General features: G+C 71.2%; 48 protein-coding genes and 2 tRNA genes. 23 read left to right on the top strand and 27 right to left on the bottom strand.

Annotated elements, in window-relative coordinates:
* Window positions 1–145: 145 nt before the first annotated feature.
* Window positions 146–2812: a valine--tRNA ligase gene (locus AB0J57_RS28955; RefSeq protein ID WP_366131285.1), complete on the bottom strand. Its 2667-nt coding sequence runs from the start codon at window positions 2810–2812 to the stop codon at window positions 146–148.
* 137 nt (window positions 2813–2949) lie between these two features.
* On the opposite strand from AB0J57_RS28955, the gene AB0J57_RS28960 reads away from it, so the two are divergent.
* The gene (locus AB0J57_RS28960; RefSeq protein WP_366131286.1) at window positions 2950–3894 is read left to right on the top strand and encodes a hypothetical protein; all 945 of its coding nucleotides are present in this window, start codon (window positions 2950–2952) and stop codon (window positions 3892–3894) included.
* A gap of 66 nt (window positions 3895–3960) precedes the next feature.
* Here AB0J57_RS28960 and clpX read toward each other — a convergent pair whose 3' ends face one another.
* From clpX to AB0J57_RS28985, 5 genes are all read right to left on the bottom strand, one after another.
* Window positions 3961–5244, bottom strand: a complete 1284-nt coding sequence (clpX, locus tag AB0J57_RS28965) for an ATP-dependent Clp protease ATP-binding subunit ClpX (RefSeq protein WP_031070473.1) — start codon at window positions 5242–5244, stop codon at window positions 3961–3963.
* A gap of 136 nt (window positions 5245–5380) precedes the next feature.
* Window positions 5381–6055, bottom strand: a complete 675-nt coding sequence (locus AB0J57_RS28970; protein ID WP_031070475.1) for an ATP-dependent Clp protease proteolytic subunit — start codon at window positions 6053–6055, stop codon at window positions 5381–5383.
* Window positions 6056–6102: 47 nt separating this feature from the next.
* Entirely contained in the window at window positions 6103–6720 is a 618-nt protein-coding gene (locus AB0J57_RS28975) for an ATP-dependent Clp protease proteolytic subunit (protein WP_126886886.1), read from the bottom strand.
* A gap of 271 nt (window positions 6721–6991) precedes the next feature.
* Entirely contained in the window at window positions 6992–8377 is a 1386-nt protein-coding gene (tig, locus tag AB0J57_RS28980; protein ID WP_366131287.1) for a trigger factor, read from the bottom strand.
* 175 nt (window positions 8378–8552) lie between these two features.
* A tRNA-Pro gene (locus AB0J57_RS28985) sits at window positions 8553–8629 on the bottom strand.
* A 133-nt stretch (window positions 8630–8762) separates the two neighbouring features.
* Between AB0J57_RS28985 and AB0J57_RS28990 the strand changes: the two genes are divergently transcribed.
* Window positions 8763–8836, top strand: a tRNA-Gly gene (locus tag AB0J57_RS28990).
* Between the two features lie 51 nt (window positions 8837–8887).
* Here AB0J57_RS28990 and AB0J57_RS28995 read toward each other — a convergent pair.
* Window positions 8888–9253 (bottom strand): hypothetical protein, encoded by a 366-nt coding sequence (locus tag AB0J57_RS28995; RefSeq protein ID WP_366131288.1) that lies wholly within the window; start codon window positions 9251–9253, stop codon window positions 8888–8890.
* Window positions 9254–9324: 71 nt separating this feature from the next.
* Window positions 9325–9519, bottom strand: a complete 195-nt coding sequence (locus tag AB0J57_RS29000) for a hypothetical protein (protein ID WP_073751199.1) — start codon at window positions 9517–9519, stop codon at window positions 9325–9327.
* Window positions 9520–9929: 410 nt separating this feature from the next.
* Here AB0J57_RS29000 and AB0J57_RS29005 point away from each other — a divergent pair, with 410 nt between their 5' ends.
* Complete coding sequence (locus tag AB0J57_RS29005; protein ID WP_366131289.1) at window positions 9930–11042, top strand: acyltransferase family protein; 1113 nt, start codon at window positions 9930–9932, stop codon at window positions 11040–11042.
* On the opposite strand, the gene AB0J57_RS29010 is transcribed toward AB0J57_RS29005, so the two are convergent.
* Together AB0J57_RS29010 and AB0J57_RS29015 are read right to left on the bottom strand one after the other, a co-directional pair.
* On the bottom strand, window positions 11029–11478 hold the full coding sequence (locus AB0J57_RS29010; protein WP_366131290.1) for an HD domain-containing protein: 450 nt from the start codon (window positions 11476–11478) through the stop codon (window positions 11029–11031). The two genes, AB0J57_RS29005 and AB0J57_RS29010, sit on opposite strands and share 14 nt — an antisense overlap.
* 9 nt (window positions 11479–11487) lie before the next feature.
* The gene (locus tag AB0J57_RS29015; protein WP_366131291.1) at window positions 11488–12633 is read right to left on the bottom strand and encodes a PP2C family protein-serine/threonine phosphatase; all 1146 of its coding nucleotides are present in this window, start codon (window positions 12631–12633) and stop codon (window positions 11488–11490) included.
* A gap of 106 nt (window positions 12634–12739) precedes the next feature.
* Between AB0J57_RS29015 and AB0J57_RS29020 the strand changes: the two genes are divergently transcribed.
* Window positions 12740–13969, top strand: a complete 1230-nt coding sequence (locus AB0J57_RS29020; RefSeq protein ID WP_366131292.1) for a GNAT family N-acetyltransferase — start codon at window positions 12740–12742, stop codon at window positions 13967–13969.
* Here the strand turns inward: AB0J57_RS29020 and AB0J57_RS29025 are convergent.
* Both AB0J57_RS29025 and AB0J57_RS29030 read right to left on the bottom strand, forming a co-directional pair.
* Window positions 13957–14766 (bottom strand): DNA-formamidopyrimidine glycosylase family protein, encoded by an 810-nt coding sequence (locus AB0J57_RS29025; RefSeq protein WP_366131293.1) that lies wholly within the window; start codon window positions 14764–14766, stop codon window positions 13957–13959. The genes AB0J57_RS29020 and AB0J57_RS29025 overlap by 13 nt on opposite strands.
* Window positions 14767–15106: 340 nt before the next feature.
* Complete coding sequence (locus tag AB0J57_RS29030; protein ID WP_366131295.1) at window positions 15107–15595, bottom strand: ribose-5-phosphate isomerase; 489 nt, start codon at window positions 15593–15595, stop codon at window positions 15107–15109.
* Between the two features lie 161 nt (window positions 15596–15756).
* Between AB0J57_RS29030 and AB0J57_RS29035 the strand changes: the two genes are divergently transcribed.
* The gene (locus AB0J57_RS29035; protein ID WP_366131296.1) at window positions 15757–17190 is read left to right on the top strand and encodes an amino acid permease; all 1434 of its coding nucleotides are present in this window, start codon (window positions 15757–15759) and stop codon (window positions 17188–17190) included.
* 81 nt (window positions 17191–17271) lie between these two features.
* Entirely contained in the window at window positions 17272–18618 is a 1347-nt protein-coding gene (locus AB0J57_RS29040; protein WP_366131297.1) for an FAD-binding oxidoreductase, read from the top strand.
* On the opposite strand, the gene AB0J57_RS29045 is transcribed toward AB0J57_RS29040, so the two are convergent.
* Window positions 18593–19183 (bottom strand): biotin transporter BioY, encoded by a 591-nt coding sequence (locus AB0J57_RS29045; RefSeq protein WP_366131298.1) that lies wholly within the window; start codon window positions 19181–19183, stop codon window positions 18593–18595. The genes AB0J57_RS29040 and AB0J57_RS29045 overlap by 26 nt on opposite strands.
* Window positions 19184–19436: 253 nt before the next feature.
* On the opposite strand from AB0J57_RS29045, the gene AB0J57_RS29050 reads away from it, so the two are divergent.
* The 4 genes from AB0J57_RS29050 (at window position 19437) to AB0J57_RS29065 (ending at window position 24387) form a co-directional block, all read left to right on the top strand.
* Complete coding sequence (locus AB0J57_RS29050) at window positions 19437–20837, top strand: amino acid permease (protein ID WP_366131299.1); 1401 nt, start codon at window positions 19437–19439, stop codon at window positions 20835–20837.
* Between the two features lie 162 nt (window positions 20838–20999).
* Window positions 21000–22424 (top strand): amino acid permease, encoded by a 1425-nt coding sequence (locus tag AB0J57_RS29055; protein ID WP_366131300.1) that lies wholly within the window; start codon window positions 21000–21002, stop codon window positions 22422–22424.
* 146 nt (window positions 22425–22570) lie between these two features.
* Window positions 22571–23650, top strand: a complete 1080-nt coding sequence (locus tag AB0J57_RS29060; protein WP_366131301.1) for a glycerophosphodiester phosphodiesterase family protein — start codon at window positions 22571–22573, stop codon at window positions 23648–23650.
* Window positions 23651–23742: 92 nt separating this feature from the next.
* Complete coding sequence (locus AB0J57_RS29065; protein WP_361415110.1) at window positions 23743–24387, top strand: superoxide dismutase; 645 nt, start codon at window positions 23743–23745, stop codon at window positions 24385–24387.
* A 117-nt stretch (window positions 24388–24504) separates the two neighbouring features.
* Here the strand turns inward: AB0J57_RS29065 and AB0J57_RS29070 are convergent, their stop codons facing one another.
* A complete protein-coding gene (locus AB0J57_RS29070; RefSeq protein ID WP_366131303.1) occupies window positions 24505–25146 on the bottom strand; it encodes a DsbA family protein in 642 nt (213 codons plus the stop codon).
* Between the two features lie 156 nt (window positions 25147–25302).
* Between AB0J57_RS29070 and pepN (AB0J57_RS29075) the strand changes: the two genes are divergently transcribed.
* Window positions 25303–27852: an aminopeptidase N gene (gene pepN, locus AB0J57_RS29075; protein WP_366131304.1), complete on the top strand. Its 2550-nt coding sequence runs from the start codon at window positions 25303–25305 to the stop codon at window positions 27850–27852.
* A 204-nt stretch (window positions 27853–28056) separates the two neighbouring features.
* Window positions 28057–29049: a hypothetical protein gene (locus AB0J57_RS29080; protein ID WP_366131305.1), complete on the top strand. Its 993-nt coding sequence runs from the start codon at window positions 28057–28059 to the stop codon at window positions 29047–29049.
* A 24-nt stretch (window positions 29050–29073) separates the two neighbouring features.
* Here the strand turns inward: AB0J57_RS29080 and AB0J57_RS29085 are convergent, their stop codons facing one another.
* Both AB0J57_RS29085 and AB0J57_RS29090 read right to left on the bottom strand, forming a co-directional pair.
* Complete coding sequence (locus AB0J57_RS29085) at window positions 29074–30225, bottom strand: serine hydrolase domain-containing protein (protein WP_366131306.1); 1152 nt, start codon at window positions 30223–30225, stop codon at window positions 29074–29076.
* 91 nt (window positions 30226–30316) lie between these two features.
* A complete protein-coding gene (locus tag AB0J57_RS29090; RefSeq protein WP_366131307.1) occupies window positions 30317–30772 on the bottom strand; it encodes an NUDIX hydrolase in 456 nt (151 codons plus the stop codon).
* Between the two features lie 223 nt (window positions 30773–30995).
* On the opposite strand from AB0J57_RS29090, the gene AB0J57_RS29095 reads away from it, so the two are divergent.
* Window positions 30996–34319, top strand: a complete 3324-nt coding sequence (locus AB0J57_RS29095; protein ID WP_366131308.1) for a S8 family serine peptidase — start codon at window positions 30996–30998, stop codon at window positions 34317–34319.
* A 177-nt stretch (window positions 34320–34496) separates the two neighbouring features.
* Window positions 34497–35516, top strand: coding sequence for an aspartate-semialdehyde dehydrogenase (locus AB0J57_RS29100; protein ID WP_366131309.1), 1020 nt, complete (start codon window positions 34497–34499; stop codon window positions 35514–35516).
* Window positions 35517–35575: 59 nt separating this feature from the next.
* Here AB0J57_RS29100 and AB0J57_RS29105 read toward each other — a convergent pair whose 3' ends face one another.
* Window positions 35576–35923: a type II toxin-antitoxin system PemK/MazF family toxin gene (locus AB0J57_RS29105; protein ID WP_366131310.1), complete on the bottom strand. Its 348-nt coding sequence runs from the start codon at window positions 35921–35923 to the stop codon at window positions 35576–35578.
* Window positions 35910–36140 carry a ribbon-helix-helix domain-containing protein gene (locus AB0J57_RS29110; protein ID WP_366131311.1) on the bottom strand — a complete coding sequence of 77 codons (231 nt, stop codon included), beginning with the start codon at window positions 36138–36140 and terminating at the stop codon, window positions 35910–35912. Before AB0J57_RS29110 ends, AB0J57_RS29105 begins: the two co-directional genes overlap by 14 nt.
* A 101-nt stretch (window positions 36141–36241) precedes the next feature.
* Here AB0J57_RS29110 and pepN (AB0J57_RS29115) point away from each other — a divergent pair, with 101 nt between their 5' ends.
* The 5 genes from pepN (AB0J57_RS29115) (at window position 36242) to AB0J57_RS29135 (ending at window position 41998) form a co-directional block, all read left to right on the top strand.
* Complete coding sequence (gene pepN / locus AB0J57_RS29115) at window positions 36242–38824, top strand: aminopeptidase N (protein WP_366131312.1); 2583 nt, start codon at window positions 36242–36244, stop codon at window positions 38822–38824.
* 187 nt (window positions 38825–39011) lie between these two features.
* Window positions 39012–40616, top strand: a complete 1605-nt coding sequence (locus tag AB0J57_RS29120) for an ATP-binding protein (RefSeq protein WP_366131313.1) — start codon at window positions 39012–39014, stop codon at window positions 40614–40616.
* Complete coding sequence (locus AB0J57_RS29125) at window positions 40613–41020, top strand: roadblock/LC7 domain-containing protein (RefSeq protein ID WP_366131314.1); 408 nt, start codon at window positions 40613–40615, stop codon at window positions 41018–41020. The genes AB0J57_RS29120 and AB0J57_RS29125 overlap by 4 nt, the downstream gene beginning before the upstream one ends.
* On the top strand, window positions 41017–41394 hold the full coding sequence (locus tag AB0J57_RS29130; protein ID WP_366131315.1) for a DUF742 domain-containing protein: 378 nt from the start codon (window positions 41017–41019) through the stop codon (window positions 41392–41394). Before AB0J57_RS29125 ends, AB0J57_RS29130 begins: the two co-directional genes overlap by 4 nt.
* The gene (locus AB0J57_RS29135) at window positions 41375–41998 is read left to right on the top strand and encodes an ATP/GTP-binding protein (protein WP_366131316.1); all 624 of its coding nucleotides are present in this window, start codon (window positions 41375–41377) and stop codon (window positions 41996–41998) included. The genes AB0J57_RS29130 and AB0J57_RS29135 overlap by 20 nt, the downstream gene beginning before the upstream one ends.
* A gap of 180 nt (window positions 41999–42178) precedes the next feature.
* On the opposite strand, the gene alc is transcribed toward AB0J57_RS29135, so the two are convergent.
* A complete protein-coding gene (gene alc, locus AB0J57_RS29140) occupies window positions 42179–43321 on the bottom strand; it encodes an allantoicase (protein WP_366131317.1) in 1143 nt (380 codons plus the stop codon).
* A gap of 48 nt (window positions 43322–43369) precedes the next feature.
* A complete protein-coding gene (gene wrbA / locus AB0J57_RS29145) occupies window positions 43370–43984 on the bottom strand; it encodes an NAD(P)H:quinone oxidoreductase (RefSeq protein WP_366131318.1) in 615 nt (204 codons plus the stop codon).
* Between the two features lie 139 nt (window positions 43985–44123).
* On the opposite strand from wrbA, the gene AB0J57_RS29150 reads away from it, so the two are divergent.
* Window positions 44124–44783: a helix-turn-helix domain-containing protein gene (locus tag AB0J57_RS29150; RefSeq protein WP_366131319.1), complete on the top strand. Its 660-nt coding sequence runs from the start codon at window positions 44124–44126 to the stop codon at window positions 44781–44783.
* Window positions 44784–44894: 111 nt separating this feature from the next.
* On the opposite strand, the gene AB0J57_RS29155 is transcribed toward AB0J57_RS29150, so the two are convergent.
* Window positions 44895–45797 (bottom strand): LysR family transcriptional regulator, encoded by a 903-nt coding sequence (locus AB0J57_RS29155; protein ID WP_366131320.1) that lies wholly within the window; start codon window positions 45795–45797, stop codon window positions 44895–44897.
* A 179-nt stretch (window positions 45798–45976) separates the two neighbouring features.
* Between AB0J57_RS29155 and AB0J57_RS29160 the strand changes: the two genes are divergently transcribed.
* Window positions 45977–46204: a hypothetical protein gene (locus AB0J57_RS29160; protein ID WP_366131321.1), complete on the top strand. Its 228-nt coding sequence runs from the start codon at window positions 45977–45979 to the stop codon at window positions 46202–46204.
* 75 nt (window positions 46205–46279) lie between these two features.
* Here AB0J57_RS29160 and AB0J57_RS29165 read toward each other — a convergent pair whose 3' ends face one another.
* The 4 genes from AB0J57_RS29165 to AB0J57_RS29180 all read right to left on the bottom strand — a co-directional run bounded on the left by AB0J57_RS29165 (window position 46280) and on the right by AB0J57_RS29180 (window position 50014).
* Window positions 46280–47185, bottom strand: a complete 906-nt coding sequence (locus AB0J57_RS29165) for an EamA family transporter (RefSeq protein ID WP_366131464.1) — start codon at window positions 47183–47185, stop codon at window positions 46280–46282.
* Between the two features lie 208 nt (window positions 47186–47393).
* Complete coding sequence (locus AB0J57_RS29170; protein WP_366131322.1) at window positions 47394–47621, bottom strand: hypothetical protein; 228 nt, start codon at window positions 47619–47621, stop codon at window positions 47394–47396.
* Between the two features lie 20 nt (window positions 47622–47641).
* Complete coding sequence (gene malQ, locus AB0J57_RS29175) at window positions 47642–49765, bottom strand: 4-alpha-glucanotransferase (protein WP_366131323.1); 2124 nt, start codon at window positions 49763–49765, stop codon at window positions 47642–47644.
* Window positions 49766–50014, bottom strand: coding sequence for a hypothetical protein (locus tag AB0J57_RS29180; RefSeq protein ID WP_366131324.1), 249 nt, complete (start codon window positions 50012–50014; stop codon window positions 49766–49768).
* A 269-nt stretch (window positions 50015–50283) separates the two neighbouring features.
* Between AB0J57_RS29180 and AB0J57_RS29185 the strand changes: the two genes are divergently transcribed.
* On the top strand, window positions 50284–53223 hold the full coding sequence (locus tag AB0J57_RS29185; protein WP_366131325.1) for a beta-N-acetylglucosaminidase domain-containing protein: 2940 nt from the start codon (window positions 50284–50286) through the stop codon (window positions 53221–53223).
* Between the two features lie 21 nt (window positions 53224–53244).
* Here AB0J57_RS29185 and AB0J57_RS29190 read toward each other — a convergent pair whose 3' ends face one another.
* Window positions 53245–53781: an HNH endonuclease gene (locus AB0J57_RS29190; RefSeq protein WP_366131326.1), complete on the bottom strand. Its 537-nt coding sequence runs from the start codon at window positions 53779–53781 to the stop codon at window positions 53245–53247.
* A gap of 235 nt (window positions 53782–54016) precedes the next feature.
* Here AB0J57_RS29190 and AB0J57_RS29195 point away from each other — a divergent pair, with 235 nt between their 5' ends.
* Window positions 54017–55081 carry a mechanosensitive ion channel family protein gene (locus AB0J57_RS29195; protein ID WP_366131465.1) on the top strand — a complete coding sequence of 355 codons (1065 nt, stop codon included), beginning with the start codon at window positions 54017–54019 and terminating at the stop codon, window positions 55079–55081.
* A gap of 30 nt (window positions 55082–55111) precedes the next feature.
* Here the strand turns inward: AB0J57_RS29195 and AB0J57_RS29200 are convergent, their stop codons facing one another.
* Window positions 55112–56599, bottom strand: a complete 1488-nt coding sequence (locus AB0J57_RS29200) for a UDP-N-acetylmuramoyl-L-alanyl-D-glutamate--2,6-diaminopimelate ligase (RefSeq protein ID WP_366131327.1) — start codon at window positions 56597–56599, stop codon at window positions 55112–55114.
* Between the last annotated feature and the right edge of the window lie 165 nt (window positions 56600–56764).

Consider the following 56764-nt stretch of genomic DNA (forward strand, 5'->3'; position numbering starts at 1 on the left):
GGGATCCCGTCACCCACGATCACCTCTATGTGGTGGGCGGGGGGGGGGGGGGTCTCCAAACACACCCCCCCAAACTCCGCCCCACAACAAACCAGGGGGGGGGGGGGGGGGGGGGGCCCCCCCCCCCCACCCCCGCCGTACGGACTCACGCCTGCGGAAGGTTCGCGAGCTGGTTCTCGATGCGGGCGATGTCCTCGTCCGCCTTGGCCAGGCGCGTGCGGATCTTCTCGACGACCTGGTCGGGTGCCTTGGCGAGGAACGCCTCGTTGCCGAGCTTGGCCTGCGCCTGCTGGCGCTCCTTCTCGGCGGCGGCCAGGTCCTTCGCGAGGCGCTTGCGCTCGGCCGCCACGTCGATGGTGCCCGACAGGTCGAGCGCGACCGTGGGTGCGGGGCCGGTCACTACCGTGGCGTCGTACGCCGTAGCCGTGACACCCACAACGGGCAGCGTCGCGCTGGCGGTGAAGCCCTCGCCCTCCGGCTGGAGGCGCAGCAACTGGCGGATGGCGGCCTCGTGCGGCGCCAGCGCCGTGCCGTCCAGGTCCAGGCGGGCCGGGACCTTCTGGCCGGGCTGGAGGCCCTGGTCGGAGCGGAAGCGCCGGACCTCGGTGACGACGCGCTGGACCAGCTCGATCTCGCGCTCGGCGCCCTGGTCGCGGAAGCCGCTGTCCTTCGGCCAGTCGGCGACGACCAGGGACTCGCCACCGGTGAGCGAGGTCCACAGCGTCTCGGTGACGAACGGGACCACCGGGTGCAGCAGCCGCAGCGTCACGTCCAGGACCTCGCCCAGGACGCGGGCCGAGACCTTGGCGGGCTCGCCGCCGCCGAAGAACGTGGTCTTCGACAGCTCGACGTACCAGTCGAAGACCTCGTCCCACGCGAAGTGGTAGAGCGTGTCCGACAGCTTGGCGAACTCGAAGTCGTCGTAGTACGCGTCGACTTCGGCGACGGTGGCGTTGAGCCGCGACAGGATCCACCGGTCGGTGGCGGACATCTCGGACGGGTCGGGCAGCGGGCCCTCCACCGTGGCGCCGTTCATCAGCGCGAACCGGGTGGCGTTCCAGATCTTGTTGGCGAAGTTGCGGGACGCCTGGACCCAGTCCTCGCCGATCGGGACGTCGGTGCCGGGGTTGGCGCCACGGGCCAGGGTGAAGCGGACGGCGTCGGAGCCGTACGCGTCCATCCAGTCCAGCGGGTCGACGACGTTGCCGAAGGACTTCGACATCTTCTTGCCGCGCTCGTCACGGACCAGGCCGGTGAGCGCGATGGTCTTGAACGGGACCTCGCCGTCCATCGCGTACAGGCCGAACATCATCATCCGGGCGACCCAGAAGAAGATGATGTCGTGGCCGGTGAGGAGGACGTCGGTGGAGTAGAACTTCTCCAGGTCCGGCGTCCGCTCCGGCCAGCCGAGCGTGGAGAACGGCCACAGGCCGGACGAGAACCAGGTGTCCAGGACGTCGGTGTCCTGCGTCCAGCCCTCGCCGGTGGGGGCCTCGTCGTCCGGTCCGAGGCAGACGACCTCGCCGTTCGGCCCGTACCAGACGGGGATGCGGTGGCCCCACCAGAGCTGGCGCGAGATGCACCAGTCGTGCATGTTGTCGACCCAGTCGAAGTACCGCTTCGACATGTCCTCCGGGTGGATCTTGACCCGGCCGTCGCGGACGGCGTCACCGGCGGCCTTCGCCAGCGGCTCGACCTTGACCCACCACTGCATCGACAGGCGCGGCTCGATGGTGGTCTTGCAGCGCGAGCAGTGGCCGACGGAGTGGACGTACGGGCGCTTCTCGGCGACGATCCGGCCCTGCGAGCGCAGCGCGCCGACGACGGCGCTGCGCGCCTCGTACCGGTCCAGGCCCTGGAAGGGTCCGTGGACGGTGATGACACCGCGCTCGTCCATGATGGTCATGGACTCCAGGCCGTGGCGCTGGCCGATCGCGAAGTCGTTCGGGTCGTGGGCGGGGGTCACCTTGACGGCGCCGGTGCCGAACTCGGGGTCGACGTGCGTGTCGGCGACGACGGGGATGGTGCGGTCCGTCAGCGGCAGCTTGATGCGCTTGCCGACGAGGTGCTTGTACCGCTCGTCGTCCGGGTGGACGGCGACCGCGGTGTCACCGAGCATCGTCTCGGCGCGGGTCGTGGCGACGACGACCGTCTCGTCGCCCTCGCCGTACCGGATGGAGACGAGCTCGCCGTCGTCCTCCTGGTACTCCACCTCGATGTCCGAGATGGCGGTCAGGCAGCGCGGGCACCAGTTGATGATGCGCTCGGCGCGGTAGATCAGCTCGTCGTCGTAGAGCCGCTTGAAGATGGTCTGGACGGCCTTGGACAGGCCCTCGTCCATGGTGAACCGCTCACGCGACCAGTCGACGCCGTCACCGAGGCGGCGCATCTGGCCGAGGATCTTGCCGCCGTACTCCTCCTTCCACTGCCAGACGCGCTCGACGAACTCCTCGCGGCCCAGGTCGTGGCGGGACTTGCCCTCTTCGGCGAGCTGCTGCTCGACCTTGTTCTGGGTGGCGATACCGGCGTGGTCCATGCCGGGCAGCCACAGCGCCTCGTACCCCTGCATCCGCTTGCGGCGGGTGAGGGCGTCCATGAGCGTGTGCTGGAAGGCGTGGCCCAGGTGGAGGCTGCCGGTGACGTTGGGCGGCGGGATGACGATGGTGTACGGAGGCTTGTCGCTCTTCGCGTCGGCCGTGAAGTAACCGCGCTCTACCCAGCGCTCGTACAGCTTCCCCTCTACCTCGGCCGGCGCGTACTGGGTCGGCAGTTCGGGGACGGATGCTGGCTGCTGCTGAGTGTTCTCGGTCACGGGCCCAGTTTAGAGGTGTCACAGGCCCGTACTGAAACGGGAATGTTCCGTAACGGTGTGACCCCCGCCGTCCCGCCACAACAGGGTTTCGGCCAGGATGTGAGGAACGCATAAGCATTCGGAGGGGGATCCCCTTAATGAGTTACAACCAGCCGGGCCCGTACGGCGGACAGCCCCAGCAGCCCGGACCGTACGGTCAGCCGGGCCCTTACGGTCAGCAGCCGCAGGCGCCCCAGCCCGGCTACGGCTACCCCCAGCAGGCCCCGCCCCCGCAGGGCGTGCCGCAGCAGGGCTACGGCCAGCCCCAGCAGCCCGGCCCCTACGGCCAGCCCCAGCAGCAGCCCTACGGCGCCGGCCCCGGCGCCTACCCGCCGCCCCCGCCGCCGGCCCCGAAGAAGAAGACGGGCCTCATCATCGGCGCGGTCGCGGTGGTCGCGGCGGTCGGCGTGGGCGCCTACTTCGTGTTCGGCGGCGGCGCGGGCGGCAACGGTGCCGTGGGCGACGACACCAAGGGCTACAAGCTGACGGCGCCGGCGTCCGTCGGCGAGTACAAGAAGGACGAGTCGTCGGACAGTTCGAGCTCGATGACCGACAAGGAGAAGAAGGAAGCCGAGGCCCTCGGGATCAAGAACCCGCAGGACGTCAGCGCCCAGTACAAGTCCGGCGACGAGAGCCAGCCGCTGGCGGCGAAGATGCTCAGCTTCGGCGGCGCCTGGGGTGAGATCTCCGATCCGGAGAAGGCGCTCGACGGGTACTTCACCATGATGGAGAAGGACAGCGCCGACGACGAGGAAGTCTCCGTCCAGTTCACCGGTCCGGCGGAGGAGGTCAAGCCCGCCGGATTCGAGGGCGCCCTGATGAAGTGCCGTCAGGCCAAGATGAGCTTCAAGGGGGACTCGGGCGGCGCCACGCCGAAGCCGTTCGAGCTGCCCGTCTGCATGTGGGCGGACTACAGCACCATGGGCACGGTCTCCCTGATCAGCATGCAGCAGGCGCTGGGCGGCACCGGCGCGGCCCCGTCGAAGGACGAGGTCGCGAAGCTCGCGGCCGAGCTCTACAAGACGGCCCGCACCAAGGCCTGACCCACACACGAGGGCGCCCGGCCGGTTCCTGGAACCGGGCGGGCGCCCTCGTCATGTGTGTGGCCGCTACGCGGACTTCTCGTGGCGGCCCGGGTCCTTGACGACGCGGGGAACCAGCGTGGGGTTGACGTTGTTGTGGACGACGTCCTCGGTGATGACCACGCGGGCCACGTCCTTGCGGGACGGGACCTCGTACATCACGGACATCAGGACCTCTTCCATGATGGCGCGCAGGCCGCGCGCGCCCGTGCCGCGGAGGATGGCCTGGTCGGCGATGGCTTCCAGGGCGGGGCGGTCGAAGTCCAGTTCCACGCCGTCGAGTTCGAAGAGGCGCTGGTACTGCTTCACCAGCGCGTTGCGGGGCTCGACGAGGATCTTCAGCAGCGCCTCGCGGTCCAGGTTGTGAACGGAGGTGATGACCGGGAGGCGGCCGATGAACTCGGGGATCATCCCGAACTTCACCAGGTCCTCCGGCATGACCTCCTGGAACTGGTCGCTCGCCTCGATCTCGCGCTTGGAGCGGATCGTCGCGCCGAAGCCGATGCCCTTGGCGCCCGCCCGCGACTCGATGATCTTCTCCAGGCCGGCGAAGGCACCGCCCACGATGAACAGCACGTTCGTCGTGTCGATCTGGATGAACTCCTGGTGCGGGTGCTTGCGGCCGCCCTGCGGCGGGACCGAAGCCGTCGTGCCCTCCAGGATTTTGAGCAGGGCCTGCTGGACGCCCTCGCCCGACACATCCCGGGTGATCGACGGGTTTTCGCTCTTACGGGCGACCTTGTCGATCTCGTCGATGTAGATGATGCCCGTCTCGGCCTTCTTGACGTCGTAGTCGGCGGCCTGGATGAGCTTCAGCAGGATGTTCTCGACGTCCTCGCCCACATAGCCCGCCTCCGTGAGCGCCGTCGCGTCGGCGATGGCGAACGGGACGTTGAGCATACGGGCCAGGGTCTGGGCCAGGAGCGTCTTGCCGGAGCCGGTGGGGCCCAGCAACAGGATGTTGGACTTGGCGAGTTCGATCGCGTCGTCCCGGCCCTGCGCGCCGCCGTTCTCGCCGGCCTGGACGCGCTTGTAGTGGTTGTACACCGCGACGGAGAGGGCCTTCTTCGCGGGCTCCTGCCCGACGACGTACCCCTCCAGGAACTCATAGATCTCGCGCGGCTTGGGCAGTTCCTCCCACCGCACCTCGGAGGTCTCGGCGAGCTCCTCCTCGATGATCTCGTTGCAGAGGTCGATGCACTCGTCGCAGATGTACACACCGGGGCCTGCGATGAGCTTCTTCACCTGCTTCTGGCTCTTTCCGCAGAACGAGCACTTGAGCAGGTCGCCGCCATCACCGATGCGTGCCACGAGGTGCTTCCCCTTCGCCTGGGAGCGGCTTGGTTCAGCCGGCTCCTGGTGCCTCATATCCGACGGTACCTTGCCGGGCCCCTCGTTCGGGCCCCCCTTGGCACGGTTCACACCGTGCCAAGGGAAGGTCGGTCCGTCAGGCTGCCGCCGCTGCGGTGCTCTTGCGGGTGGAGACGATCTGGTCCACCAGGCCGTACGCCAGGGCGTCCTCGGCCGTGAGGATCTTGTCGCGCTCGATGTCGTCGCGGATCTTCTCGATCGGCTGGGTGGAGTGCTTGGCCAGCATCTCCTCGAGCTGCGTCCGCATACGCAGGATCTCGTTGGCCGCGATCTCCAGGTCGGAGAGCTGCTCGCGGCCCGTACCGCCGGACGGCTGGTGGATCAGCACGCGGGCGTTGGGCAGGGCCATCCGCTTGCCGGGGGTGCCGGCGGCCAGCAGCACGGCCGCGGCGGAGGCCGCCTGGCCCATGCAGACCGTCTGGATGTCCGGCTTCACGAACTGCATCGTGTCGTAGATGGCGGTCAGCGCGGTGAAGGAGCCACCGGGGCTGTTGATGTAGATGGAGATGTCGCGGTCCGGGTCCATCGACTCCAGGCACAGGAGCTGCGCCATGACGTCGTTGGCGGAGGCGTCGTCGATCTGCACGCCGAGGAAGATCACGCGCTCCTCGAAGAGCTTCGCGTACGGGTCGTACTCGCGCACGCCCTGGGAGGTGCGCTCGACGAAGCGCGGGACGACGTACCTGTTGTCCACCTGCGGGCCGGTGTAGAGGCCGCTCGCGGAGAAGTTGCTCATGTGGGTGTTCACCATCCTGGTGGCGTTCGGCGGGCTGGGAGGCGAGGGGCGGGCAGGGGCGCTCAGGCGCCGGTGCCGCCACCGCCCGGAACGCCCGCGGCGGCAGACATGATGTCGTCGATCAGGCCGTACTCCTTGGCCTCCTCGGCGGTGAACCAGCGGTCGCGGTCACCGTCGCGGATGATCGTCTCCACGGTCTGGCCGGAGTGGCGCGCGGTGATCTCAGCCATGCGCTTCTTGGTGCGGAGGAGGTACTCGGCCTGGATCTTGATGTCCGAGGCGGTACCACCGATGCCGGCGGAGCCCTGGTGCATCAGGATGTCGGTGTTCGGCAGCGCGAAACGCTTGCCGGCGGTGCCGCCGGTGAGCAGGAACTGGCCCATGGAGGCCGCCATGCCCATACCGATGGTGACGACGTCGTTCGGGATGTACTGCATGGTGTCGTAGATCGCCATGCCGGCCGTGACCGAGCCACCCGGGCTGTTGATGTACAGGTAGATGTCCTTGTCCGGGTCGGCGGCAAGGAGCAGCATCTGCGAGGTGATCTTGTTCGCGATCTCGTCGTCGACCTGCTGGCCGAGGAAGATGATCCGCTCGCCGAGCAGCCGGTTGTAGACATGGTCGCCGAGGCCACCACCGATGGACGGCTCACCCGCGGCGTAAGGCATCAGATTCGTCACGTATCCACCTGCTCGTCTCTGACGGCTGCGGCCGTCTCAGCGTCTTACGTACTGGGGGCGGGTACTCCCCTGCCCTCGTATTCATGGACCCTAACGCGCAGGTCGGACAACGCCATCCCGGTTCCCGAACTGTTCGCTGGGAGCGCAAGGTAGTTGGGCCGGGGAGGGGCGATGTGGGCCGGCGGGGGCCGGTCGGGCCCGTACGGCGACGGGCCCGACCGCACGCGGGTGCGGATCGGGCCCGTCGGACCGTTCATGCCGGGGCCGTGCTTCAGGCCTCGGTCTTGTCCTCGGCCTTGTCCTCGGACTCCTCGGCGGAGGCCTCGACCGTCTCGGCGGTCTCGTCCTCGTCGTCGAGCTCGACCGGCTCACCGTTGGTGTCGACGACCTTGGCGGCCTCGACGACGACCGCGAGGGCCTTGCCGCGGGCGACCTCGCCGACGAGCATCGGCACCTGGCCGCCCTCGACGACGGCCTTGGCGAACTGGTCGGGGCTCATGCCGGAGGAGGCCGCGCGCCGCATGAGGTGCTCGGTGAGCTCCTCCTGGTTGACGTTGAGCTTCTCCTTGTTGACCAGCTCGTCCAGGATGAACTGGGTCTTGATGCCCTTGATCGCCTGCTCGCGGGTCTCGGCGTCGAACTCCTCGACCGTCTTGCCCTGGAGCTCCAGGTACTTCTCCAGGGTCAGCCCCATCTGGCCGAGCTGGTGGTGCTCCAGGTTGTGCTTGCGGGTGTTGACCTCGTCCTCGAGGAGCTTCTCGGGGATCGGCACCTCGGCCAGCTTCAGCAGCTCGTCCAGGACGCGCTCCTGGGCCTGGGTGGCCTGGTCGTACTGCTTCATGTTCTCGAGGCGCTTGCGGCTGTCGGCCTTCAGCTCCTCGAGGGTGTCGAACTCGGACGCCATCTGGGCGAAGTCGTCGTCGAGCTCGGGGAGCTCACGGGCGGCGACCTGGGTGACCTTGACGGTGACCTCGGCCTCCTTGCCCTCGGCGGAGCCGCCCTTCAGCTCGGAGGTGAAGGTGGCCTCGCCACCGGCCTCCAGGCCGGTCACGGCCTCGTCGATGCCGTCGAGGAGCTCACCGGAGCCGATCGTGTACTGCACGCCGCTCGCGACCCCGTCCGGCAGGACCTCGCCGTCGACCTTGGCCTCCAGGTCGATCGTCACGACGTCGCCCTCGGCGGCGGCGCGCTCGACCGGGTTGGTGGAGGCGAAGCGGTCGCGGAGCTGCTGCACGGACTTCTCGACGTCCTCGTCGGTGACCTCGACGGCGTCGACGGTGACCTCGATGCCGGAGTAGTCCGGGATCTCGATGGTCGGGCGGATGTCGACCTCGGCGGTGAAGGCCAGCAGCTCGCCGTCCTTCAGCTCGGTGATGTCGACCTCGGGCTGGCCCAGCGGGTTGACCTCGGCCTCGTTGACGGCCTCGGTGTAGAACTTCGGGAGGGCGTCGTTGACGGCCTCCTCCAGCACCGCACCACGGCCGAACCGCTGGTCGATGACACGAGCCGGGATCTTGCCCTTCCGGAAGCCCTTGACCGTGACCTGCTGGTTGATCTTCTTGTACGCCGCGTCGAGGCTGTCCTTGAGCTCCTCGAAGGGCACCTCGACAGTGAGCCGAACCCGGGTCGGGTTCAGGGTCTCCACGGCGCTCTTCACGGTTCGGTCTCCTTGGTGGCTGATTCTTGGATTCTGCCGGTGCCGCTGGTCGGCGGTTCCGGCGGATTCGGCCCGGTCAGAGAGACACACGGGCACGCAGCTTGCATAGTAACCGCAAGCGGGATGAGGCCCACAATGTGATCTTGGTTGCGCACGGGATCCGGCGCTCCTGGTGTGGTCGGGGTGGCGGGATTTGAACCCACGGCCTTCCGCTCCCAAAGCGGACGCGCTACCAAGCTGCGCCACACCCCGTCGGTGCGACACGTAGGGTACATGCCCCACGGCGGTGCGTCGGCACGTTTAAGGGGTGTGCGACGACCGGGCCCGACCCGCTAACATGACGTTGCGTTCGTGCCGCGGTCCTGTGACCCGCGGTGCGTTGCTTGCGGGCGTAGCTCAATGGTAGAGCCCTAGTCTTCCAAACTAGCTACGCGGGTTCGATTCCCGTCGCCCGCTCCATCCGGCCACGGTCCGGGCGAGAGGTCCCTCTCCCCGGGCCGTGTCGCGTTTTCAGCCCATGGTCGCCCTGACGTGGTCCATGACCTCGTTGAACTTGTCCGTGGGTGAGATGTCCAGGAACTCGCAGTCCTCCAGGGCCTCGGGGGCGTGGCCGGGGGCCCAGTAGAAGGTCTGCCCCGCCTCGTAGTCCTCCGACCCGGTCCTGGTGTGCATCCTCAGCCGGCCCTTGAACAGGAACCCCCAGTGGGGGCACTGGCACAGGTCGTCCGGCATGCCCTTCAGCACGGCACGCATGTCCGTTCCCCGGGGGAAGGTGAGGAAGGCGGCGGTCATGTCACCACCGATCTCCCGCATCCGCATCTCCACACCGTCGCCCTCGACGACGACGGGCGTCTCCTCGCGCGTCATTCCCGTCATGACTCCTCCTCGACTGGCGCCCCTCCTCCAGTCTGGAACCGGCCACGACCTGCCGCGACTCCGGAAATGGCTCAGAAACTGATCTGGTTGATCGTGGCCGCGATCGAATCGAGGAAGCGCTGTATGGACGGCGCCATTCCGGACGAGGCGAGGAAGAAGCCGAAGAGTACGGCGACTATCGCGGGGCCCGCCTTGAGGGAGCCGCCGCGGATCAACACCACGAGGATGATCGCCAACAGCAGCACCACGGACAGTGAAATGGCCACAACTGATCACACACCCTCGGTCGGTCCGCCTTGCCGGCCCGGGGGTGCGCGGCCCGGCGCCCCCCGTCCGCTCCATCGTGCCACCAACATCCCCACGATTGAGGCCCGCTGACACATCGTTCACGCGGTCGTCGCCGCGCGGTGCGCGGTGGCCGTGCGCCGGGCGGGCGGCGGACCGAAAAACAGACTTCGAATTCAATGTGATTCGTTTCGGGCCGCACACATATTGGTCACAAGAAATTCGCAGCGTGCCCGACGAGTAATTCTCCGTGGCAGAAGACGTGAGATATGCCCCATTTAAGGGGGATTAATTGGGGCATAGGGTGCGGTTGCGGGTGGTGTCAGATACGAATGTCCGGGCCTTCCAGCGGGTTTTACGAATTGGCGGAGGCGTGGTTAGGGTGCCTCAAATGTTCCAGGCTGCGCATGGAAATCAGCAGGCCCTGCTCCCGCCGGTGCGGGAGCCCGAGACCACCGCGAGCGCCCCCGCACCGGCGGCGGACAGACCGGGCCGGGACGCGTTCTTCGACAACGCCAAGTACCTGGCGATCGTGCTCGTGGCCATGGCGCACGCGTGGGAGCCCGTCATGGACGGCAGCCGGGCGACCAGGGCGCTCTACATGTTCGTGTACACGTTCCACATGCCGGCGTTCATCCTGATCTCCGGCTACTTCTCGCGGAGCTTCACCGGGCGGCCCCACCAGCTCAAGCGCCTGGTCAGCGGGCTCGTCGTGCCGTACCTCGTCTTCGAGGTGGCCTATTCGCTCTACCGGCGCTGGGCGGGCGGCACCCCGGACCAGGCCATCAGCCTGACCGACCCGATCTACCTCACCTGGTTCCTCATCGCGCTGTTCGTCTGGCGCCTGACCACACCCCTGTGGCGCACCATCCGCCACCCGCTGCCCGTCGCCCTGGTCATCGCCGCGCTCGGCTCGCTCACCCCCGGCATCGGCCAGGACCTGGACCTCCAGCGGATCCTCCAGTTCCTGCCGTTCTTCGTCCTGGGCCTGTCGTTGAAGCCCGAGCACTTCGAGCTGGTGCGCCGCCGCTCGGCCCGGCTGCTGGCCGTGCCCGTCGCCCTGGGCGCCCTGGTCTTCACGTACTGGATCGCACCCGACATCCGGATGAGCTGGTTCTACCGCTCCACCAGCGCCGAGGAGCTGGACGCGCCCTGGTGGGCGGGGCCGGTCATGACCTTCGCGCTGTTCGGCTGCGCCCTGGTGCTCACCGCGGCCTTCCTCGCCTGGGTGCCGCGCCGGCGGACCTGGTTCACCATCCTCGGGGCGGGGACCATCTGCGGCTACCTGCTGCACGGGTTCCTGGTGAAGGCCATGGAGTACTGGGCTCTCGTCCCGGCGTACGAGCTGGACACGCCCCTCGGGCGGGTCGTCGTCACGCTGGTGGCCGCCGTCGCGGTGACCGCGATGTGCACCCCGCCGGTGCGGCGGGCGCTGCGGTGGGTGACCGAGCCGAAGATGGAGTGGGCGTTCCGGAAGGACTCGGCGGAACTCAGCCGCCGCTGAGGCCCAGCAGGGCCCGCGTCCTCGCGTACTTGGCGGTCAGCCGGGCCCGGGTCGCCTCGTCCAGGACGGCGAGGCGGTCCGGGTCGGCGTTGTGCGCGAGGTCGGCCTCCTTGACCAGGCGGGCGCCCGGCACGGCCAGGACGCGGGCGGTGTACGCCGCGAGGTCCTCGCCCGGCCGCTTGCTGAGCGCCAGCACCATGTCCTTCACGGCCTGCGGGAGCCCGGCGCCCCGGAGCCACTCCTCGGAGAGCTTGTCGTCCTCCACGGCGTCGTGCAGCCAGGCCGCGGCGATCTGCTCGTCGCTGCCGCCCCGGGCGCGTACCCCGTCCGCCACCGCCTGGAGGTGCTCGGCGTACGGGCGGCCCGCCTTGTCGGTCTGGCCGGCATGGGCCTTCCGGGCGAGCGCCTCGACCTCGTCCAGCGTCAGATACCTCACCGATGCCCCTTACGCGTCCCGAGTGATCAGCAACAGCGCCCGGTCGTCGTTGACGTCCTTCGCGCACGCCTCGATGAGGTGCCACGCCGAGCCCTGGAAGCCGGACGCCACATAGCGGTCGGCCTCGCCCGTCAGACGGTCGATGCCCTCGGCGATGTCCCGGTCCGCCGCCTCCACCAGGCCGTCGGTGAACAGCATCAGGACGTCCCCGGGCCGCAGCGAGCCCTTGACCGGGTGGAATTCGGCCCCGTCGTACACGCCCAGCAGCGGGCCCTCGCCCGCCTTCTCCTCCCACCGGCCGCTGCCCGCGTGGAGCTGGAGCGCCGGGAGGTGGCCCGCCGACAGCAGCTCGTAGTCGCCGGACTCCAGGTCCAGCACCAGGTGGATCGAGGTCGCGAAGCCCTCGTCCCAGTCCTGCCGCAGCAGGTAGCCGTTGGCCGCCGGCAGGAAGCCGTGCGGCGGCAGCGAACCGAGCAGCCCGCCGAACGCACCGGACAGCAGCAGGGCGCGGGAGCCCGCGTCCATGCCCTTGCCGGACACGTCGGTCAGGACGACCTCCAGGGTGCGGCCGCCGTTCGTGCGGGCCGCGACCACGAAGTCGCCCGAGAAGGACTGGCCGCCCGCCGGGCGCAGCGCCATCTCGTGGTGCCAGCCCTTCGGCAGCCTCGGCAGGGCGCTCTGGACCCGGATGCGTTCGCGCAGGTCGAACAGCATCGTCCCGCCGCGCCGCCACGGCACGCCGACCCGGGCCCGGAACTGGGCGATCAGCAGCCCGAACAGCCCGCAGGCGGCCACCACGAGGACCGTGCCGGGCGTGACCCGGGCCGCGCCCTCGGTGTAGGGGCCGAGCACTGCGGACTCGACGATCAGGGCGCCCGCGGCCGCCGCGTACAGGCCCAGCAGGCTCGCCGGGCGCAGCAGCAGGCCGCCGGCGACGATCGGCAGGACGAGCGCGGCGGGCGCCGCCCACACGGGGGTGGCGATGGTCAGGAGCGTGATCGCCGGGATGGTGAGCAGCAGGCCCGCCAGGGCGATCCAGTCGGAGCCGTCGCCGCGGAAGTAGTCGACGCCGGATTTGCGCAGCGCGACTTTGACCCGGCGCGCGGACTTCCGCATCCGGGCCAGGTACGCGTCCACTCGTGCGCTACGGGCCATTGGCCTGGACCCTATCCACCCGGTGGGGCCCCGTGCAGGGGGACCCCTGTGGCATTGCGTTCGAAATTGGGTCGCCGCGGTGGCATGGCCCTGGTACCCATGGCATATGACGACAGACTTACGCGTGCTCCGGCCGGCCGAATGGGACCACTGGTACGGGCAGTTGGAGCTGGCCTTCGGCGGCGTGTTGGAGGCCCGGCAGGAGCGGGAGCTGTGGGAGGCGCTCACCGAGCACGACCGCTCGATCGGCGTCTGGGACGGGGACGTGTGCGTCGGTACGGCCGGGGCGTTCACGTTCCGGCTGTCGGTGCCGGGGGGCGGACTGGTGCCCGCGGCGGGCGTGACGATGGTGAGCGTCGCGCCGACGCACCGGCGGCGCGGGATCCTCACGTCGATGATGCGGCGCCAGCTCGACGACGTATTCGCCTGGGGTGAGCCACTGGCCGTGCTGACGGCGTCGGAACCGGTCATTTACGGGCGGTTCGGATACGGCATCGCCACCCGGCAGTTGCGCGCGGAGATCGATACGAATCGGGTGCGTCTGTCCGTTCCGCCGGGGACGGATGACGTAGCGCTGCGGCTCGTCGCGCCCTCGGAGGCGAGCGCCGCGTGCGAGGCCGTGTACGCGCGGCTCGTCCCCGAGCGGCCGGGGATGCTCGCCCGCCGCCCCGGCTGGGAGCGGCTCCCGCTGCTCGACCCGCCGGGAACCCGGGACGGGGCGTCGCCGCTCCAGTGCGTGCTGGCCGAGCGGAACGGCGAAGTCGTCGGCTTCGCGCTGTACAGCACCAAGCCGGACTGGGAGGCGGCGGGGCCGAAGGGGACGGTGCGGCTGCGGCACATGGGCGCGCTGGACGCGGCGGCGTACGCGGCGGTGTGGCGGTTCCTGTGCGGGATCGACCTGATGTCGACGGTCCAGGTGAACAACCGTCCGGTGGACGACCCGTGGCAGCACCTGGTCTCCGACGTCCGGCGCTGCAACCCGCGCGTGGTGGACGGGCTCCACCTGCGCTTGGTGAACCTGCCGGTGGCGCTGGAGGCGCGGACGTACCAGGCGCCGGTGGACGTGGTCCTCGACGTGGAGGACGCGTTCTGCCCGTGGAACACCGGGCGGTGGCGGCTGTCGGGCGACCCCAAGGGCGCGACGTGCTCACGCACGGACGAGGCGCCGGACCTCTCCTTGTCGGTACGGGAGCTGGGCGCGGCGTACCTGGGCGGCGCGTCCCTGACGTCCCTGGCCGGCGCCGGCCTGGTGCGGGAGCTGCGGCAGGGCGCCCTGGCCGAGGCCTCCCTCGCCTTCGGCTCGCCGGTCGCGCCCTGGCTGCCTCACGGCTTCTGACAGGTGGGGCACCAGAAGAGGTTGCGGGCGGCGAGACCGGCGGTGCGGATCTCGCCGCCACAGATGTGGCAGGGCAGATTGGCCCGGCGGTAGACGTACACCTCGCCGCCGTGGTCGTCCACGCGCGGCGGGCGGCCCATGGCCTCGGGGGTGTGCTCGGGCCGTACGGTGTCGATGCGGTTGTTCCGCACGCCCTCGCGCATCAGCATCACGAGGTCGTCCCAGATGGCATCCCACTCGGCCCGGGTGAGGTCCTTGCCCGCCCGGTAGGGGTCGATGCCGTGCCGGAAGAGGACCTCGGCGCGGTAGACGTTGCCGACGCCCGCGATGACCTTCTGGTCCATCAGCAGGGCGGCGATGGTGGTGCGGCTCCTGGAGATCCGCCGCCACGCCTTGTCGGGGTCGTCGCCGTTCCGCAGCGGGTCCGGCCCCAGCCGCTCGTGTATCGCCGCCTTCTCCGGCTCGGTGATCAGGGCGCACGTGGTGGGCCCGCGCAGATCCGCGTAGTGCGCGTGGTTGACCAGCCGCAGCCGTACGGTCTCGGTGGGCGGCGGCGCGGGGGTCGTACCGAAGCCGAGCTTGCCGAAGAGCCCGAGGTGGATGTGGACCCAGCCGGTGTCCTCGAACCCGAGGAACAGGTGCTTGCCGTGGGCGTCGACACCGTCGAGGACGCGGCCGTCGAGGAGGGCGGCGCTGTCGGAGAACTTGCCCTGGGGGCTGGTGACGCGGACGTCCCACCCGGCGAAGCGGGTGAGGTGGTCCTCGGCGAGGCGGTGGATCGTATGCCCTTCGGGCATGGTTTCGCTATCTCCTACGGTGATCGCAGACGGCGACGGCGCGGGCGGGGCCGTGCAGGGTCGCCCCCGCAGAGGTTGGCGGCGAAGGGTGGGCTCCCTTTACCGGCGCCCAAGGCCGCCGGCCTCGAGGAGGTGAGCCCGGAGGGGCCCCGCCCCCACCCACCGGGGGTGGCCGCCCAGCCCACGGACCCGCACCCGGGGGCACCGGGAAAGGGCACCGCCCCTGTCCCGTTGTGCCCACCCGTTCCGCCCCAGCGGAACGACTGCCCACAGCGGAAGCCAGACGACCCGCAACCGCCCACAACGGGGGCAACGGCGGGCGAGGGGCGGGCCCTGCGGGTTAGTCCTGCTGGGGGTGGTGCGGGGGGATCGGGGGGAGTTCGCCGGTGGTCTCGTAGGCCGAGAGCATCTCGATGCGGCGCGTGTGACGCTCCTCACCCGAGTACGGGGTGTTGAGGAAGGTCTCCACGAACTTCGTCGACTCCTCCAGGGAGTGCATCCGCCCGCCGATCGCCACCACGTTCGCGTTGTTGTGCTCGCGGCCGAGCGCGGCAGTCTGCTCACTCCAGGCCAGCGCCGCCCGCACGCCCTTCACCTTGTTCGCGGCGATCTGCTCGCCGTTGCCCGAGCCGCCGATGACGATGCCCAGGCTGTCCGGGTCCGCGGCGGTCTTCTCCGCGGCGCGCAGGCAGAACGGCGGGTAGTCGTCCTGGGCGTCGTAGATGTGGGGGCCGCAGTCGACGGGCTCGTGGCCGTGGGCCTTGAGCCACTCGACGAGGTGGTTCTTGAGTTCGAAGCCGGCATGGTCGGAACCGAGGTACACGCGCATGGGCACGAGTGTGGCACGCCCCACGTCACCCGCGCCGCCCGGGGCCCTCCGCACGGCCGCCGTATCACGATCCGGAATCGGAGGGTTCCGGGCTCTCCCCTCGCCGGGTTTCAATGCACGGGCTCGTGACCCGAGTGCACCCCAGACGTAAGGATTCGTCCATGACCACGCAGCCGACCCTGCATAAGGAAGGCGGAACCACCGGAGAACCCGGTACTCCGCAGTCTTCCGACGGTCTCAAGGCGGGGCTCAAGAACCGCCACCTTTCCATGATCGCCATCGGTGGAGTGATCGGCGCCGGCCTGTTCGTCGGGTCCTCCGGCGGCATCGCCAAGGCCGGTCCCGCCATCCTCATCTCGTACATGCTCGTCGGCGCGATGGTCGTGTTCGTGATGCGGATGCTCGGCGAGATGGCCGCCGCGAGCCCGAACTCCGGCTCTTTCTCGGCGTACGCCGACCGTGCGCTCGGCCGCTGGGCGGGCTTCTCGATCGGCTGGCTGTACTGGTTCTTCTGGGTGGTGGTGCTGGCGGTCGAGGCGACCGCGGGCGCGGTGATCCTGGAGGGCTGGATACCGGCCGTGCCGCAGTGGGCCTGGGCCCTGATCGTGATGGTGGTCCTGACCGCGACGAACCTCGCCTCCGTCGCCTCGTACGGCGAGTTCGAGTTCTGGTTCGCGGGCATCAAGGTCGTCGCCATCGGCGCCTTCGTGGTCATCGGTCTGCTGGCCGTGTTCGGCTTCCTGCCCGGCTCCGACAACCCGGGTGCGGGCCTCGCCCACCTCACGGACGCGGGCGGCTTCTTCCCGAACGGCGCCGGCGCGATCCTCACCGGCGTACTGATGGTCGTCTTCTCCTTCATGGGCAGCGAGATCGTCACGCTCGCCGCCGGTGAGTCGGAGGACCCGCGCCGCGCGGTCACCAAGGCCACCAACAGCGTGATCTGGCGCATCGCCGTCTTCTACCTGGGCTCGATCTTCGTCGTCCTCACCCTTCTGCCGTGGAACGACAAGTCGATCGTCAAGGACGGCTCGTACGTCGCCGCTCTGAACTCCATCGGCATCCCGCACGCCGGCCAGATCATGAACGTGATCGTCCTGACGGCCGTGCTGTCCTGCCTGAACTCCGGCCTCTACACCGCCTCCCGCATGGCGTTCTCGCTGGGCGAGCGCGGTGACGCGCCGAAGGCCTTCGCCAAGGCCAACGCCAAGGGCGTGCCGACGGCGGCCATCCTGGCCTCGGTCGCGTTCGGGTTCATCGCCGTCTACTTCAACTACGCGTTCAAGGACACGGTCTTCGACTTCCTGCTGAGCTCCTCCGGCGCCGTCGCCCTGTTCGTCTGGCTGGTGATCTGCTTCACCCAGCTCCGGATGCGCGGCATCCTGCTGCGCGAGGTGCCCGAGAAGGTGACGGTGAAGATGTGGCTCTTCCCGTACCTGACGTGGGCGACCGCCGCGATGATCACTTTCGTGCTGGCCTACATGGTCTACGACAAGGACAACCGCGAGGTCGTGCTGTCCTCGGTCGCCGTCGCGGTCGTCGTCGTGACCATCGGTGTCGTGCTCGACCAGGCCCGCAAGAGGCAGATCAACACCTGACGGTTTGAATACCTGACTGGTTCTGTCAGGTTTCGGCGAAAGGCTCTCCGCACACCACCGAGTGAACGGAGAGCCTTTCCCATGACCACGTACCGCGCCGGAGACCCCGGGTACGACGCCGAACTCGCCGGGTTCCAGACCGGCTTCGCCCACCGTCCCGAGCTGGTCGTCGCCGCGACCACCGCCGACGACGTACGCCGGGCCGTCGCGTACGCCGCCGGGCGCGGCCTGCCGGTCGGCGTCCAGGCCACCGGGCACGGGCTGCCCGGCGGTGCGGAGGGCGGCGTCCTCATCTCCACGCGCCGCATGGACGGCGTACGGATCGATCCGGAGGCGCGTACCGCCCGCATCGAGGCGGGCGTCCGCTGGGGGCAGGTCGTCGAGGCGGCCGCGCCGTACGGGCTGGCGCCGCTGAACGGGTCCGCACCGGGCGTGGGAGCCGTCTCGTACACGCTGGGCGGCGGACTGGGCCTGCTGGCGCGGGAGTTCGGGTACGCCGCCGACCATGTGCGCGCGGTGGAGGTCGTGACGGCCGACGGGAAGCTGCGGCGGGTCACCGCGGAGACGGATCCCGAGCTGTACGGGGCGCTGCTCGGCGGCGGGCACGCCCTGGGCGCCGTCACCGCCATGGAGGTGGACCTGGTGCCGGTGGCCCGGCTGTACGGGGGGTCGGTCACGTTCGCGGACGGGCCGGCGGACGGGCTGGTCGACGAGGCGGTGCGGACATACCTGGAGTGGACGCGGACCGTGCCGGACACGCTGACGTCGTCCGTGAGCGTCATGGTCTTCCCCGACGCACCGTTCGTACCGGAACATCTGCGCGGCCGCTACACCGCGTCGGTCCGCGTCGCGTACACCGGGAGCGCGGCGGAGGGCGAGCGGCTGGTGGCGCCGCTGCGGGCCATCGGGCCGTCGGTGCGGGACACGCTGCGGGAGATGCCGTACACCGAGTCGGCGACGATCCACAGCGACCCGGAGCAGCCGCACGCGTACTACGGCGACAACGTGATGGTGCAAGAGCTGTCCCCCGCCGACGCCCGGCGGCTGCTGGCGCTGACGGGGCCCGAGTCCCCGGTGTGGACGGTGACGCAGATCCGGCACCTGGGCGGGGCGCTGGCCGAGGAGCACCCGAACGCGGTGCCGCACCGGGACGCGCGCTTCCTGGTGCAGGTGCTGTCGGGGCTGGACGGTACGGACCTGCCGTCCGTGCGGGCGCTGTACGAGGAGGTGTTCGCGGCACTGGCGCCGGTGACGCTGGGCAGCTCGCTCAACTTCCACTTCGGCGGCGGCGAGCGGCCGGGGCTGTACGGCCCGGAAACGGCGAAGAGGCTCGCCGGGGTCAAGGCACAGTACGACCCGGCGAACCTCTTCAGCAGGAACTACGTCAGCAGCGGGGACTACGTCAGTCCCGGCCCTTCCGGCCGATGACCTTCCACGCCGTGGGCAGCGCGCCCATGGCCAGCGCCGCCTTGAGCGCGTCGCCGATCAGGAACGGCACCAGGCCCGCAGCCACCGCCTGCGGCAGCGACATGCCGGTCGCGAGGGCCAGGTACGGCACGCCGACCGCGTAGATGATCAGGGAGCCGAGCGCCATGGTGCCCGCCATGCGCAGCACCGAGCGGTCGGCGCCGCGCCGCGCGAGGGCGCCGACGACGGTGGCGGCGAGCAGCATGCCGAGGATGTAGCCGAAGGACGGCATGGCGTACCCGGACGACGCCTGGGCGAACCACGGCATTCCGGCCACGCCCGCCACCGCGTACAGCGCGAGGGAGAGGAAGCCGCGCCGGGCGCCGAGGGCGGTGCCGACGAGCAGGGCCGCGAAGGTCTGGCCGGAGACCGGGACCGGCGAGCCGGGGACCGGGACGGCGATCTGGGCGGCGATGCCGGTGAGCACGGCGCCGCCGGCGACGAGCGCGATGTCGCGGACGCGGCTGGACGGCAGGAGGTCGGCCAGGACCACTCCGGTACGGGCGGGGGCGGCGGCAGTGCTCATCGGGACTCCGGCGGGGTGCGGGGGCGGTTCGGGACAGGCTGACCGTAGCCCACGAGTGAACGACCGATCACCGTCCGCCGACCACAAAGCGGTTGACGGGGCATTGGTGGGATCCGGACAAAGGACGGGAGCTACACCCCGGTTGGCGTGATGCTCGTCACTTGGGAGGCCGGGCGGAGGGTCCCTTTTGCGTCAGCCACAGGTGACCGGAGAGACTGTGGGGTCCTTCCAAATACCTGAGAGTACGAGCGCCATGCACGACGCCCCGCCCACGCCGCTCGCCCCGGCGCCCGAGCCCCTGTCGCACGGGCTGAAGCAGCGGCACCTGACGATGCTCGGCCTGGGCGGGGTGATCGGCGCCGGGCTGTTCGTCGGCTCGGGCGCCGGGATCGCGGTCGCCGGGCCGGGGATCGTCCTGTCGTATCTGATCGCGGGTGCGCTCGCGATGCTGATCATGCGGATGCTGGGCGAGATGTCGGCGGCGATGCCCGCGTCGGGCGCCTTCTCGGTGCACGCGGAGCGGGCGCTGGGCCGGTGGGCGGGGTTCTCGGTCGGCTGGCTGTACTGGTTCCTGCTGGTGGTCGTGCTGGCGGTGGAGGCGACGGGCGCGGCGCGGATCGCGAACAGTTGGATGCCGGGGGTGCCGCAGTGGGCCTGGGTGCTGGTCTTCATGGTGGTGTTCACGGTCGCCAACCTGGCGGCGGTGAAGAACTTCGGTGAGTTCGAGTTCTGGTTCGCCGGGCTGAAGGTCGGCGCGATCGTGCTGTTCCTGGTCCTCGGGGTGCTGGCCATCGTCGGATGGCTGCCGGCTGCGTCTGATTTTTCCGGGGAACCGGTGGGGCTCGCGAACCTGACCGGGCAGGGCGGCTTCCTGCCCAACGGGTGGGACGGGGTCGTCTCCGGGGTACTGGCGGTGGTGTTCGCGTTCGGCGGGCTGGAGGTCGTGACGATCGCCGCCGCCGAGTCGGAGGACCCGGCCCGCAATGTGGCCCGCGCGGTGCGCAGCGCGGTGTGGCGCATCCTCTTCTTCTACGTCGGTTCGATGCTGGTCATCGTGACGCTGCTGCCGTGGACGGCGATGGAGCCGGGGCAGAGCCCGTACGTCGCGGTGCTGGACGCACTCGGGGTGCCGGCCGCCGGGCAGATCATGAACATCGTCGTGTTCGTGGCGCTGCTGTCGGCGCTCAACGCCAACCTGTACGGGTCGTCCCGGATGGTCTTCTCGCTCGCGGAGCGCGGCGAGGCGCCGAAGGGGCTGCTCGCGGTGTCGGGCGGCGGGGTGCCGCGCCGGGCGGTGCTGGCGTCGGTGGCGTTCGGCTTCGTCTCCGTACTGCTCAATCTGAAGTGGCCGGATTCGGTGTTCCTGTACATGCTGAACGCGGTCGGGGCCGTGCTGCTGTTCGTGTGGGGCCTGATCGCGGTGTCGCAGTTGCGGCTGCGGCGGCGTATCGAGCGCGAGGCGCCGGAGAAGCTGACGCTCCGGATGTGGGGCTTCCCGTGGCTGACGTGGGCCGCGCTGGCGGCGATGGCCGCGGTGCTGGTGCTGATGCTGCTGGACGACGGATCGCGGCCGCAGGTGCTGTGGTCGGCGGCGGCGACCGGGGCGGTACTGGGGGTGGCGTGGGTGCGGGAGTCACGCACGCGACCCGAGTGAAGGTTCTGTGCGCGATCCTTCACAATGTGTGAGCACGGTGTCCGTATAGCGGGCGGTTGTTCCCTGTGAGCGGTGCCCCCACTCAGACTGTGGGCCGCGCCCAGATCCGTGGGCCGCACACGCACCCCGCACCCCGTCTCAGCTACTGAACAGGGCACGCCCATGTCTCGGACCTCCGCGCCCACCGACGCGACGCCGGTCACCCCGGCGCCGGTCGACTCACCACCGGGCGACGCGCCGCTCTCCCACGGCCTCAAGCAACGCCATCTGTCGATGATCGCCCTCGGCGGCGTCATCGGCGCCGGTCTGTTCGTCGGCTCCGGCCAGGCCATCGCGGCCGCCGGTCCGTCGATCATTCTCGCCTACGCGATATCCGGCGCCCTCGTCATGCTCGTGATGCGCATGCTGGGCGAGATGTCGGCGGCCAACCCGGCCTCCGGCTCGTTCTCGGTGCACGCCGAGCGGGCCATCGGCCCGTGGGCGGGCTTCACGGCGGGCTGGTCCTTCTGGTTCCTGCTGTGCGTGGCGGTCGGCCTGGAGGGCATGGGCGCCGCGCAGATCATGGTGGGCTGGTTCCCCGGCACCGCGGAGTGGGTGTGGGTGGCCCTGTTCATGACGCTGTTCTGCGTCACGAACCTGGCGGCCGTGAAGAACTTCGGTGAGTTCGAGTTCTGGTTCGCCGCCCTCAAGGTCGGCGCGATCGTCCTCTTCCTGGGCATCGGCGTGCTGGCCATCGCGGGCGTGCTGCCCGGCACCGACTCCCCCGGCGCCGCCAACCTCACCGGCCACGGCGGCTTCATGCCCAACGGCACGGAGGGTCTGATCGTCGGTCTGCTCGCCTCCGTCTTCGCGTACGGCGGTCTGGAGACGGTCACCATCGCCGCCGCCGAGTCCGAGCACCCGGTCCAGGGCGTCGCCAAGGCCGTGCGTACGGCGATGTGGCGGATCGCGATCTTCTACGTCGGCTCGATGGCCGTCGTCGTCACCCTGCTGCCCTGGACGCACGAGTCGGTCGCCAAGAAGGGCCCCTACGTCGCCACGCTGGACTTCCTGGGCATTCCGGCCGCCGGCCAGATCATGAACGTGGTCGTGCTGGTCGCGCTGCTGTCGGCGATGAACGCCAACATCTACGGCGCCTCCCGCATGGCGTGCTCCCTGGTGGCGCGCGGGCAGGGCCCGCAACTGCTCGGGCGGATCACCGGCGGGGTGCCGCGCATCGCCGTGCTGACGTCGTCCGTGTTCGGCTTCGTGTGCGTGCTGCTCAGCTACTGGCGGCCCGACGACCTGTTCGCCTGGCTGCTCAACATGATCGGCGCGATCATCCTGGTGGTGTGGTTCTTCATCGCCGTCTCGCAGCTCATGCTGCGCCGCCGGATGGAGCGCGAGGCACCCGAGAAGCTGGTCGTGCGGATGTGGCTGTACCCGTACCTGACCTGGGTGGCGCTCGCCGGCATGGCGGCGGTGTTCGTCCTGATGGCCCGCGAGCCGGACACCCGGCTCCAGCTCTACTACACGGGCGGTCTGACGCTGTTCCTGGCCGTCGTCGGGTTCGCCCGGCAGAAGCTGGTGGCGGGCAAGTCCGCCTGATCCACCTTGCGGGGAGGAGCCCCGGCGCGTCACGCGCCGGGGCTCCTCCTTTCGCGTGGTCCCTGTCGTACGGCAGGTGAAAACCGCCCGCACAGGGCGTGAAGTGGCCTGGGCGCGCCCCTGCCGTGCGCCTACCGTCCGGGCCCATGAGACGTCGCTCGGTACTCCTCGCGGCGGGCGCGACCGCCGCCGCTTCCGTGTCCCCCACATCCGCCCACGCCGCCACGGGCGCTCCCGGACCGCTCGTGATCGGCCACCGGGGCGCGGCCGGCTGGCGCCCCGAACACACGGCCGCCTCCTACACGCTCGCCGTCGAGACCGGCGCCGACTGGATCGAGCCGGACCTGGTCGCCACCCGGGACCACCACCTGGTGGTGCGCCACGAGAACGAGATCTCGGGCACCACGGACGTCGCCGGACGCCCCGAGTTCGCCGGCCGGCGCACCACGAAGACCGTCGACGGGCGGGCCGTCACCGGCTGGTTCACCGAGGACTTCACGCTCGCGGAGCTGCGGACGCTGCGGGCGGTCGAGCGCCTGCCGCTCGTACGGAACAGGAACACCGTCTTCGACGGGCACCAGCGGGTGATGACCTTCCAGGAGGTCGTCGACCTGGCGCGCCGGCTGTCCCGGCGCCACGGCCGGACCGTCACGGTCTTCCCGGAGACCAAGCACCCGGCGTACTTCCGCTCCCTCGGCCTGCCCCTGGAGCCGGTCCTCGCCGACGCCGTGCGCCGCAACCGGCTGGGGCCGCGCGAGTGCGTGATCCAGTCCTTCGAGCCGGCCGGCCTGCTGCGGCTCGCGCGCGAGGAGCGGCTGCGCGTCCCGCTCTGGCAGGCCCTCGGCACCCGCGGCGGCCCGTACGGGCACCCGGTGACGTACGAGGACATGATGACCCCGGCCGGGCTGCGGGAGATCGCCGCGTACGCCCAGTGGATCGGCCCCGACAAGTCGTCCCTGGTGCCGCCCTCGACGCTCCTCGCGGACGCGCACGCGGCCGGGCTGAAGGTCGGCGCGTACACCTTCCGCGCCGAGAACCAGTACCTGCCCGCGGACCTGCGGCGCGGCGCCGACCCGAACGCCTTCGGGGACGCCTTCGCCGAGTACTCCCGCCACTTCGCCCTCGGCGTGGACGCCGTGGTCACCGACTTCCCCGACCTGGCGGTGATCGCCCGGGACTCGCGGAGGGACTCGCGGGGGGACCAGCGGCCTAGGGCGAAGGGCTGATCAACTTCCGGGCCTTCCTGCTGTTAGCCTGCACTTGCACAAGGGTTGCAATAAGCAGCAACACGCAGCAGCAGCAGTCGGAGGGCTCGGACATGGCGATCTACACACTTCCTGAACTTCCGTACGACTACGCGGAGCTCGAGCCGGTCATCAACCCGCAGATCATCGAGCTGCACCACGACAAGCACCACGCCGCCTACGTCAAGGGCGCGAACGACACCCTGGAGCAGCTCGAAGAGGCCCGCGACAAGGAGCAGTGGGGCTCGATCAACGGCCTGGAGAAGAACCTCGCCTTCCACCTCTCCGGCCACATCCTGCACTCCATCTACTGGCACAACATGACCGGCAAGAAGAACGGCGGCGGTGGCGAGCCGCTGGCGGCGGACGGCGTGGGCGAGCTCGCCGACGCGATCGCCGCGTCCTTCGGCTCCTTCGCCAAGTTCAAGACGCAGCTCTCCAAGGCCGCCGCGACCACCCAGGGCTCGGGCTGGGGCGTCCTCGCGTACGAGCCGGTCAGCGGCCGCCTCATCGTCGAGCAGGTCTACGACCACCAGGGCAACGTCGGTCAGGGCTCGGTGCCGATCCTGGTCTTCGACGCCTGGGAGCACGCCTTCTACCTCCAGTACAAGAACCAGAAGGTCGACTTCATCGAGGCGATGTGGGAGGTCGTCAACTGGCAGGACGTGGCGAAGCGTTACGCCCAGGCCAAGGAGCGCACCCCGCTGATCGCGCCCTGACGCCCCACGGAACGTCCTGCTCGTGATCGTCTTCTCAACCTTCACCGGGCAGGCGGATGAAGGAACGACCCCTGCGAGGACGTGACTCGCAGGGGTCGTTCTGTGCGCCAGGCGGTGTTACAGGTTGCTGAAATCGGGGCCCTGGGTCCGGGTCCGCTTGATCTCGTAGAAGCCGGGGATGGACGCCACCATCAGCGTGCCGTCCCACAGCCGGGCCGCCTCCTCGCCCTTGGGGGCGGGGGTGACGACCGGGCCGAAGAAGGCGATCTGCTCGCCGTCCGGGCCGGGCACCGCTATGACCGGGGTGCCGACCTCCTGGCCCACCTTGCTGATGCCCTCGTGGTGGGAGGCGCGCAGCTCGGCGTCGTACGTGTCCTTGCCGGCGTACTCGGCGAGCGACACCGGCAGTCCGACGTCCTCCAGCGCCTCGCGGATCGCCGTGTGGGTCGGGCCCTCGCCCTTGTTGTGGAAGCGGGTGCCGAGCGCGGTGTAGAGCTTGCCGACGACCTCGTCGCCGTGGAGCTGCTGGGCGGCGACGACGACCCGGACCGGGCCCCACGCCTGGGTCTCCAGCATTTCGCGGTACTCCGGCGGGACCTCGTCCAGCTTGTCCTCGTTGAGGACGGCGAGGCTCATCACGTGCCAGCGCACGTCGACCGGGCGGACCTTCTCCACCTCCAGCATCCAGCGGGAGGTCATCCACGCCCAGGGACACAGGGGGTCGAACCAGAAGTCGGCGGTGGTCCTGCTCTCGGACATGTCTCTCCTCGTGGTCTGCACGGTCTGCACTCGTGGTCGCGCCGGGATCGTCCCCGTCACAACGCCGGGGTTCGCAAGGGCATTCCCGCATACCGCGTGTCAGTGGTGCGTGGGAGGATCGCTCCTGTCACAACGAGCCACGAAGGAGTGCCGCCCGTGCCCGGTGAGAATCTGTCCCGCGACGAGGCCCGTGAGCGGGCCGAGCTGTTGTCCGTCGACGGGTACGAGGTCGCCCTCGACCTGCGGTCCGCCGTCGGGGAGAGCGAATCCGAGCGGCGTACCTTCCGTTCGGTGACGACCATCCGGTTCCGCCGCACCGCGCCCGGCTCCGCCACCTTCGTCGACCTGATCGCCCCGTCCGTGACCTCGGTCACGCTCAATGGGCGGGAGCTGGACCCGGCGGTCGTGTTCGACGGCTCGCGGATCGCCCTGGACGGCCTCGCGGACGAGAACGTGCTGGTGGTGGACGCCCAGTGCGCCTACAGCCGCACCGGTGAGGGGATGCACCGGTTCGTCGACCCGGAGGACGGCGAGGTCTACCTCTACACGCAGTACGAGCCGGCCGACGCGCGGCGGGTGTTCGCCAACTTCGAGCAGCCCGACCTGAAGGCGCCCTTCCGGTTCGAGGTGACGGCTCCCGAGGGCTGGACGGTGTGGAGCAACGGCGCGGAGGAGTCGCGGGAGGGAGGCGTCTGGCGGTTCGCCGAGACGGCGCCGATCTCGACGTACATCACGTGTGTCGTGGCCGGTCCGTACCACTACGTGACGGACACCTACCGGCGCGGCGACCTGGAGATCCCGCTGGGCGCCATGTGCCGCAAGGGGCTGGCGAAGCACTTCGACGCGGACGACGTCTTCCTGATCACCAAGCAGGGCTTGGACTTCTTCCACGACAACTTCGACTACCCCTACCCCTTCGGGAAGTACGACCAGGCCTTCGTTCCCGAGTACAACCTGGGCGCCATGGAGAACCCGGGCATGGTGACCTTCCGCGAGGAGTACATCTACCGGGGCAAGGTGACGCAGGCGGCGTACGAGCGCCGGGCGAACGTCATCCTGCACGAGATGGCGCACATGTGGTTCGGCGACCTGGTCACCATGAAGTGGTGGGACGACCTGTGGCTGAAGGAGTCCTTCGCGGACTTCATGGGCTCCTTCTCGCTGGCCGAGGCGACCCGCTTCACCAATAGCTGGGTGACCTTCGCCAACAACCGCAAGGCGTGGGCGTACCGGGCGGACCAGCTCCCCTCCACGCACCCGATCACGGCCGACATCCGTGACCTGGAGGACGCCAAGCTGAACTTCGACGGGATCACGTACGCCAAGGGCGCGGCGGTGCTCAAGCAGCTCGTGGCGTACGCGGGCCGGGACGCGTTCCTGGAGGGCGCCCGCCGGTACTTCAAGCGGCACGCGTACGGCAACACGCGGCTGGGCGACCTGCTGTCGGTGCTGGAGGAGACGTCCGGGCGGGACATGAAGGCGTGGTCCCGGTCCTGGCTGGAGACGTCGGGCGTCAACGCCCTGACGCCGGTGGTCTCGTACGGCGCGGACGGCCGCGTCGCGGAACTCGCCGTGCTCCAGGAGGGCGGCGAGCCGCGGCCGCACCGGGCGGCGGTGGGGCTGTACCGGCTGTCGCCGGGCGGCGAGCTGGCGCGGTACGCCCGCGCGGAGGTGGACGTCACCGGTGCGCGGACCGTGGTGGCGGAGCTGGCGGGGGCGGAGCGGCCGGACCTCGTGCTGGTCAACGACGACGACCTCACGTACTGCAAGATCCGGTTCGACGAGGACTCGCTCGCCACGCTGCGGGCGCACCTGGGCGGCCTGAAGGACCCGCTGGCGCGGGCGCTGTGCTGGTCGGCGCTGTGGAACCTGACGCGGGACGCGCTGCTGCCGGCGCGGGACTTCGTGGCCCTGGTGCTGGCGTTCGCGGGGCGCGAATCGGACATCGGTGTGCTCCAGATGCTGCACGCCTGGGCGCGCTCTGCGCTGGTGCACTACGCGGCGCCGGCGTGGCGTGAGGAGGGCGGCCGGCTGCTGGCCGAGGGCGCGCTGCGGGAGCTGCGGGCGGCGGAGCCGGGCAGCGAGCACCAGTTGACGTGGGCGCGGTTCTTCGCGGCGGCGGCCACGACCGAGGCGGACTTCCAGCTCCTGGAGGGTCTGCTGGAGGGCTCGGCGAAGATCGACGGTCTGGACGTGGACCAGGAGCTGCGCTGGACGTTCCTGGGGCCGCTGGCCGCGCACGGCCGCGCGGACGAGGCGGCGATCGGGGCGGAGCTGGCGCGCGACGACACGGCGTCGGGCAAGCGCCACCAGGTGCGCTGCCTGGCGGCCCGCCCGTCGGAGGCGGTCAAGGCGCAGGCGTGGGCGCAGGTCGTCGAGTCGGACGCCCTGTCGAACGCGCTGGTGGAGGCGACGATCGCGGGCTTCGGCCAGCCGTCGCAGCGGGCGCTGATCGCTCCGTACGCGCCGAAGTACTTCGCGGCGATCGAGCGGGTGTGGACCGAGCGGTCGATCCAGATCGGCATGGACGTGGTGCGGGGCCTGTTCCCGTCCCTCCAGGACGACCCGGCGACCCTGGAGGCCACCGACGCCTGGCTCGCCGCGCACGAGTCGGCCGCGCCCGCGCTGCGCCGGCTGGTCCTGGAGTCCCGCGACGACCTGGCCCGCGCGCTGCGCGCCCAGGCGCGGGACGCGGCGGCGGGGTGACGTGCCGGCGCCCGGCCCGGGGCCGGGCGCCTGTTCCCCGGACGTACACCGGTCCGAGCGGGGGGCGGCCGGGCTGGTCGGGGGCATGATCGGGGTCCCTGATCGGCACTCGAACGTCCGTACTTTAGGACGGGGTTGTCCCGGATTGTCGACGGACGTGTAACAGCGGTTATCCACCGCGCAGTTGGCGGGAAACCCCGGGGCATGACGAACACCCCGCTCTCCCCCCGCCCCCTGTCCCACCTGGCCGACGGCCGGCGCCGTGTGCTGTCCGCCGCGCAGTTGCGGGCGCACGGCGTGTCCGCCGCCCAGGCCGCCGCCCAGTGCCGGGCCGGTGGGCCCTGGCAGCAGTTCCTGCCGGGCGTGTACCTGCTGCATCCCGGACCGCCCACCAGCGAGGAGCGGCTGCACGGCGCCCTGCTGTACGCCGACCGGCAGCCGGAACGGCGGCCACCCGAGGCGATGATCACCGGGCTCGCCGCGCTGGCGCTGTACCGGTTCGCGGCCGCCCCACCGTTGCCGTCGCTGGACCGCATCGACGTCCTGGTGTCGCGCACCCGGCGGCTGCGGTCCACCGGGTGCGTACGGATCCTGCGTACGCAGGAGCTGCCGAAGCCGCTGGAGGTCACCGGCGTACCGGTCGCCCCGGTGGCCCGTGCGCTGGCGGACGCGGTCGCGCGGATCGGTGACGCCCACACCGTACGGCGGCTGCTGACGGAGGCCGTGCGCGACGGGCACTGCGAACCGGCCGCCGTGGTGCGGGAGCTGAACCGCGCCCGGCTGCTGACGCGGCCGCACGTCGTGGACGCCGTGGACTCGCTGCTCGCCGAGGGGCGGGCGCTGGCCGAGGACCGGCTGTACGAGATGGTGCGCGCCCACGGCCTGCCGGAACCCCTGTGGAACGTCGACCTCCGGCTGCCGGGCGGCCCGCACCTCGGCGGGGTGGACGCGTACTGGCCCGACCACGCCGTCGCGGTCGAGCTGGACACCCGCTCGCCGCGCCAGGACGACGACACGCTGTGGACGGAGTACACCCGCAAGCGCGAGCACATGGAGCGGCTCGGCATCAGCGTCGTCCACATCACGCCCCGCAAGCTCCGGGACGCCCTGGAGCAGCAGGCGATCGTGGTGCGTACGGCGCTGATGGCGGCCGGCGACCGCGCCCCGGCAGCCTATGTGGTCGTCCTGCCGCGGTAGCCGGCCGGTCAGCCCGCGAGCCGGTCAGCCACAGAACTCCGCCTCGACGACCGCCTGGGTGTCGCCCGCCCAGTCGCCGTTGACGTTGAGCGCCAGCGTGTGGCCGCCGTCCCGGGTGGACACCATGTCCGAAGTGGAGCCGTGGATGCCGCCGTTGTGGCCCCAGACCTCCTTGCCGCAGCTCAGTTTCTGCACCATCAGGCCCAGGCCGTAGCGCGCGTTCGGCGCGTCCTTCCCGATCGGGACCGTGGTGGTCATCTCCTTGAGCTGCTTCTGCGGCAGCAGCCCGCCCGTCATGAGCGCCCGGACGAAGCGCCGCAGGTCCGCCGAGTTGGAGATCATCTCGCCGGCCGGACCGGCGATGGACGGGTTCAGCTCGGTGAGGTCATGGATCGCCGCGTCCGGCCCGGCGAACAGCTTCGAGTACGCCCGGCCGCTCGGCTCCGGCATCGTCACGTCCGTGCCAGGGATGCTGGTGGCGCGGAGCTTCAGGGGCTTGATGATGCGGCGTTCGACCTCCTTCCCGTACGGCCGGCCGGTGACCTTCTCGATCACCATCCCGGCGAGCAGGTAGTTGGTGTTGGAGTAGCTCCAGTCGGTGCCGGGCGCGAAGTCGGGGCGGTGGGTCATCGCGATGGCCACCATCCGGCGCGGTGTCCAGGTGTCGTAGCGGTGCTGGAGGAACGCGGGGCCGAAGACCTTCTCCCGGTAGCCGGGGTCCGAGGTGACGTCGTAGATCCCGCTGGTGTGGTTCAGGAGCCGGCGCAGGGTGATCTTCCGCCCGTCGTGGCCGTTGCCGCGGACGACGCCCGGCAGCCACCGTTCGACGGTGTCGTCGATGTCGAGGCGGCCCTCCGCCTCCAGTTGCAGCAGGACGGTCGCGACGAACGGCTTGGTGATGGAGCCGACGCGGTAGCGGTCCTGCGGCAGGCGCGGCCGCCCGGTGGTGCGGTCGGCGACGCCGGCGGTGCCGTTCCAGGTGCCGTGGCGGTCCTGTGCCTGGGCCAGGACTCCCGGGGCACCGGCCCGGACGAGGGCGTCGGCCGCGGCCTGGGTCTGCCGGTGATCGCCACCCGGTCTCCCGGTCCGCTCGCCGGCCGTGGCGGGTGCGGTGAAGGCGGTGGCGGCGAGCGCGGCCGCCACCGCCGCCGCGGGCAGTGCCTTGCGTACCTGCATGTCGGACATCCCCTCTGCGCGACGTGTGGTCACCGAGCAGGACTCCGGCGGTGCGCGGGGCGTTGCCTGCTTCGCATGAGTTGAGTGTGTTTCAGCCGTTGTGGGCGAGACGCCCGGCGGCGGGCCGTTCACGCCACAGCCGCAGCCCGACGTCGACGACTCCGACGCGTACGAGCGAGGAGACGGCGTCCAGCGGGTGCCAGGCGGCCAGGTCGGTGGAGCCGCCCACCTCGGGGCGCAGGTCGCCACCGGTGATCCGGCCCTCGTAGAGGATGCGGAGGCGCTGGAAGTCGGTGACGCCGCCGAGCCGGCCGGTGTAGCGGCTGCGTTTGGAGTCGACGCCGAGGAGGGCCGTCATCTCGGTGAGGTAGCCGGTCTCTTCCTCGACCTCGCGTACGACCGTATCGAGGGGGTCCTCTCCGTGGTCCATGCCGCCGCCGGGCAGGGTCCACTCCTTGGTGCCGTCGTCGGCGGTGCCTCTGGCCAGCAGGATCCGCTCGTCCCGTACGCATACGGCGTAGGCCGCGACTCGTAATCTCCGGTTCATGCACCGAGGTTAGACGGGCGCTTGACCACCAGAAGGCTGAACGCTCAACTACATATGGGGTCTTTGGACCCGGTTCGTTCCTCATGGCGTACATCCCGCACTGGCGGATGTGCGCCATGTCCGCATTCCGCACTCCGACAACCCTCCACAAAGCCCTGTCATTTGCGAAAGGGTGAGCGGTCATCCGGCACCGAATTCCGGACTGTCTCTTTCACTAACAGGGATGCTGATGACCACCCTCGAATCCCAGGGCTCCATATCGGGGAGCCCGACCCCCGGGCACAGACGGGCGGCCCGCGTGGCCGCGGCCGCCGGCCTGGTGGCCGCGCTCGTCGCGGCCGGTACCGCCCCCGTCTTCGCCGCCGGGACCCCGGCGGACCCCGCACCCCCCAAGCCCGCCCCCTCGTCCGCCACCGCGGACAAGCTGGGCTCGGCCGACCACGAACGGCTGGCCGAGGCCGAGGCCACGGGCAAGAAGACCGTCACCGTCATGGTGGCCACCGCGCCCGGCCAGACCGAGCAGGTCGCCGAGCAGCTCGACGGCGTCGCGGGCGCCACGGTCGGCACGACGTACGACAAGCTCGGCTACGTCCGCGCCACCCTGCCCACCGCGAAGGCGGAGTCCGCGCTCACCCAGGCCGCGCGACTGCCGTCCGTCAAGGGCATCGACCTCCAGTACGAGATCGAACTGGACGACCCGTCGCCCGACGCGGGCCAGTCGGCCGCCCGGGACGCGGCCACGGCCGGTACGACGACCACGTACCCCGGCCCGAACGCCAAGACCCCGGCGAAGAACCCGTACAACCCGTCCTTCGAGACGGGCGCGGTCGACTTCGTGAAGAAGTACCCGAAGGCCGACGGCCGGGGCGTCACCATCGGCATCCTGGACTCCGGTGTGGACCTGGACCACCCGGCGCTCCAGAAGACCACCACCGGTGAGCGCAAGATCACCGACTGGGTGACCGCCACCGACCCGGTCGCGGACGGGGACGGCACCTGGCGCCGCATGAACGTCGCCGTGGAGGGGCCGACGTTCACCGCGGGCGGGCGCACGTTCACCGCACCGGCCGGCAAGCACGCCTACAGCCGGTTCGCCGAGGCCGTCACCAAGGGCGGCGACATGGCCGGTGACCTCAACCGGGACGGCGACACCACCGACGCGTGGGGCGTGCTGTACGACGCGGCCGCCGGCACGGTCCGGGTCGACCTGAACGACAACGCCGACTTCACCGACGACGTGGCGATGAAGCCGTACAAGGACGGCTTCCAGATCGGCCACTTCGGTACGGACGACCCGGCGACCGAGGTCGCCGAGCGCATCCCGTTCGTGGTGGAGATCCGCAAGGACGTCGTCTACAACGCCAACGGCGACAAGGCCGACTACGTCAACATCGGCATCGTCAACTCCGACCACGGCTCGCACGTGGCCGGCATCACCGCCGCCAACGGGCTGTTCGGCGGGAAGATGAACGGCGCCGCCCCCGGCGCGAAGCTCGTCTCCTCGCGCGCGTGCACCTGGTCCGGCGGCTGCACCAACACCGCGCTGACCGAGGGCATGGCCGACCTGGTCGTCAACCGGGGCGTGGACATCGTCAACATGTCCATCGGCGGCCTGCCGGCGCTCAACTCGGGCGACAACGCGCGCGCCGAGCTGTACGGCCGGCTCATCGACACCTACGGCGTCCAGCTCGTCATCTCGGCCGGCAACGAGGGCCCGGGCATCAACACCATCGGCGACCCCGGCCTGGCCGACAAGGTCGTCTCGGTCGGCGCGGCCATCTCCAAGGAGACGTGGGCGGCCAACTACGCCTCGGCCGTGGAGAAGAAGTACGCCATGTTCCCCTTCTCCTCGCGCGGCCCGCGTGAGGACGGCGGCTTCACCCCGACGATCTCCGCGCCCGGCTCGGCGGTCAACACCATCCCGCTGTGGATGGCGGGCGCGGGGGTGCCCGAGACCAGCTACCAACTGCCCGCCGGTTACGGGATGCTCAACGGCACCTCGATGTCCTCGCCGCAGGCGGCGGGCGCGAGCGCGCTGCTGATCTCGGCCGCCAAGCAGCGCAAGATCGAGCTGTCGCCGCTGAGCCTGCGCACCGCGCTGACCAGCACCGCGAACCGCATCTCCGGTGTCGCCGCGCACGAGCAGGGCTCCGGCCTGATCGACGTCGTCGACGCCTGGGAGTCGATCGAGGACGGCGCGACCGCGCACGAGTACAAGGTCGCCGCGCCCGTCGACACCGCGCTGGACCAGCACCTGAAGAAGCCCGGCACCGGTATCTACGACCGTGAGGGCGGCCTCAAGGTCGGCCAGAAGAAGGTGTACGACGTCACCATCACGCGCACGACCGGCCCGGACCGGCCGATCGAGCACGAGCTGGACCTGAAGTACAACGACGGCACCTTCCGCATCCTCGGCGACGACGAGGTGGACCTGCCGCTGAACAAGCCGGTCACCGTCAAGGTGCAGGCCAAGCCGGGCTCCGCGGGCGTGCACAGCGCGATCGTGGAGGCCGACGACGAGGACACCGAGGGCGTCGACAAGCAGATCCTCGCCACCGTGGTCGTCGCGCACGACCTGGCGAAGCCCTCGTACGCCTTCTCGGCGAGCGGCAGCGTGCAGCGCAACAGCCACAAGTCGTACTTCGTGACCGTGCCCGAGGGCGCCAAGGCGCTGGAGGTCGCGATCGGCGGGCTGAAGGAGAAGAGCCAGACCCGGTTCATCTCCATCCACCCGTACGGCGTGGCCGTCGAGGACACCGCGTCCAACCGGTGCTACCCGCACTACAACCCGGCCAACACCTGCCGCCCGGACGTGCGCTCGTACGCCGACCCGGCGCCGGGCGTCTGGGAGATCGAGGTCGAGGCGCGCCGTACGTCGCCGGACCTGGACAACCCGTACAAGCTGGACGTCACGCTGCTGGGCGCGGCCTTCGACCCGGCCGTGAAGACGGTCCCGGAGGCCAAGATCGGCACGCCGGCGGCGGTGGACTGGAAGGTCACCAACACCTTCGCGGCCATCGACGGCAAGCTGAAGGGCGGCTCGCTCGGTTCCGCGAAGGTCGCCGCTCCGACGATCAAGAACCACGAGTCGCAGACCAGCACGGTGACGGTCGGCGAGGGCGTGGAGCGCCTCGACGTCGTGATCGGCAACACCTCCGACAAGGGCGCCGACCTGGACCTGACCGTCCTGAAGGACGGCAAGGTCGTCGGTCAGTCGGCGGACGGCGACTCGGAGGAGTCGGTGTCGGTGGCCAAGCCGGAGCCGGGCACGTACACGATCGTCGTGGACGGGTACGCGGTGCCGGCCGGGACGACCACGTACGACTACAAGGACGTGTACTTCTCGTCCGCGCTCGGCACGCTGAAGGTCGACGAGTCCAAGCCGGTCACCCTGGCGAGCGGCGCGTCGGCGCAGGTCACGGCGGAGGTGCTGGTGAACGGCGCGGCCCCCGAGGGCCGGCAGTTCTTCGGCGAGGTGTCGCTGCTGACGGCGCGCGGCACGGCCGCGGGCACGGGCAGCGTCGTGATCGGAAAGGTCATCCCGTAACGCCGTACGCACGGTGAGTGAGGGCGGGCGTCCGGACCGGGCGCCCGCCCTTCTCCGTTCCCGGCGTGCTGCTTCTCACGTCCCGGACAATGAATTGGACAAGCCGGGCCAGGTGATACGCATCATGGGTGCGGCACCCAGGCCGCCAGGCCCGCAAGCACGTACGGAGGAGTCCCCGTGAAGGTCGGAATCGTCGGAGCCACCGGTCAGGTCGGCACGGTCATGCGCAAGATCCTTGCCGAGCGGAACTTCCCGGTCGACGAGCTGCGGCTGTTCGCCTCCGCCCGTTCGGCGGGCACCGTCCTGGACGGCGTGACCGTCGAGGACGCCTCCACGGCCGACTACACGGGCCTGGACATCGTGCTCTTCTCGGCCGGTGGCGCCACCTCCCGGGCGCTCGCCGAGAAGGTCGCCTCGCAGGGTGCCGTGGTGATCGACAACTCCTCCGCCTGGCGCCGGGACCCCGAGGTGCCGCTGGTCGTCTCCGAGGTGAACCCGCACGCGGTCAAGGACCGCCCCAAGGGGATCATCGCCAACCCGAACTGCACCACCATGGCCGCCATGCCGGTGCTCAAGCCGCTGCACCAGGAGGCGGGCCTGACCGCCCTGGTCGCCACCACCTACCAGGCCGTCTCCGGCTCGGGCCTCGCGGGCGTCGCGGAGCTGGACGGCCAGGTCAAGGCCGTCGCCGAGCACGCCGCCGAGCTCACCCACGACGGTGAGGCCGTGGCGTACCCGGAGCCCGGCGTCTACAAGCGCCCGATCGCCTTCAACGTGCTGCCGCTGGCCGGCTCGATCGTCGACGACGGTTCCTTCGAGACGGACGAGGAGCAGAAGCTCCGCAACGAGTCCCGCAAGATCCTGGAGATCCCGGACCTGAAGGTGTCCGGCACGTGCGTGCGCGTCCCGGTCTTCTCCGGCCACTCCCTCCAGGTCAACGCCCGCTTCGAGCGTCCGATCAGCGTGGAGCGCGCGTACGAGCTGCTGAAGGACGCCGAGGGCGTGGAGCTCTCCGAGATCCCGACCCCGCTCCAGGCGGCCGGCAAGGACGCGTCCTACGTGGGCCGCATCCGCGTCGACGAGACCGTCGAGAACGGCCTGGCGCTGTTCCTGTCCAACGACAACCTCCGCAAGGGCGCGGCGCTGAACGCGGTGCAGATCGCGGAGCTGGTGGCGGCGGAGCTCAAGGGCGCCTGACGGCCGTACGTACGTGAGAAGGGCGGCCACCATGATGGGTGGCCGCCCTTCTTCGGCGTTCAGAGCACGAGGTGTCTGCGAAGCGCCGCATCGATCTCGGTCATGCGCTGCCGCGGGACCGTGCCGATGTGTCGCAGCAATCGCTCAGGGGAGAGCGCGCGCACCTGCTCGCACTGCACCTTGGAGTCCTTCACAAGACCGCACTCGGCTGCCGGGACCAGCACCTGGAAAGGGTAGATCCGCGAGGTGTTCGTCGTCAGCGGCACCAGCGTGACAACACCGCGCCCCGTCCGCTCCACCACGGCGTTGGCTCCGTCATTCGAGACGATCACCGCGGGACGGGCCTTGTTGGCTTCACTGCCCCGTGCCGGCTCGTAGTCGACGAGGTAGATGTCACCGCGCCTCATCGACGATCCCGTCCCCCGAGAACTGATCCCAGAACGCCGCGTCCTCGCTCGCGTCCCACTCCGCGAAGGCCGCTTCGTAGTCCGCCTCGAGGCGGGAGGCGCGAAGCAGCTCGATCGCGGCGTGTATGACGGCGGACCGGGACTGCGCCGCCGTTTCGGCCGCGTACTCGTCGACGAAGGCGACGTCCTCCTCCGGCAGGCTCACACTGATCTTCATACGAAGCATGCTACCGCTGGTGCTACCGATAACGCCACCCCGCCCGAGCGCCCCGCCGTGGAAGGATGACCGGAAACGTCACACAACGAGGAGATGACCGGGTGCCTGGCACGAACCTGACCCGTGAAGAGGCCCAGCGGCGGGCGGAGCTGCTGACCGTGGACTCGTACGAGATCGACCTCGATCTCAGTGGCGCGCAGGAGGGCGGCACCTACCGGTCCGTGACCACCGTGCGCTTCGACTCCGCCGAGGACGGCGCGGAGAGCTTCATCGACCTGGTGGCGCCGGCCGTGCACAAGGTCACCCTGAACGGCCACAAGCTGGACGTCGCCGCCGTGTTCCGGGACTCGCGGATCAAGCTCAAGCACCTGAAGCAGGGGCGCAACGAGCTGACGGTCGTCGCGGACTGCGCGTACACGAACACCGGCGAGGGCCTGCACAAGTTCGTCGACCCGGTCGACGACCAGGCGTACCTCTACACCCAGTTCGAGGTGCCGGACGCGCGGCGGGTGTTCGCGAGCTTCGAGCAGCCGGATCTGAAGGCGACGTTCCAGTTCACCGTGAAGGCGCCGTCCGGCTGGACCGTCATCTCGAACAGCCCCACCCCGGAGCCCAAGGACGACGTCTGGGTGTTCGAGCCGACGCCGCGGATCTCGACGTACGTCACGGCCCTGATCGTCGGCCCGTACCACGCGGTGCACAGCACGTACGAGGGCCCGGACGGGCAGGTCGTGCCGCTGGGCATCTACTGCCGTCCGTCGCTCGCCGAGTTCCTGGACGCGGACGCGATCTTCGAGGTGACGCGCCAGGGCTTCGACTGGTTCCAGGAGAAGTTCGACTACGCGTACCCGTTCGCCAAGTACGACCAGCTCTTCGTTCCGGAGTTCAACGCGGGCGCGATGGAGAACGCGGGCGCGGTGACCATCCGCGACCAGTACGTCTTCCGGTCGAAGGTGACGGACGCGGCGTACGAGGTGCGGGCCGAGACCATCCTGCACGAGCTGGCGCACATGTGGTTCGGCGACCTGGTCACCATGGAGTGGTGGAACGACCTGTGGCTGAACGAGTCGTTCGCCACGTACACCTCGATCGCCTGCCAGGCGGCGGCCCCCGGCTCGCGCTGGCCGCACTCGTGGACGACGTTCGCGAACTCGATGAAGACCTGGGCGTACCGGCAGGACCAGCTCCCGTCCACGCACCCGATCATGGCCGAGATCCGCGACCTGGACGACGTCCTGGTCAACTTCGACGGCATCACGTACGCCAAGGGCGCCTCCGTGCTGAAGCAGCTCGTGGCGTACGTCGGTGAGGACGCGTTCTTCCGGGGCGTGCAGGCGTACTTCAAGCGGCACGCGTACGGCAACACGCGCCTGTCGGACCTGCTGGGCGCGCTGGAGGAGACCTCCGGGCGCGACCTGAGGACCTGGTCGAAGGCATGGCTGGAAACCGCCGGTATCAACATCCTGCGCCCGGAGATCGAGGTCGACGGGGACGGGGTCATCACCTCGTTCGCGGTGCGGCAGGAGGCCCCGGCGCTGCCCGCCGGCGCGAAGGGTGAGCCGGTGCTGCGGCCGCACCGGATCGCGATCGGGCTGTACGGGCTCCAGGACGGCTCGCTGGTGCGGACGGACCGCGTGGAGCTGGACGTCACGGCGACCGAGCGGACCGAGGTGCCGCAGCTCGTGGGCAAGGCCCGTCCGGCGGTCGTCCTGCTCAACGACGACGACCTGTCGTACGCCAAGGTCCGCCTGGACGAGGTGTCGCTGGAGAACGTCACCGAGCACCTGGGCGACTTCACCGAGTCGCTGCCGCGCGCGCTGTGCTGGGCGTCGGCCTGGGACATGACGCGGGACGCCGAGCTGGCCACGCACGCGTACCTGGAGCTGGTGCTCTCCGGCATCGCGAAGGAGTCGGACATCGGCGTGGTCCAGTCGCTGCACCGGCAGGTGAAGCTGGCGCTGGACCTGTACGCGGCGCCCGAGCGGCGCGAGGCGGCGCTGGCGCGCTGGACGGAGGCGACCCTGGCCCACCTGCGTACCGCCGAGCCGGGCAGCGACCACCAGCTCGCGTGGGCGCGGGCGTTCGCGGCGACCGCGCGTACGCCGCAGCAGCTCGACTTGCTGACGGGCCTGCTGGAGGGCACGGAGACGATCGAGGGCCTGGTCGTGGACACCGAGCTGCGCTGGGCGTTCGTCGAGCGGCTGGCGGCGACGGGCGTGTACGGCGAGGAGGAGATCGCGGCCGAGTACGAGCGGGACAGGACGGCGGCGGGTGAGCGGCACGCGGCGACCGCGCGGGCGGCCCGGCCGACCGAGGAGGCCAAGGCCGAGGCGTGGGCGTCGGTCGTGGAGTCCACTGCGTCTGATTCGAAAGCAGCGCTCCCGAACGCCGTGCAGGAGGCGGTGATCAGCGGCTTCGTCCAGACCGACCAGCGCGAGCTGCTGGCCCCGTACACGGAGAAGTACTTCGCGGCGGTCAAGGGCGTGTGGGAGTCCCGCTCGCACGAGATGGCCCAGCAGATCGCGGTCGGGCTGTACCCGGCGCTCCAGGTGTCGCGGGAGACGCTGGACGCGACGGACGCCTGGCTGGCGAGCGCGGAGCCGAACGCGGCGCTGCGGCGGCTGGTTTCGGAGTCGCGCGCGGGCATCGAGCGCGCGCTGAAGGCACAGGCGGCGGACGCGTAGCGAGTGCCGCCGGATCACCGGCGAAAGGCGCCCCGGACCGGCTGGTCCGGGGCGTCTTGCGTTGGTAACTCGGCGGTCACGTCCACATCATGACCCGTTGTCAAGGCTCATGCACGGAACCGATAAGCTTTCGGGCCGTTGCGTCCTTGTCATTTGATCTTTCGCTTTCGATCGTTTGAGGGTTTTGATGGTTCGACTGGGATCGTCGCCCGGAAGTCCAGGGCCCGCCTCACCCGCCCTTTGGGCATTGCCCGCCTTACTGGTCGCGGTGGGCACCGCCGTCGCCGTGGCCCTGGTCTCCGCACCGGCCCGTACCCCGGTCGCCTGGCTCGGGGCCGCCGCCTTCGTCGCGGTCGCGCTCTCCTGCGGTGCGGCCGCCCGGCGCGGCAGGGAGCTGGCGAGCCTCCGGGCGACGGTGGCCGAGCAGCGGACGGCCCTCGCACGGCAGGAGGCGGAAACGGTACGGCTCGCCGACACGCTGCTGCCGGACGTCGTGGGGCGGCTGCGCAAGGGCGAGTTCCCCGAGGACGTCCTCGCCTCGCTGGAGGCCGCCGACGCCTACGCGCCCGGGCTGACGCCGGAGTTCCGGGCCGGCCACCTCGCGGTGCTGCGCTCGGTGCTGGACGCCGTGGTCGCCGAGGAGGACCTGCGCGAGTCGGCGCAGCGGGCGTTCGTGAACATCGCCCGGCGCGTCCAGGCCATCGTGCACCAACAGGCCCAGGAACTGCGGGACATGGAGGACCGGCACGGGCAGAGCCCGAGCGTCTTCGGTGACCTGCTCCGGCTCGACCACGGCACCGCGCTCATCGGCCGGCTCGCCGACTCCATCGCCGTGCTCGGCGGTGCGCGGCCGGGCCGCCAGTGGAGCAAGGCCGTGCCGCTGTACAGCGTGCTGCGCGGCGCGATGTCGCGGATCATCGACTACCAGCGCGTCGAGCTGCACTCGGTCTCCGAGGTCGCGGTCGTCGGTCCCGCCGTCGAGCCCCTCATCCACGCGCTGGCCGAACTGCTGGACAACGCCACCCGCTACTCCCCGCCGCAGACCAAGGTCCACCTGACCGCGGTGGACGTGAACGCGGGCATCGCCATCGAGATCGAGGACGGCGGCGTGAGCATGAGCGAGGAGGCCCGGGGCAGGGCCGAGCGCATGCTCCGCCAGGCCCAGCAGGGCATCGACCTCAACGACCTGGGCGAGACACCGCGCCTGGGCCTCGCGGTGGTGGGCCGGCTGTCGCAGGCGTACGACTTCCAGGTCTCGCTGCGCTCGTCCGCGTACGGCGGTGTCCGTGCCGTCCTCGTCGTGCCGCAGGACCTGATCACCACCGCCTCCTCCGCGACGGGCCTCGCCCACGGCATCGGCACCTCCTCCGGGCCCCGGGGCGCCCTGGCACCGGCCGCACGGGAGGCGGCCGGGCAGCCTGCCGGCCCGGTCCGCCAGGTCACCGGCCCGTCCACGGCGGGGCCCGACGCGCCCGTCGTCACCGAGCGGACCCCGAGCGGCCTGCCGCAGCGGCGCCGCAAGACCCGGGTGACGGCGGAGCCCGCCGCGACGACCGCCACGGCCACGGCCACGGCCACGGCGGAGACCACCGCTTCGGCGGACCCCAGCACGACCACCACGACCACCACGACCACCCGGACCGCCACGACCGAACCGGACCCCGCACCCCAGGTGCAGCCCGGTATGTGGCTGGCCGCCTTCCAGAGCGGCCTGTCCGGTGAACGCCAGACCGGCGCAGACCAGAACAGCGACGCCTCGCCGGCCCCGGCGAGCAAGGGGGAACAGCCATGAGTCAGCAGCGGCCCGATATGGACTGGATGCTCAAGGACCTGGCCGAGAGCGTTCCGCAGACCCGCCACGTCATCGTCCTCTCCGCCGACGGTCTGCGCATGGCGCAGTACGGCGCCGAGACCGACACCGCCGACCGGCTGGCCGCCGCCTGCGCCGGTCTCCAGAGCCTCGCGGGCGCGGTCGCGGCCGAACTCCCGCAGAGCGAGGGCCGGATGCGGCTGGTCGTGATCGAGATGGACGGCGGGTTCTTCTACCTGATGGCGGCCGGCGCCGGGGCCTACCTCGCCGTCCTGGCCGACGAGGGCGTCGACGCCGGACTGATGGGTCAGCGGATGCGCGACCTGGTGGCACGGATCGGAGAGCACCTCAGCAGCCCGCCCCGCCGCGACGGGCAGCCCGCGTGAGCGACCCGGATCACCCGCGCGGTGAGGGCCACGGCTGGGAGGACCACAGTCCCGAGCGGCTGTACGTGATCACCGGTGGCCGCAGTGGCTCATTAGGGTCCGCCCCGCTCGACCTGGTCACCCTGATCGTGGCCAGGTCGGGGCCCAGGCCCGGTATGCAGCCGGAGCACTCGGCGATCATGCGGATGTGCCAGGCTCCGCTGTCGGTGGCCGAGATCTCCGCGTACCTCGCCCTGCCCGTGAGCGTGGTGACCGTCCTGGTCGGTGACCTGCTCACCGCCGGAGACGTCCTGGCCCGCGCGCCCGTCGCCCGCGCCGAACTCCCCGACCTCGCATTGATTGAGGCAGTGATCGATGGACTTCAGAAGCTCTGAGCCACCCGCCGGGCCGCGCCACGAGGACGCCCTGCCGGCGACGGCCACCGCCGCGGTCAAGGTGGTGATCGTCGGCGGCTTCGGGGTGGGCAAGACCACCCTGGTGGGCTCGGTGAGCGAGATCCGGCCATTGACCACCGAGGAGACGATGACCCAGGCCGGGGTCGGCGTCGACGACACGGCGGGCGTGGAGCGGACCAAGAAATCCACCACCGTGGCCATGGACTTCGGCCGGATCAGCATCAACGAGGAACTGGTGCTGTACCTCTTCGGCACCCCCGGCCAGGAGCGCTTCTGGTTCCTGTGGCGCGGCCTGTTCGAGGGCGCGCTGGGCGCGGTGGTCCTGGTCGACACCCGCCGGCTGGAGGTCAGCTTCGACGTGATCGGCAGGCTGGAGGAGCGCGGCGTCCCCTTCGTGGTCGCCGTCAACTCCTTCCCCGACGCGCCCGAGTACCCGGTGGAGGAGCTGCGGGGCGCCCTGGACCTGCCCGAGTCCGTGCCGATCGTCCCGTGCGACGCCCGGCGGCGTGACTCCAGCCGGGACGTCCTGATGACGCTGATGCGCTACCTGCACTCCCTCGCCGTGACCCCGGAGGCATCGTGACCCCGGAGGCTTCCTGACCTGATGGCGGCAGCCTGACCCTGGCGGCATCCCGGCCGCTGCCGCACGGCAGCACGACGAGGGGCGCCCTCCCCTGTGGGGCGCCCCTCGTGATGAAAAGGTGATGAAAACCGCCCGGCGGATGGGCGATCGGTGCGCGGCCGTCCGCCGGGCGGAGGCCGGTCAGCCGTTCAGCCCGTCCCAGCGGGCCCGGAGGGCGGCCGCGCCCTCGTCGGTGAGCGAGCCGTGCAGGCGCATCCGGGCGATGCCTCCGTCGGGGAAGGCGTCGAGCCGGACGTGGGTGGCGACGGCCGCCTCGGGCAGTACGAACCGGTGCGGGGTGTCGGGCTGGAGGCGGGTGCGCGGGATGATCTCGAACCAGTCACCGCTCTCGCCGTCGCGCCCCTGGAGGGCTATCCAGCCCGCGGAGTTGCCCTTGAGGTACGCGGTGTCGATCTCGACGGCCCGGACGGCGCCCTGGGCGGCGAGGCGGAAGCGCACCCAGTCGTTGGTGCCGCGCACGCGGCGGCGGCGGTTCTCCCAGCCGTCGTCCATCTTGCGGGACGTACCGGGCAGGATGATCTGCGTGGGCGACGAGTAGAACTTGTCCGACGCGTCCTCGTACGCACCGCCGTTGAGTACGGAGACGAGGTCGATCGTGCCGAGCAGCTCCAGCCACTCGGGGTCGGCCACCACCTCGCCGTGGACGCGCAGGCGGGCGATGCCGCCGTCGGGGTGCTGGCACAGGCGCAGGTGGGTGAAGCGGCGCTCGGCGCGGATCTCGAAGCCGTTGGCGGCGTGGCCGCGTACGGGGGTGGGCGGGACGAGCTCCTCCCACTTCACGTCGTCGCCGAGCAACTGCTCCGGGCTGGGCGAGCCGGCGACGGAGGTGGCCTGGATGGACACGCGCTGCGGGTAGTTGCCACGGAAGTGGGCGGTGTCGACGACGATGCCGCGGATGACGCCGGGTGCGCCCAGGCGGATGATCGCCCAGTCGTGGTCCTCGGGGGCGGGGAAGGGGCTGTCGCCGTCGGTGCCGCGCCGGCGGCGGGTCTCCCAGCCGTCCATGATCTTGCCCTTGTGCCCGAAGTGCTCCGGGTCGAAGACGGCCCGCTCACGCACGAGGAGGTTCTCGCGCTCGGCGAAGAACTCGTCGTTGGCGGCGACGACCCCGGCGCCGAGGCGGCGGTCGGCCAGGTCGACCAGCTCGGTGAACGGGAAGTCACCGGCGCGGTAGTCGGCGTAGGGGTCACCGCCGCCGTAGGGAGCGGCGTCGTTGGCGTGCGGGTCCTGGTCCGGGCCGGTGAGGCTGGCGTCGAAGGTCATGCGCCGACTCTCCCGCCGCCGGACCCGTCAGGTCCAGTGGAAGTTTCTTCACTGGCTGTTAAGCCCCGCTGAAAGGAGCCGGGCGGTGATTCCGGCCAGCCGCCGGCCCTGGTAGCGGGCGGCGTTGAGCACCTCGTCGCCGGGCGCACCGGCGGAGGAGGGGTGGGCCGTGCCGTAGGGGTTGCCGCCCGCCGCGTACACCGCCGGGTCGGTGAAGCCGGGCGAGACGATCAGCGAACCCCAGTGGTGGAAGGTGTTGTAGAGCGCGAGCAGCGTGGACTCGTTGCCGCCGTGCGTGTTGGCCGCGCTGACGAAGCCGGTGGCGGGCTTGTCGACGAAGGTGCCCTGCTGCCACAGGCCGCCGGTGGTGTCGAGGAACTGCTTGAGCTGCGAGGACACATTGCCGTACCGGGTGGGCGTGCCGAAGGCGTAGGCATCGGCCCAGGAGAGGTCGTCGAGGGTGGCCACCTCCACGTGCCGGGTGGCCTCGACGTGTTCGCGCCACGCGGGCAGCGAGTCGATGGCCACCTCGGGAGCGAGCTCGGGGACCCGGCGCAGGCGGACCTCGGCGCCGGCCTTCTCGGCCCCTTCGGCGACGGCCTCGGCGAGGGTGTGGACGTTGCCGGTGGCCGAGTAGTAGATGACGGCGATCTTGGGTGACATGGCGTGGACCCTTCGGGAGCGTGAAGCGGATTGTTATCCGCTTGCTGACGTCGACGAGTCAACCGGATAGGAATCCGTTTGGCAAGAGGTTCTCGGGAAGAAGCGGATAGTTTTCCGGTACGAGGTCTATGCTGGGAGCATGAACGAGCCGCAGCGCCCCCACCTCCCGCTCGCGGGCGGACCCACCGGCGAGGACGTGGAGCGTGCGGGACGGGTGAAACGCGCCGCGCGCTCGGAGCGGGCCGACGCCGCCGGCAACCGGCGCCGCATCCTGGAGGCGGCCGCGCGGATCGTCGCGGAGAAGGGCCCGGGCGCGCTGACGATGAACGCGGTCGCGCACGAGACCGGAATCGGCGTGGGCACGGTCTACCGCCGCTTCGGGGACGTCGCCCAACTGCTGTTCGCGCTGCTCGACGAACGCGAGAAGCAGTTCCAGGAGGCGTTCATGACCGGCCCGCCGCCGCTGGGCCCCGACGCCCCGCCCCTGGAGCGGCTGCGCGCCTTCCTGCACGCGCTCGCCGACCGCGTCACCGACCAGCTCGACATGATGCTCGCGGCGGAGGCGGCCGCGCCGAGCGCCCGCTACAGCAGTGGCGCGTACGCGACCATGCACACGCACGTGACCGTGCTCGTCACCCGCGTCCACCCGGAGGCCGACGCCTCCCTGCTGGCCCACATGCTGCTCGCGCCGTTCATGCCGAGCCTGCTGCACCATCTGACCCGGGACGCCGCGCGGACACCGGACGAGATCAAAGCCGCCGCCGACACCCTCCTCCTGGGCCTCGCCCGCCCCCGCTGACCGCCGGGGTCACCGGACCGCACCGGACCGCCAGGGTCACCGGACCGCACCGGACCGCCGGGGTCACCGGACCGCCAGGGTCACCGGACCGCCGGGGTCAGGCCGCCGGGGTCACCGGTGTGCCGCCACCTCGCGGAGCGAGGCGAGCAGCCGCGAGACGGCGGGAGCCGACTCCGCACCACGGCGGACCGCCGCGACGACGTGGCGGCGCGGCTGGTCTGCCTCCAGGACCCGCATCACCACGCCCGACGCGCGTTCGGCGGCCGCCATGCGGGGCACCAGCGCGATACCCATCCCCGCCTCCACCATCGCCAGGATCGCCGTCCATCCGGCGGCCGAATGCGCCTGCTCCGGCACGAAACCGGCCGCCTCGCACGCCGCTCTGGTGATCTCCGACCAGGGCCCGCTGCCCCCGAAGATCCACCGCTCCCCCGACAGGTCGGCCAGCCGCAGCCCCGGCGCCGCGGCCAGCGCGTGGCCCGCCGGGAGGGCCACGTCCAGCGGGTCGGCCAGCAGCGGCACACGGCTGAACTTGGGGTCACGGGCCGTCGGCGCGTGCGCCGCCAGGGACAGCGCCAGGTCCACCTGCCCGGCCGACAGCAGCTCGTACGCCTCGGCCGCCTCGGCCTCCCGCACCCGGACCTCCAGGCCCGGGTGCGCGGCGCGCAGCCGCAGCACCGCCGGCACGACCAGCGCGGGCACGGCGGTGGAGAACGCCCCCACCCGGACCTCCCCCGCCTCCCCCTGGAGGTACCCGGCCAACTCGGCGTCCGCCCGCTCCAGTTGCGCGAACACCGCCTCGGCGTGCCGCAGCACGAGGTGCGCCGCGTCGGTGAGCCGGACGCGCCGCCCGTGGGCCTCCAGCAGCCGCACGCCGAGCTGCTTGGAGAGGTTGGTGAGCTGCTGCGACACGGCCGAAGGGGTCATCAGCAACGCCTCCGCGGTGGCGGTCACCGTCCCCCGGTCGCGCAGGGTGCGGAGGATCTGGAGCTTCTTGATGTCCCACTCGGTCATGCCCCGCAACCTACACAAGGAGATTTCCGGCCTTCCTCTACCAATAAGGATCTTTGGCGTCTCCAGGACATCGAGCCCGATACCGGTTGCCGCCCACCATCCCGGACTTGGAAACTCCTTGGCGCGCCCGGCGCACGAGCACGGGCATCCGGCCCGGAACTCCGTAGGGGGACATCCGCATGGCACTGCGCAAGTCGACCGCCGCGCTGGTCGCGGCCCTGGCTCTTCTCGCCACGACGCTCGGACTCACCACCACGGCCACCGCCGCGCCCGGCGGCGCCACACACCACGACGTCACCGTCCAGACCGGGACGACAGACCCGGACGACGGCGACGGCGGTAGCGACAGCGACAGCGACAGCGACGACGGCAGCGGGGACAGCACCCCCGCCGGCCACGCCCACTGACCGCCCGTCGCGCCAACGCTCGTGAGGGCCTCGTCCACCGCCCGGCCACCGGCGGTGCGAGGCCCTCACGCCGGTTCACCTCGGCCTGGCCGTCCCCAGGAGCACACCGCCCAGGATCAGCGCCATGCACAGGAACTGCGACGGGCCCATCGACTCGTCGAGCAGCGCCCAGGACAGCAGCGCCACGCACACCGGCTGGAGGTAGTACACGACGCCCGCCCGGGCCGCCCCGATCAGCGCGATCGCCTTGTTCCAGGCGAAGAAGGCCACGGCGGAGGAGAGGACGCCGACGTACACCAGCGGCCCCACCGTGCCGGCCGTGGGCTCGAAGCCGCCCTGCACGGCGAGGCTCACGCCGTACGCGGGCAGCAGCACCAGGGCGCCGAGGACGAAGGTGGCGAACAGGAAGACCGGTCCGCCCAGTTCGGCCGGCCGCCGCTTGAGCAGGGCGCTGTACGAGGCGAAGCACACCGCGGCGGCCACGATCCACAGGTCGCCGGCGGCCAGGTCGGGCACGAGGGAGCCCCTGCCGACCAGGAGCAGCACGCCGGCGCAGGCGGTCAGCATGCCGGTCAGGCGGCGCGGGCCCAGCCGGGCGCCGCCGAGCCTCTCGTACAGCGCCATCAGGACCGGCGAGGCGGCCATGACCATGCCCATGGTGCCGGCGGAAGTGGTGAGCCCGGCCTGGTTGACGAGGGTGTTGTAGACGGTGACGCCGAGCAGGGACGCGAGGGTGACGAACCCCAGGTGACCGCGGATGAGCTTCCGCTCGCGCCACGCCCGACGGGCGGCGAAGGGGGCGACGGCGAGGATCGCGACGACCCAGCGCCAGAAGGCGGCCTGCACGGGCGGGACGGAGTCGTGGAGGGCGCGGGAGGTGACGAAGCTGCCCGACCAGACGACCGTCGCGACGGCCGCGAGGAGGAGCCCGAGGCCGGAGGCCCCGACGACCACACCCCTTCCGGTCGTCGGCTCATCGATACGGACGCGGTCCAGGACTGCCACGGTTATCCCTTGCCTCTCTCCCCACGAGGGGATGTCGGTTGCGGGATCTACCGTCGCAGCGCGGTACCACTTAGGTCCATCGAAACTTTTTCATCTATTTATTCAGCAAACCTGAACGGTTTGGGGATAGCTGAGCCCGGGCGGTACGGGGTACCACCCGGGCGGGTCGGCGAGTGAGCCGAAGTCAGACCTTCTTGGACTTGTCGAGCACCATGACCAGGCCCGCGATCACCGCGAACAGCACGATCGGGGCGGCGACGTACAGGCCGAGGGTCTCGGCCACGCTCAGGCCGGAACCCGGGTCGTCACCGTCGTCGCGGGTGAGCGCGAGCGCGGGGGACGACATGAGCAGCATCATCAGCGTCGTACCGGCCGCGACGGCGCCGGCGCGCAGGGCGTTCTTCTTGTCCACGGTGCAAACGTAGCGAACGCCTAAAGACCCCGCGCGTCCGGGGGGGCCGTTGCCGGGCGCAGCACGTCCATCAGGGCGTGCAGGCGCGGCGAGACGGACAGGTCCTCCAGGGTGACGGGGCGGCCCTCCGCGTCGGCGATCGGCAGTCGCCAGTTCGGGTACTGGTCCCAGGTGCCGGGCAGGTTCTGCGGGCGGCGGTCGCCCACCGCGTCCGGGAGCCAGACCCCGGCCATCCGGGCGGGTGTGCGGCGCAGGAAGCGGTACACCGCGCGGATCTCGGCCTCCTCGTCGCGCGGGCCCTCCTCCAGCAGGCCCAGCTCCCGCAGGTACGCCAGCCACTCGGCGACCTCCTCGGCGTCCTCGGCCCGCTCCTCGTCCAGGGGGCGGGTGAGCAGCCCGAGCCGGTGGCGCAGCTCGACGTGCTCGCCGGTCAGCCGGGCGGCGGTGGACGGCAGGTCGTGCGTGGTGGCGGTGGCCACGCAGTCCGCCCGCCAGGTCCCGGGCGGAAGCGGCCGCCGCGTACCCTCCCAGTCCCGCTCGAACCACAGCACGGACGTGCCGAGCACACCGCGCCGCTGGAGGGACTCCCGTACGCCGGGCTCGACCGTGCCGAGGTCCTCGCCGATCACGACGGCGCCCGCGCGGTGGGCCTCCAGGGCGAGGATCGCGAGCATGGCGTCGGCGTCGTACCGGACGTACGTCCCCTCGGTGGGCTCCCGGCCCTCGGGCACCCACCAGAGCCGGAACAGCCCCATGACGTGGTCGATGCGCAGCGCGCCCGCGTGCCGCAGCAGCCCGCGCAGCAGCTCCCGGTAGGGGGCGTAGCCCGAGGCGGCGAGCGCGTCGGGGCGCCAGGGCGGCAGGCCCCAGTCCTGGCCGCGGGCGTTGAACGCGTCCGGCGGGGCGCCGACCGACATCCCGGCGGCGAACGCTTCTCCTTGCGCCCACGCATCGGCGCCGTCCGGGTGCACGCCGACCGCGAGGTCGTGGACGATCCCGACGGCCATGCCCGCTTCCCGGGCGGTCCGCGCGGCGGCGGCGAGCTGCTCGTCGGTGAGCCAGGCGAGCCGGCAGTGGAAGTCGACCCGGTCGGCCAGCTCGTCGCGCTCGCGCGCGGTGGCGGCCGAGCGCGGGTCGCGCAGGCCCTCGGGCCACTGCCGCCGGTCGGCGCCGTACCGTTCGACCAGCGCGCACCAGGTGGCGTGGTCCAGCAGCGCCTGTCCCTGGGCGGCGCGGAACTCGCGCAGGGCGGCCTGCCGCCCGGGGCCGAGCGGCACGCGCCGCAGCAGCTCCAGGGCCTGCCGCTTGAGCACCCACACCGCGTCGCGGTCGATCAACTCGCCCTTGCGCAGCACCCCTTCGCGCAGTTCCGCCGCGCGCCCGATGAGCGCGTCGAGCTCGGTGCGCTCCTCGACGCTGAGATGGCCGCGTACGTACGCGTACTCGGGGACGTCCTCGATCCGCAGGTGGACCGGGTCCGGGAAGCGCCGCGAGGAGGGGCGGTACGGCGAGGGGTCGGTGGGCGTGCCGGGAACGGCCGCGTGCAAGGGGTTGACCTGCACGAACCCGGCTCCCAGCGCCCGCCCCGCCCAGTCGGCCAGCTCGCGGAGGTCGCCGAGGTCGCCCATGCCCCAGGACCGGGTGGACAGCAGCGAGTAGAGCTGGACCAGCACGCCGTACCCGCGCCCGGAGGGCTGCGGCACGCGCGCGGGGGCCACGACGAGCGTGCTGTGCGCGGTGCGCCCGTCGCGCGCCCGGGCCCACAGCCGGTGCACGCCCAGCGGGAGGCGGGCCCAGCGGGGCGTGCCGGAGATCTCGTCGCCGTGCTCGGTGGTGATCCGCACGTCGGTGCCCGGCGGGAGCGCCGCGAGCGGGCGGGGCAGCTCGGGCGGGCGCCCCTGTGGGGCCGCGTCCTCGCGGGGGCCGTCCTGCCACAGCACCAGCACCGGCGGGAGCAGCCGGGCGTCCCTGGCCGCCTCGGTGGCGGCCAGGGACGCGCGCAGCGCCCCGGGCGTGGCGGCGTCGACGTCCAGGGCGGCGAGGACCTCCACCACCGTGGCGTCGGGGACCGGGACGGTGACGCCCGCGGACGGGGAGTACGCGGTGGCGACACCGTGCAGCGCGGCGAGCCGGGCAAGGGTCATTCAGGCTCCTGTGGACTCCGGTCCGCCGGCCGTGCGGTGCGCGGTCGGCTCGCTGGTCAGGGGGGTGAAGTCGGTGAGTGCGGGTTCGCTGGTGAGGGGGGTGGCGTCGGCGAGCGGCGGCTCGCTGGTCAGCGGGGTGTCGGCGGCGGGCAGATCCGCCGGAAAGGCCGGGCCCAGGACCTGGCCGGGGGCCTGTTCGGGGACCTGTTTGGAGAGGGCGGTGAGCAGGAGCTGGGCTGAAGCGGCCATGGTGGCCTCCCTGTGCGGGTGACAGTGGGACACAGCAGCCCTACCCAGTGGGCGGCCACACATCCGTCCAACGTGGCGTCGGTCACATGGCGTTCCCGTGACGGGAATTGGACCGCCTCCCGTACCCCGGTAGGCAAATACGACACAACGGCCACGCACATTGACACCTTCGGCGAGTCGGTGGTGGGCTCGAAACCGACCGGTTCAGCCACCGGTCGGGCCACCGGCAAAGCTACTCGCAGAACAACGAAAGACGAGGGGAGACGCGCGTGCAGTTCGGGCGCTTCGGCCGCGGGAAGCGGACCGCGACGGCCGTCGCCGTCGCCGTGATCGGCGGGCTGCTGGGCGGCGCTCCCGGCGCGGTCGCCGCACCCGGCGGGCCCGGCTCCCCCACCACGACCGTGCCCGAGCGGGACGGCGCCGCGCTGCCCCCGGTGTGGCCGCGCCCACAGTCGCTCCGCGCGGCCGGCACGGCGGTGCCGCTGGGTGACGAGGTGACGCTCCTGGCGGGCGAGGGCGCCGACCCGTACGCCGTGAGCGCGCTCCGGGACATCCTGCGCGGCGCCGGTGTGCGCACCGTCCACACCGGACCGGACGGACGCGGGCCGGTTGTGCTGTTGGGCGGCACCGGCGCGCAGAGCGCCTTGCGCGCCCTGCGTGCGCCCGAGCGCGGCGACCTGCCGTCGGGCGGGTACCGCATCGCGACCGGCCGGTACGAGGGCCGTGACACGGTCGCCGTGGACGGTGTCGGCACGGACGGGCTGTTCCACGCCGTCCAGACGCTGCGCCAGCTCATAGCCGCGGACCGGGCGGTGCCCGGCGTCCTCGTGCGCGACTGGCCCGGTACCGCCGTGCGCGGCCTGACGGAAGGTTTCTACGGCCGCCCCTGGAGCCACCAACAGCGGCTCGCGCAGCTCGACTTCATGGGCCGCACCAAGCAGAACCGGTACCTCTACGCCCCCGGTGACGACCCGTACCGCCAGACCCAGTGGCGCGAGCCCTACCCGGCGGCCCAGCGGGCCGAGTTCCGGGAGCTGGCCGAGCGGGCCCGGCGCAACCACGTGACGCTGGCCTGGGCGGTGGCGCCCGCCCAGGCGATGTGCCTGGCCTCGGAGGACGACCTGTCGGCGCTCAAGCGCAAGGTCGACGCCATGTACGCGCTGGGGGTGCGCGCCTTCCAGGTGCAGTTCCAGGACGCCTCCTACGACGAGTGGCACTGCTCCAGGGACGCGGACACCTTCGGCTCGGGCCCCGCGTCGGCGGCCCGGGCGCACGCGCGCGTGGCGACGGAACTGGCGCGGCACCTGGCCGGCCGGTACCCGGACGCCGAGCCGCTGACGCTGATGCCGACCGAGTACTACCAGGACGGCGCCACCGAGTACCGCACGGCGCTCGCCGCCGAGCTGGACGACCGGGTGCAGGTGGCGTGGACGGGCGTCGGGGTCGTCCCGCGTACGATCACCGGCCGCGAACTGGCGAGCGCCCGGGACGTGTTCGGGCACCCGCTGGTCACCATGGACAACTACCCGGTCAACGACTACGCGCAGGACCGTATCTTCCTGGGCCCCTACATGGGCCGTGAGCCGGCCGTGGCGTCCGGTTCCGCAGCCCTGCTGGCCAACGCGATGGAGCAGGCGGCCGCGTCCCGCATCCCCGTCTTCACCGCCGCCGACTACGCCTGGAACCCGAAGGGCTACCGCCCGGGCGAGTCCTGGCACGCCGCGCTGAACGACCTCGCGGGCGGCGACCCGAAGGCCCGTGAGGCGCTGCACGCCCTCGCCGGGAACGACGCCTCCTCCATCCTCAGCCGCACCGAGTCGGCGTACCTCCGTCCGCTGCTGGCCGACTTCTGGCGCACCCGCGCGAGTACGACGGCGGACGCGGGCGCCCGGGACCGGGCGGCGCGGGGGCTGCGGGCGGCGTTCACGGTGATGCGCGAGGCCCCCGAGCGGCTGGCCGGCACGGCGGACGGGCTGCTGGACGACGAGGTGCGGCCGTGGCTGGAGCAGTTGTCGCGGTACGGGCGCGCGGGCGAGGCGGCGGTGGACATGCTCCAGGCGCAGTCGCGGGGTGACGGCGCGGCGGCGTGGCGGGCCTCGCTGGAGCTGGAGCCGCTGCGCGAGGAGCTGGCGTCGAGCCCGGTCACGGTCGGCGACGGCGTGCTGGACCCGTTCCTGTCGCGGGCCGTCGAGGAGGCGGCGCGGTGGACGGGCGCGGCGCGCCGGGCGGGCACGGTCGCGCGCGAGGACGGGGCGTACACCGTGCGCCTGGACCGGGCGCGCCCGCTGGACACGGTCACCGCGATGACGGCGCCCGGGGCGCACCCCGCGAACGGTTCCGTCGAGGCGCACGTACCGGGCGAGGGGTGGCGGCGGCTGGGCGAGCTGGCGGCGAGCGGCTGGACCCAGGCGGCCGTGCGGGGCGTGGCCGCCGACGCCGTGCGGATCACCTGGAGCGGGCGGTCCCCGGGGGTGCGGGCCCTGGTCCCGTGGTTCGCGGACGAGCCGCAGGCCCGCCTGGAGCTGCCGCACACCGAGGCGGACGCGGTGATCGGCGGCGCCCCGAGCCGGGTGAACGCGGTGCTGGCCGCCCAGCGGCCCGGCGAGGTGCACGGCACGCTGACGGCGAAGGCCCCGAAGGGCCTGAAGGTCACCGTCCCGAAGCAGACCACCGTCCCGCGCGGCACGGCCGCCACCGTTCCGGTCGACATCACCGTCCCGGCGGACACCCCGGCGGGCGACTACCGGGTGCCGCTGTCCTTCGCCGGCCAGGAGCGCACGCTCACCGTCCGGGCCTACCCGGCGACGGGCGGCCCCGATCTGGCCCGTACCGCGACGGCCACCTCGTCGGGCGACGAGACCCCCGACTTCCCCGCCCCGGCCGCGATCGACGGCGACCCCGGCACCCGCTGGTCCTCCCCGGCCGAGGACGGCGCCTGGTGGCAGATGGAGCTGGCCCAGCCGGTCCGGCTCGGCCAGGTGGTGCTGCACTGGCAGGACGCGTACGCGAGCCGGTACCGCATCCAGGTGTCGGCGGACGGCCGCGTCTGGCGCACGGCGGCGACCGTGCAGGACGGCAAGGGGGGCCGCGAGGCGGTCCGCATGGACGCCCCGGGCACCCGCTTCATCCGCGTCCAGGGCGACACGCGGGCGACCGAGTACGGCTACTCACTGCTCACGGTCGAGGCCTACGCGGTAACGGCTCCCTAGGACGCAGGAAGGCCCGGACCGTCAGGCGGAGATGCCGTCGATCCGGGCCATCGCGTCGTCCGCGCCGTACGGCTGGAGGTACGGCAGCCAGCGCGGGTCCCTGTGCCCGGTCCCGATGATGCGCCAGGCCAGGCCGGTCGGCGGGGCGGGTTGCTGGTGGAGCCGCCAGCCCAGCTCCCGGAGGTGCCGGTCGGCCTTGACGTGGTTGCAGCGGCGGCAGGCCGCCACGACGTTCTCCCAGGCGTGCTGTCCGCCGCGGCTTCGCGGCACGACGTGGTCGACGCTGGTTGCGACGCCACCGCAGTACATGCAACGCCCGCCGTCGCGGGCGAAGAGGGCTTTGCGGGTCAGAGGAACGGGCCCCCGGTAGGGGACCCGTACGAACCGCTTCAGGCGGACCACACTGGGTGCGGCGATGACACGGGTCGCGCTGTGCATGAAGGCGCCGGATTCCTCGAGGCAGATGGCCTTGTTCTCCAGGACGAGGACGAGCGCGCGGCGGAGCGGTACGACGCCGAGCGGCTCGTACGACGCGTTGAGGACCAGGACATGCGGCACGGATGCCTCCTATTACGCCGGCGGCGCGTGGCTCGCGCCGGGACGATCTGCTCTCAGTCTCTCCTCATGCCAGGTCGAAGCGCCACCACGTACCGGTAACGGGCCCGAAGTGTTTTCGACCACACCCGGATCATCCCCAGGTGAGACGCAGCTCTCCCTCGAACATGGCAACGAACCACCCCCGATGAGCCGTTAAATGTAATTGGTCCGCTTGTCCATCCTGGAGGTTCCCGCCGTGCTCTGGTCCGCCGTTCCGGCTGCCGACCCCACACCCGCGCCGGTGTCGCTCGACGAAGCCGCCAAGCAGGCCGGTGAGGCCGCCGGCTGGGTGGAACAGAACTGGTCCACCTGGTTGAGCACCGGTCTGCGCATCCTGCTGATCCTGGCCGTGGCCGTGGTGCTGCGGCATCTGGTGCGCCGGGCGCTGACCAAGCTGATAGAGCGGATGAACCGCAGCGCCCAGGCGGTCGAGGGGTCCGCGCTGGGCGGCCTCCTGGTGAACGCCGAGCGCCGCCGGCAGCGCTCCGAGGCGATCGGTTCGGTCCTCCGTTCCGTCGCCTCGTTCCTGATCATGGGCACCGCGGGGCTGATGATCCTCGGTGCCTTCAACGTCAATCTGGCGCCGCTGCTCGCCTCGGCCGGTGTCGCCGGTGTCGCGATCGGTTTCGGCGCCCGCAACCTGGTCACGGACTTCCTCTCCGGCGTTTTCATGATCCTGGAGGACCAGTACGGGGTCGGTGACTCGGTCGACGCGGGGGTCGCCTCCGGCGAGGTGATCGAGGTGGGGCTGCGCGTGACGAAGCTGCGCGGCGACAACGGTGAGATCTGGTACGTCCGCAATGGCGAGATCAAGCGGATCGGCAACCTGAGCCAGGGCTGGTCCACGGCCACGGTCGACGTGACGGTCCGCCCGACCGAGGACCTGGACCACGTCCGCTCGGTGATCGGCGAGGCCGGGGACGCCATGGCCAAGGAGGAGCCCTGGAACGAGCGCCTGTGGGGCCCGGTCGAGATCCTGGGCCTCAACGAGGTGCTGCTGGACTCCATGACGATCCGGCTCTCAGCCAAGACCATGCCGGGCAAGTCCCTGAGCGTGGAGCGCGAGCTGCGCTGGCGCATCAAGCGGGCGTTCGACGAGGCGGGCATCCGCATCGTGGGCGGCCTCCCGGCGGCCCCGTCGGAGGACGGCCCGGCGGACCCGACGGCGGGCATGGCGCCCCCGTCCGCCTTCGCCTCCGCCACCTCCCCCCAGTCGGTCGCGGCGACCCCGCTGACGCCTCCGCCGAACCTGACGAAGTAGCCCCCGCACCCCGGCCCCCACCTCCAGCGATTACCCCCCGGCGATCTCCCGAACGGTCGCCATGTCGCTGAAGGGCAGCAGCCGGTCACCGACGATCTGGTGCGGCTCGCTGCCCTTGCCGGCGACCAGGACGATGTCGTCCGGGCCCGCGGCGGACAGGGCGAAGGCGATGGCGCTGCGGCGGTCGGCGCACCGTTCGTACGGTGTGCCGGTCGCCGCCAGGCCCGGCAGGATCTGGTCCAGGATCGTCTCCGGATCCTCGTTGCGGGGGTTGTCCGAGGTGAGGACGCACAGGTCGGAGTGGGTCCCGGCGATCCTGCCCATGTCGGCCCGCTTGGTGGTGTCGCGGTCCCCGCCGCACCCGAAGACGGTGATGACGCGGCTGCGGGCGAAGCCGCGGATGGTGGTCAGGACCTTGTCCAGGGAGTCCGGTGAGTGGGCGTAGTCGACGATCACCGACGTACCGCCGGGCGTCCGGAAGCGTTCGAACCGGCCCGGCACGGGTGGCATCCTGTCGAGCGCGCCGACCAGCCCGCGCAGATCGTGTCCCAGGATGTGGCAGGCCGCCACAGTCGCCAGCGCGTTGGACACGGAGAACCGCCCCGGAATGGGGATGCGCCCCGGATACGTGCGCCCGCCGTGGTGCAGCGTGAAGCGGGTTCCGGTGGCGTCCACCACGAGGTCGGTGGCCCGGTAGTCGGCGTCGGCGTCAATGGCGTACGTGGTCACCTCGCCCGGCATCATCGTCATGATCCCGGCGCTCACGGGGTCGTCGGCGTTGACCACCGCGTACCGGCACAGGCCCTGGAACAGGCGCAGCTTGGCGTCCCGGTAGTTCGCCATCGTGCCGTGGTCGTCCAGGTGGTCCTGGGTCAGGTTGGTGAAGACGCCGACGTCGATGAACGTCCGGTCCACCCGGTGCGTCAGCAGGCCCATGGACGTGGCCTCCAGGACCACGCTGCCGACCCCGCGGTCGCGCATGCATCCCAGCAGGTATTGCAGATCCGGCGACTCCGGTGTGGACAGGACGGACCGCGGCATCGGGATGAGCTGGTCGCCGATCCGGCTGCCGGCCGTTCCGATGACCCCGACCTTGGCGCCCTCCGAGATGCGCAGCGCCGACTCGACCATGTACGAGACGGACGTCTTCCCGTTGGTGCCGGTGACCGCCACCATGTCCATCCCGCGCCCCGGCTCCCCGAAGTAGCGGGACGCGACGGCCGCTCCCGCCGCCCTGGCGTCCGGCACCCGCACGGCGCACACATCAGCGGGCGACGCCCACACCGACTCGGGCAGCTCCGGAGCCGTACCGTCCACGACGACCGCGGCCGCTCCGCGCGCGAGGGCCGGCGCCACGGAGCCGGGACCGCCTTCGCGGTGCCCGGGCACGGCGATGAACAGCGACCCCGGCGTCACCCGGTCGGTGTCGAAGGTCGGCCCGCCGGTGATCCACGTCTTCTCCGGATCACCCCGCAGCACATGGTGCTCCTGCCCGGCCAGCAGTTCGCTCAGCTTCACGGTGATCCCTTCGACGGTGGCTCGGCCCCGTCGTGCGGCTGTCGCCAGGCGGCAGCGCCGGCGGCGCCGGAAGCTGCGGTGATGAGGTGATGAGGTGGAGCGGCAGACACGTTCCGGCAGGAGCCGGAGGGAACACTCGGTCTGCGGTCGGAAGCGGGCGGGAAA

It is taken from the genome of Streptomyces sp. NPDC049837, assembly GCF_040674455.1.
In the GTDB taxonomy this organism is placed as follows: Bacteria; Actinomycetota; Actinomycetes; order Streptomycetales; family Streptomycetaceae; genus Streptomyces.

Excerpts from the sequence above, each read along its gene's own strand:
- AB0J57_RS28960 (WP_366131286.1), top strand. The coding sequence starts at position 2,950 with ATGAGTTACAACCAGCCGGGCCCGTACGGCGGACAGCCCCAGCAGCCC.
- AB0J57_RS28970 (WP_031070475.1), bottom strand. The coding sequence starts at position 6,055 with ATGGTGAACACCCACATGAGCAACTTCTCCGCGAGCGGCCTCTACACC.
- AB0J57_RS28995 (WP_366131288.1), bottom strand. The coding sequence starts at position 9,253 with ATGACGGGAATGACGCGCGAGGAGACGCCCGTCGTCGTCGAGGGCGAC.
- AB0J57_RS29005 (WP_366131289.1), top strand. The coding sequence starts at position 9,930 with ATGTTCCAGGCTGCGCATGGAAATCAGCAGGCCCTGCTCCCGCCGGTG.
- AB0J57_RS29015 (WP_366131291.1), bottom strand. The coding sequence starts at position 12,633 with ATGGCCCGTAGCGCACGAGTGGACGCGTACCTGGCCCGGATGCGGAAG.
- AB0J57_RS29020 (WP_366131292.1), top strand. The coding sequence starts at position 12,740 with ATGACGACAGACTTACGCGTGCTCCGGCCGGCCGAATGGGACCACTGG.
- AB0J57_RS29025 (WP_366131293.1), bottom strand. The coding sequence starts at position 14,766 with ATGCCCGAAGGGCATACGATCCACCGCCTCGCCGAGGACCACCTCACC.
- AB0J57_RS29030 (WP_366131295.1), bottom strand. The coding sequence starts at position 15,595 with ATGCGCGTGTACCTCGGTTCCGACCATGCCGGCTTCGAACTCAAGAAC.
- AB0J57_RS29035 (WP_366131296.1), top strand. The coding sequence starts at position 15,757 with ATGACCACGCAGCCGACCCTGCATAAGGAAGGCGGAACCACCGGAGAA.
- AB0J57_RS29040 (WP_366131297.1), top strand. The coding sequence starts at position 17,272 with ATGACCACGTACCGCGCCGGAGACCCCGGGTACGACGCCGAACTCGCC.
- AB0J57_RS29045 (WP_366131298.1), bottom strand. The coding sequence starts at position 19,183 with ATGAGCACTGCCGCCGCCCCCGCCCGTACCGGAGTGGTCCTGGCCGAC.
- AB0J57_RS29050 (WP_366131299.1), top strand. The coding sequence starts at position 19,437 with ATGCACGACGCCCCGCCCACGCCGCTCGCCCCGGCGCCCGAGCCCCTG.
- AB0J57_RS29055 (WP_366131300.1), top strand. The coding sequence starts at position 21,000 with ATGTCTCGGACCTCCGCGCCCACCGACGCGACGCCGGTCACCCCGGCG.
- AB0J57_RS29060 (WP_366131301.1), top strand. The coding sequence starts at position 22,571 with ATGAGACGTCGCTCGGTACTCCTCGCGGCGGGCGCGACCGCCGCCGCT.
- AB0J57_RS29065 (WP_361415110.1), top strand. The coding sequence starts at position 23,743 with ATGGCGATCTACACACTTCCTGAACTTCCGTACGACTACGCGGAGCTC.
- AB0J57_RS29070 (WP_366131303.1), bottom strand. The coding sequence starts at position 25,146 with ATGTCCGAGAGCAGGACCACCGCCGACTTCTGGTTCGACCCCCTGTGT.
- AB0J57_RS29080 (WP_366131305.1), top strand. The coding sequence starts at position 28,057 with ATGACGAACACCCCGCTCTCCCCCCGCCCCCTGTCCCACCTGGCCGAC.
- AB0J57_RS29085 (WP_366131306.1), bottom strand. The coding sequence starts at position 30,225 with ATGCAGGTACGCAAGGCACTGCCCGCGGCGGCGGTGGCGGCCGCGCTC.
- AB0J57_RS29090 (WP_366131307.1), bottom strand. The coding sequence starts at position 30,772 with ATGAACCGGAGATTACGAGTCGCGGCCTACGCCGTATGCGTACGGGAC.
- AB0J57_RS29095 (WP_366131308.1), top strand. The coding sequence starts at position 30,996 with ATGCTGATGACCACCCTCGAATCCCAGGGCTCCATATCGGGGAGCCCG.
- AB0J57_RS29105 (WP_366131310.1), bottom strand. The coding sequence starts at position 35,923 with ATGAGGCGCGGTGACATCTACCTCGTCGACTACGAGCCGGCACGGGGC.
- AB0J57_RS29110 (WP_366131311.1), bottom strand. The coding sequence starts at position 36,140 with ATGAAGATCAGTGTGAGCCTGCCGGAGGAGGACGTCGCCTTCGTCGAC.
- AB0J57_RS29120 (WP_366131313.1), top strand. The coding sequence starts at position 39,012 with ATGGTTCGACTGGGATCGTCGCCCGGAAGTCCAGGGCCCGCCTCACCC.
- AB0J57_RS29125 (WP_366131314.1), top strand. The coding sequence starts at position 40,613 with ATGAGTCAGCAGCGGCCCGATATGGACTGGATGCTCAAGGACCTGGCC.
- AB0J57_RS29135 (WP_366131316.1), top strand. The coding sequence starts at position 41,375 with ATGGACTTCAGAAGCTCTGAGCCACCCGCCGGGCCGCGCCACGAGGAC.
- alc (WP_366131317.1), bottom strand. The coding sequence starts at position 43,321 with ATGACCTTCGACGCCAGCCTCACCGGCCCGGACCAGGACCCGCACGCC.
- wrbA (WP_366131318.1), bottom strand. The coding sequence starts at position 43,984 with ATGTCACCCAAGATCGCCGTCATCTACTACTCGGCCACCGGCAACGTC.
- AB0J57_RS29150 (WP_366131319.1), top strand. The coding sequence starts at position 44,124 with ATGAACGAGCCGCAGCGCCCCCACCTCCCGCTCGCGGGCGGACCCACC.
- AB0J57_RS29155 (WP_366131320.1), bottom strand. The coding sequence starts at position 45,797 with ATGACCGAGTGGGACATCAAGAAGCTCCAGATCCTCCGCACCCTGCGC.
- AB0J57_RS29160 (WP_366131321.1), top strand. The coding sequence starts at position 45,977 with ATGGCACTGCGCAAGTCGACCGCCGCGCTGGTCGCGGCCCTGGCTCTT.
- malQ (WP_366131323.1), bottom strand. The coding sequence starts at position 49,765 with ATGACCCTTGCCCGGCTCGCCGCGCTGCACGGTGTCGCCACCGCGTAC.
- AB0J57_RS29180 (WP_366131324.1), bottom strand. The coding sequence starts at position 50,014 with ATGGCCGCTTCAGCCCAGCTCCTGCTCACCGCCCTCTCCAAACAGGTC.